The 46344-nt window shown below is 67.1% G+C and carries 43 protein-coding genes (1 of these 43 running past the window's edge); 29 read left to right on the top strand and 14 right to left on the bottom strand.

Features of this window, described 5'->3' with window-relative positions; all coding sequences use genetic code 11:
- Positions 1-268: 268 nt before the first annotated feature.
- Positions 269-445, bottom strand: a complete 177-nt coding sequence (locus ABDW31_RS11400) for a hypothetical protein (protein WP_343698810.1) — start codon at positions 443-445, stop codon at positions 269-271.
- A gap of 25 nt (positions 446-470) precedes the next feature.
- Between ABDW31_RS11400 and ABDW31_RS11395 the strand changes: the two genes are divergently transcribed.
- Positions 471-665: a hypothetical protein gene (locus ABDW31_RS11395; RefSeq protein ID WP_343698809.1), complete on the top strand. Its 195-nt coding sequence runs from the start codon at positions 471-473 to the stop codon at positions 663-665.
- 107 nt (positions 666-772) lie between these two features.
- On the opposite strand, the gene ABDW31_RS11390 is transcribed toward ABDW31_RS11395, so the two are convergent.
- Positions 773-1198 (bottom strand): DUF4880 domain-containing protein, encoded by a 426-nt coding sequence (locus ABDW31_RS11390; RefSeq protein WP_343698808.1) that lies wholly within the window; start codon positions 1196-1198, stop codon positions 773-775.
- A gap of 641 nt (positions 1199-1839) precedes the next feature.
- Between ABDW31_RS11390 and ABDW31_RS11385 the strand changes: the two genes are divergently transcribed.
- The 5 genes from ABDW31_RS11385 to ABDW31_RS11365 are packed head-to-tail and all read left to right on the top strand — an operon-like array spanning position 1840 to position 4124.
- Positions 1840-2244: a hypothetical protein gene (locus ABDW31_RS11385; protein WP_343698807.1), complete on the top strand. Its 405-nt coding sequence runs from the start codon at positions 1840-1842 to the stop codon at positions 2242-2244.
- A 12-nt stretch (positions 2245-2256) separates the two neighbouring features.
- On the top strand, positions 2257-2655 hold the full coding sequence (locus ABDW31_RS11380; RefSeq protein WP_343698806.1) for a hypothetical protein: 399 nt from the start codon (positions 2257-2259) through the stop codon (positions 2653-2655).
- Positions 2656-2677: 22 nt separating this feature from the next.
- Entirely contained in the window at positions 2678-3418 is a 741-nt protein-coding gene (locus ABDW31_RS11375) for an SOS response-associated peptidase family protein (RefSeq protein WP_343698805.1), read from the top strand.
- Between the two features lie 40 nt (positions 3419-3458).
- Positions 3459-3689 carry a hypothetical protein gene (locus tag ABDW31_RS11370; RefSeq protein WP_343698804.1) on the top strand — a complete coding sequence of 77 codons (231 nt, stop codon included), beginning with the start codon at positions 3459-3461 and terminating at the stop codon, positions 3687-3689.
- 15 nt (positions 3690-3704) lie between these two features.
- On the top strand, positions 3705-4124 hold the full coding sequence (locus ABDW31_RS11365) for a hypothetical protein (RefSeq protein WP_343698803.1): 420 nt from the start codon (positions 3705-3707) through the stop codon (positions 4122-4124).
- A gap of 60 nt (positions 4125-4184) precedes the next feature.
- On the opposite strand, the gene ABDW31_RS11360 is transcribed toward ABDW31_RS11365, so the two are convergent.
- Positions 4185-4499 carry a hypothetical protein gene (locus tag ABDW31_RS11360; protein ID WP_343698802.1) on the bottom strand — a complete coding sequence of 105 codons (315 nt, stop codon included), beginning with the start codon at positions 4497-4499 and terminating at the stop codon, positions 4185-4187.
- A 489-nt stretch (positions 4500-4988) separates the two neighbouring features.
- Positions 4989-5264: a hypothetical protein gene (locus tag ABDW31_RS11355; RefSeq protein ID WP_343698801.1), complete on the bottom strand. Its 276-nt coding sequence runs from the start codon at positions 5262-5264 to the stop codon at positions 4989-4991.
- A gap of 911 nt (positions 5265-6175) precedes the next feature.
- On the opposite strand from ABDW31_RS11355, the gene trbB reads away from it, so the two are divergent.
- The 11 genes from trbB to ABDW31_RS11300 all read left to right on the top strand — a co-directional run bounded on the left by trbB (position 6176) and on the right by ABDW31_RS11300 (position 15223).
- The gene (gene trbB / locus ABDW31_RS11350) at positions 6176-7126 is read left to right on the top strand and encodes a P-type conjugative transfer ATPase TrbB (protein WP_343698800.1); all 951 of its coding nucleotides are present in this window, start codon (positions 6176-6178) and stop codon (positions 7124-7126) included.
- A 144-nt stretch (positions 7127-7270) separates the two neighbouring features.
- Positions 7271-7534, top strand: a complete 264-nt coding sequence (locus ABDW31_RS11345; RefSeq protein ID WP_343698823.1) for a TrbC/VirB2 family protein — start codon at positions 7271-7273, stop codon at positions 7532-7534.
- Positions 7534-7800, top strand: a complete 267-nt coding sequence (locus tag ABDW31_RS11340; protein WP_184721636.1) for a VirB3 family type IV secretion system protein — start codon at positions 7534-7536, stop codon at positions 7798-7800. The genes ABDW31_RS11345 and ABDW31_RS11340 overlap by 1 nt, the downstream gene beginning before the upstream one ends.
- Before the next feature lie 2 nt (positions 7801-7802).
- Complete coding sequence (trbE, locus tag ABDW31_RS11335) at positions 7803-10235, top strand: conjugal transfer protein TrbE (protein ID WP_343698799.1); 2433 nt, start codon at positions 7803-7805, stop codon at positions 10233-10235.
- Positions 10236-10238: 3 nt separating this feature from the next.
- Positions 10239-10943 (top strand): P-type conjugative transfer protein TrbJ, encoded by a 705-nt coding sequence (gene trbJ, locus ABDW31_RS11330; RefSeq protein ID WP_343698798.1) that lies wholly within the window; start codon positions 10239-10241, stop codon positions 10941-10943.
- Positions 10940-11167, top strand: coding sequence for a putative entry exclusion protein TrbK-alt (gene trbK-alt, locus ABDW31_RS11325; RefSeq protein ID WP_343698797.1), 228 nt, complete (start codon positions 10940-10942; stop codon positions 11165-11167). The genes trbJ and trbK-alt overlap by 4 nt, the downstream gene beginning before the upstream one ends.
- Positions 11164-12405 (top strand): P-type conjugative transfer protein TrbL, encoded by a 1242-nt coding sequence (gene trbL, locus ABDW31_RS11320; RefSeq protein WP_343698796.1) that lies wholly within the window; start codon positions 11164-11166, stop codon positions 12403-12405. The genes trbK-alt and trbL overlap by 4 nt, the downstream gene beginning before the upstream one ends.
- Before the next feature lie 4 nt (positions 12406-12409).
- Positions 12410-13096: a conjugal transfer protein TrbF gene (gene trbF, locus ABDW31_RS11315; RefSeq protein WP_343698795.1), complete on the top strand. Its 687-nt coding sequence runs from the start codon at positions 12410-12412 to the stop codon at positions 13094-13096.
- On the top strand, positions 13093-13878 hold the full coding sequence (trbG, locus tag ABDW31_RS11310) for a P-type conjugative transfer protein TrbG (protein ID WP_343698794.1): 786 nt from the start codon (positions 13093-13095) through the stop codon (positions 13876-13878). Before trbF ends, trbG begins: the two co-directional genes overlap by 4 nt.
- Positions 13875-15008, top strand: coding sequence for a TrbI/VirB10 family protein (locus ABDW31_RS11305; RefSeq protein ID WP_343698793.1), 1134 nt, complete (start codon positions 13875-13877; stop codon positions 15006-15008). The genes trbG and ABDW31_RS11305 overlap by 4 nt, the downstream gene beginning before the upstream one ends.
- The gene (locus ABDW31_RS11300) at positions 15005-15223 is read left to right on the top strand and encodes a DUF2274 domain-containing protein (protein WP_343698792.1); all 219 of its coding nucleotides are present in this window, start codon (positions 15005-15007) and stop codon (positions 15221-15223) included. Before ABDW31_RS11305 ends, ABDW31_RS11300 begins: the two co-directional genes overlap by 4 nt.
- A 248-nt stretch (positions 15224-15471) precedes the next feature.
- Here ABDW31_RS11300 and ABDW31_RS11295 read toward each other — a convergent pair whose 3' ends face one another.
- The 4 genes from ABDW31_RS11295 to ABDW31_RS11280 all read right to left on the bottom strand — a co-directional run bounded on the left by ABDW31_RS11295 (position 15472) and on the right by ABDW31_RS11280 (position 21874).
- On the bottom strand, positions 15472-17796 hold the full coding sequence (locus tag ABDW31_RS11295; protein ID WP_343698791.1) for an enoyl-CoA hydratase-related protein: 2325 nt from the start codon (positions 17794-17796) through the stop codon (positions 15472-15474).
- Between the two features lie 87 nt (positions 17797-17883).
- Complete coding sequence (locus tag ABDW31_RS11290) at positions 17884-18336, bottom strand: MerR family transcriptional regulator (RefSeq protein WP_184721617.1); 453 nt, start codon at positions 18334-18336, stop codon at positions 17884-17886.
- Positions 18336-20333, bottom strand: coding sequence for an acetyl/propionyl/methylcrotonyl-CoA carboxylase subunit alpha (locus ABDW31_RS11285; RefSeq protein ID WP_343698790.1), 1998 nt, complete (start codon positions 20331-20333; stop codon positions 18336-18338). The genes ABDW31_RS11290 and ABDW31_RS11285 overlap by 1 nt, the downstream gene beginning before the upstream one ends.
- A gap of 8 nt (positions 20334-20341) precedes the next feature.
- On the bottom strand, positions 20342-21874 hold the full coding sequence (locus ABDW31_RS11280; RefSeq protein WP_343698789.1) for an acyl-CoA carboxylase subunit beta: 1533 nt from the start codon (positions 21872-21874) through the stop codon (positions 20342-20344).
- Between the two features lie 184 nt (positions 21875-22058).
- Here ABDW31_RS11280 and ABDW31_RS11275 point away from each other — a divergent pair, with 184 nt between their 5' ends.
- Positions 22059-23462 carry a short-chain fatty acyl-CoA regulator family protein gene (locus tag ABDW31_RS11275; RefSeq protein ID WP_343698788.1) on the top strand — a complete coding sequence of 468 codons (1404 nt, stop codon included), beginning with the start codon at positions 22059-22061 and terminating at the stop codon, positions 23460-23462.
- A 64-nt stretch (positions 23463-23526) separates the two neighbouring features.
- Here ABDW31_RS11275 and ABDW31_RS11270 read toward each other — a convergent pair whose 3' ends face one another.
- Positions 23527-24603, bottom strand: coding sequence for a hypothetical protein (locus tag ABDW31_RS11270; RefSeq protein WP_343698787.1), 1077 nt, complete (start codon positions 24601-24603; stop codon positions 23527-23529).
- Between the two features lie 220 nt (positions 24604-24823).
- Between ABDW31_RS11270 and ABDW31_RS11265 the strand changes: the two genes are divergently transcribed.
- Positions 24824-26605, top strand: coding sequence for a response regulator (locus tag ABDW31_RS11265; protein ID WP_343698786.1), 1782 nt, complete (start codon positions 24824-24826; stop codon positions 26603-26605).
- Here ABDW31_RS11265 and ABDW31_RS11260 read toward each other — a convergent pair.
- The 4 genes from ABDW31_RS11260 to ABDW31_RS11245 form a co-directional block, all read right to left on the bottom strand.
- Entirely contained in the window at positions 26602-27906 is a 1305-nt protein-coding gene (locus ABDW31_RS11260; protein WP_343698785.1) for a glycosyltransferase family 4 protein, read from the bottom strand. The genes ABDW31_RS11265 and ABDW31_RS11260 overlap by 4 nt on opposite strands.
- Positions 27907-27918: 12 nt before the next feature.
- Positions 27919-29160, bottom strand: a complete 1242-nt coding sequence (locus tag ABDW31_RS11255; RefSeq protein ID WP_343698784.1) for an FkbM family methyltransferase — start codon at positions 29158-29160, stop codon at positions 27919-27921.
- Positions 29161-29211: 51 nt separating this feature from the next.
- The gene (locus tag ABDW31_RS11250) at positions 29212-30720 is read right to left on the bottom strand and encodes a hypothetical protein (RefSeq protein ID WP_343698783.1); all 1509 of its coding nucleotides are present in this window, start codon (positions 30718-30720) and stop codon (positions 29212-29214) included.
- 75 nt (positions 30721-30795) lie between these two features.
- Positions 30796-31104, bottom strand: coding sequence for a helix-turn-helix transcriptional regulator (locus ABDW31_RS11245; protein ID WP_343698782.1), 309 nt, complete (start codon positions 31102-31104; stop codon positions 30796-30798).
- Between the two features lie 265 nt (positions 31105-31369).
- On the opposite strand from ABDW31_RS11245, the gene ABDW31_RS11240 reads away from it, so the two are divergent.
- The 9 genes from ABDW31_RS11240 to ABDW31_RS11200 all read left to right on the top strand — a co-directional run bounded on the left by ABDW31_RS11240 (position 31370) and on the right by ABDW31_RS11200 (position 44241).
- Positions 31370-34294, top strand: a complete 2925-nt coding sequence (locus ABDW31_RS11240) for a hypothetical protein (RefSeq protein WP_343698781.1) — start codon at positions 31370-31372, stop codon at positions 34292-34294.
- A 280-nt stretch (positions 34295-34574) separates the two neighbouring features.
- A complete protein-coding gene (locus ABDW31_RS11235; RefSeq protein ID WP_343698780.1) occupies positions 34575-36305 on the top strand; it encodes a type I secretion system permease/ATPase in 1731 nt (576 codons plus the stop codon).
- 69 nt (positions 36306-36374) lie between these two features.
- Complete coding sequence (locus tag ABDW31_RS11230; protein ID WP_343698779.1) at positions 36375-37685, top strand: HlyD family type I secretion periplasmic adaptor subunit; 1311 nt, start codon at positions 36375-36377, stop codon at positions 37683-37685.
- Between the two features lie 108 nt (positions 37686-37793).
- A complete protein-coding gene (gene gmd, locus ABDW31_RS11225; RefSeq protein ID WP_343698778.1) occupies positions 37794-38771 on the top strand; it encodes a GDP-mannose 4,6-dehydratase in 978 nt (325 codons plus the stop codon).
- Entirely contained in the window at positions 38771-39403 is a 633-nt protein-coding gene (locus tag ABDW31_RS11220; protein WP_343698777.1) for an acetyltransferase, read from the top strand. The genes gmd and ABDW31_RS11220 overlap by 1 nt, the downstream gene beginning before the upstream one ends.
- Complete coding sequence (locus ABDW31_RS11215) at positions 39400-40530, top strand: DegT/DnrJ/EryC1/StrS family aminotransferase (protein WP_343698776.1); 1131 nt, start codon at positions 39400-39402, stop codon at positions 40528-40530. Before ABDW31_RS11220 ends, ABDW31_RS11215 begins: the two co-directional genes overlap by 4 nt.
- 3 nt (positions 40531-40533) lie before the next feature.
- Entirely contained in the window at positions 40534-41571 is a 1038-nt protein-coding gene (locus tag ABDW31_RS11210) for a glycosyltransferase family 4 protein (RefSeq protein WP_343698775.1), read from the top strand.
- A complete protein-coding gene (locus ABDW31_RS11205) occupies positions 41568-42605 on the top strand; it encodes a glycosyltransferase family 4 protein (protein ID WP_343698774.1) in 1038 nt (345 codons plus the stop codon). The genes ABDW31_RS11210 and ABDW31_RS11205 overlap by 4 nt, the downstream gene beginning before the upstream one ends.
- A gap of 55 nt (positions 42606-42660) precedes the next feature.
- Complete coding sequence (locus ABDW31_RS11200) at positions 42661-44241, top strand: TolC family outer membrane protein (protein ID WP_343698773.1); 1581 nt, start codon at positions 42661-42663, stop codon at positions 44239-44241.
- On the opposite strand, the gene ABDW31_RS11195 is transcribed toward ABDW31_RS11200, so the two are convergent.
- Entirely contained in the window at positions 44231-45511 is a 1281-nt protein-coding gene (locus ABDW31_RS11195) for a glycosyltransferase (RefSeq protein ID WP_343698772.1), read from the bottom strand. The genes ABDW31_RS11200 and ABDW31_RS11195 overlap by 11 nt on opposite strands.
- A gap of 169 nt (positions 45512-45680) precedes the next feature.
- On the opposite strand from ABDW31_RS11195, the gene ABDW31_RS11190 reads away from it, so the two are divergent.
- A protein-coding gene (locus tag ABDW31_RS11190) for a class I SAM-dependent methyltransferase (RefSeq protein WP_343698771.1) crosses the window boundary here: on the top strand, positions 45681-46344 show its 5' end (the start). The gene runs 872 nt beyond the window's last position; only the first 664 of its 1536 coding nucleotides appear in the window; the start codon lies at positions 45681-45683; the stop codon falls past the right edge of the window.

Here is a 46344-nt window from a genome sequence, read left to right as displayed (position 1 = left end):
ACATCCCCGTCTCGATCCGCGGCTACACAAGCCGCCGATCTGGCCATCAAAGCCTCAAGGACAGGGGGTCATTTTTGGACGCCGATATCCCCGAGATGGGGGTCATTTTTGCAAGCCGAAACACACTCCCGTCCTCAGGAGAGCGCTATGAACGACCTGCTGGACGTCGCCCCGCCCTTGGCCCTGGCCGCGCCAACCGGCTACAGCACCTATGGCGACGCGCGAGAGCGCAGCTTCGAACTCAGCCTGACCCGGCGGTTCTGAGCGCTCACGACGCCGCGCGGATTTCCAGTGTGTCGCCGACACGGACCGCGCGCACGGGCAGCAGCATCGCCACGGTGCGAAGGAAGCGGTCCGGATCGCCCAGCTTGAAGCGGCCGCTGATCTTCAGGACCCCGACGCGCGGATCGGCGATGACCATCCGGCGACCGCGGTGGCGATTCATCTCCGCGACGGCCTCGGACTGCGGGGTGTCGGAGAACTCGACGAAGCCCTCGCGCCAGGCCCAGTGCGGTGGTCGGGTCGAAACGCTCGACGCGGACGGGCTGGCCCGCCTGCAGCACCAGGCGCTGGCCGGGCCGCAGGTCGTGCTCGGGTGCGGCGCCGTGCGCGCCGACGACGATCTCGCCCTCGACCAGCATCACCGAGACCTTGTCCGGTTCTAAGCGGAAGCCAAAAGACGTCCCGCGATCGACGATGGTCTGGTCGCCGGCGTCGACGCCGAACGGCCGGTTCTGATCGCGCCCGACCTGGATATAGGCCCAGCCCTTTATCAGGATCGGGCGGCGCGCCTTGCCGTCAAAGCCACATCGACGCGCGTGTCGCTGTCGAGGTCCAGGCGCGTGCCGTCCGGTAGCGTGACCGCCCGTCGCTCGCCGACGCGGGTGACGAACTGAGGCAGGGCCGCAACCTGCGTGGCCTGGGGCTGCTCGCGCCCGCTCCAGTGGCGCCAGCCGCCGGCCGCGCCCCGCAGGACGACGGCGGCGATCGAGGCGGCGGCCAGGACCTTGGGCCACACAGGCGAACGGGCGGCCAGGGCGCTGGCCCGCAGGGCCTCGGCCAAGGGATCGTCCTCCAGCTCCTGGGCGGCGCGACGCCAGACGGCTTGGGCGCGGGCCCAGGCGCGGTCGTGTTCTTCGGACGCGGCCAGCCAAGCCAGGAAAGCCGGATCGCCGGCGTTGCCGGATCGGCGTCGCACCGCGCCAGCCAGTAGGCGGCGGCCTCGTCCACGGGCTGTCCGGACGTCAGGCTAGAGGTCACGGCTTTCCTCTCCAAGCGAGAGAAGCTGCTTTGCGGCCCTCTGGATGTGCTCTTCGACCGTGCTCAGCGACAGTCCCAGGCGGCGGGCGATCTGAGGATGCGACAGGCCTCCCAGACGGCGCAGGACGAAGATCGTCCGCGTTCGATCGGGCAGGGCCCTGATCGCGCAGTCGTTGACCGCAGGGCTTCCCGCGCCGGCACCGTTCCTGCCCGGTAGACGCCTTGACTCCGCCGCCGGCTGAAAGGAGAACGTTTAAAGAACATCGGAGATCGCCATGCCGGCCCAACGCTCAAGCCCGAGAGCGCCAATCCGTGCGCCTAGAGCGCCTCGCGTCTGCTTTCGCCAAGTCGCGAAACTGACCCGCGTGCGGGCCATCCGTGCAGACCCAAGCTCGCGCACCCTCTATTTCACCATGCCCGGTGGCTCCAAGGGGCGACGGTCCGCCACAACTTTCGTCGACGTCGAGAACGTCCCCGAGTTTGAGGGCGACGAAGCCTGGTTCGAGATGGAGCGGGTCGAGCGCGGCAACGGGCACATGTGGGCTTGGTGGCGGGCAGTCCGCCAAGTCGAGGCGCCGAATGATCCGCAATGAAGATGCTCAGCGCCTCGGACGCGCGCCCGGGCGGCGTCACCAGTATCGCCTGGTCGAGGTGCTGGAGCACGGTTGGGATCTTGTAGTGAGCTGCTGGGCGTGCGGCTTAAGCGAGCGCCGGTCGATGGCTCATTTTCTGGGGCCCTGGCGGCAATTCCTGAACGCCAACGTTTCCGACATCGCGGCTCGCATTCGATGCCCTTGCGGCGCGCAGACGTGCTTTGCCTACGAGATTGCCGGGAACTACGCCTATGGCGGCGCGATTTCGGACGCTTTCGAGCGCCGGCGCGTTTTCATCCGCACTGCGTTGGAGGGAGCGGGCCTGGACCCGGCCGCCTACGGCTACCCGCCGTTGACCGGAAAGCCATCTGATCGCCAGATGCCTACATGACGGAGACCTGAGATGAACTCGACCGCAGAGCCGTTCACTTGGCAAATCGTTGACCCAGAGACGAGCGAAGCCCGGCGCTTCTACACTGACGGCGCGGCCCTGGTGGCCACCGGCACGCGAGCGCCACATGGGTTCTGGCAGAAGCACCCGCTGGTCGCGGAAGCCCATGAAACTGACGCCGTGAACGGCGGCGCCACGGTGCGGATTTTCCTGGCCAGCCTCGTCACCCCGGAAGCGCTCGAGACAGAGCGCCCAGACCGACACGCCGATATGGAGCTGGTCGGCGAGTGGAAGACCGATCACGATTTCTGGGCGGCGCATCCGGCCGTGGAGCACGTCGAGGTGCACCAGCTGGTCGGCGACGAGCCCGACGGCGACTGCTGGACGGCCGCCCTCTGGCTCAAGGGCTAGGCCAATTTGCAACCTCTACAGTATGCGGAGAGGCCAAGCCGAAGTTCTGGCCTTCATCGAGGCTATCGACGGCGTCGGCAACCTGCCGCCGCTGCCCGGGATCTTCCCGGACTACCCTGCGCCGATCGTCCGCCACATGGCCGGCGGCGGCAGCGAGCTCGTCATGGCTCGATGGGGTATGCCTTCCCCCTTTTTCGCTCGCCGCAAGGCCGCCGAGGATCGCGCGGAGAAGCTCAGGCTCAAGGGGCAGGTCATCGACGAAGCCGCGTTTGAGGAACTGCTGCGCAAAGAGCCCGACGCAGGGACCACCAACATCCGTCAGCCGAAATACTGGACGCAGTACCTGGGCCCGGAACACCGTTGCCTCGTCCCACTGACCTCGTTCGCCGAGCCAAACCAGGTCGGCGGCAAGGCGGGCGAGAACGTCTGGTTCGCTCTGGGCGAGGATCGGCCGCTGGCGTTCTTCGCCGGCATCGAGACGCGCAACCATACCTGCGTCCGCAAGATGAAGACCGGATTTGAGACCTGCGACGTCTACGCCTTCTTCACCACCGAGGCGAACGGCGTGGTCGGCCCCGTCCACTCTAAGGCCATGCCGGTCATTCTGACGACCGCCGAGGAGCTCGACGTCTGGATGCGGGCGCCGTGGGATGAGGCTAGGGCCCTCCAGCGCCCCCTGCCCGATGACCAGCTGATGATCGTCAGCCGGGGCATGGGGCAGAAGCAAGACCCGCCCAACGAGCCCGAGCCGACTCTGCTGTAGTGAGTCGGATCGCTCTCGCGCCGCACCCCGTTCCGCCGGCATGAACCAGATCATCGGCGGCGATCGAGAGTGGAGCGCCACCTACACCTTTGAGGAAGACAGCGTCTGCGTCTCCAGCGCCTACGGATCTGAGCGCGCGCCGGCCAAGGACGACTCCCAGGCCGAGACGGTAGCGCTGGGCGTGTTCGAACGCATCATCAAGCGGTCGTCGCCGGTCACGAAGCGGGCGACATTCAAATCAGGCCGCGCGTTCACACCACGCCGCGACTAGTGCTATGGTCGCATTATGAGCGACCTCAACCGCGCCATCACCATTGCCCTCGCCGCTCATGCTGGGCAGGTCGATAAGGGCGGCCAACCGTACATCATGCACCCGGTCAGGGTGATGCTCTCGCTGAAGAGCGAAGAGGCCCGCATCGTAGCCGTGCTGCACGATGTTCTGGAGGACTGTCCGGACTATGCCTGGATGGTCGAGCAAGCGGGCTTCAGCCAGTCCATCCTCGACGCTCTGGAGGCCCTGACCAAGCGGCATCTTGAACCCTACGGCGACTTCATTGCTCGCGTTGGCCTCAACCCGCTCGCCACCGAAGTGAAGATCGCCGACATGCGCGACAACATGGATCTGTCGCGGATCGCCTTTCCGACGCCCAAGGACTACGCGCGCGTCGAAAAGTACCGCGAACACATCGCGATCCTGATGGCTTGAACGCAAAAGGCCGCCGCTCCAATAGGGGCGACGGCACAGTTTGCGCTCGCGGTACTGTCGTCAGCGAACACCGTTCAAGACTGCGCCCGCGGCGATCGTCCCGACTAGAAGGCAGCTGAATCCCACGAACTTGAGTTCCAAATTCGAGAGCGCTTTGGCTCGCGTCAGAGCCGCTACCTCAAGTACGAGGCATAGGCTCATCAACGACACAGCAGCGGGCGCCTTCTCCTGCATAATCAGCTTGTAGATCAAGAACAACGCCACAGCCCAGCTAGCGATGGTCACGGGAACTGCAGCGTTATCCAGCAGTGAGCGCTTGGCCCCGGCGTAATGGCCGAGCACCAGCAATCGCCGCTGGCGATCGCGGACGTCCATGGTGATGTTCCTTGGCTGTTCCCCCTGATTCTTGGGGAGTTGATCGAGAGAGCTGGCCGGTCGATCCTGGCCGTGGTCAGTCGGCTTCGGGTGTCGTGAGAAGCGCTCGTCTCGGCGAGCCAGGCCGGCGGCTTCGGTCGCCGGCCACCCAGCCCGTCAGGCTTTGGCGGGGTCGTGCTTGGTGAAGTAGAACGACAGCACCATCAGCATAGCGTCATGACAGTTGATGTGGGTCATGAAGCACCCGGCGAGACGCCTACGGCTAGGATGGTCTGGGTCTTGGGAAGGTTCACCACCTTCGGCATGTTGATCATAGGGCCTCATCGGTGGCTGGCGTGACGGATGGCGGGTCGCCTTTGATTTCGAAATGCCCAAGGGTCAGGTCGGAGATCTTGTGGGCGGCGAGCACCCGTTTGTAGGTCTCGATCTAGGCCAGCAGCTGCCGCGTCTCGCCCTCCAGGGCGGTGATCTTGGCGTCCTTGTCGCTGATCATGCGGGTGTGCTCCCGTTGCAGATCTCGGAGCTCGGTCTCGACGCGGGCCAGCCGCTCCGAAGGCGGGCGAGTTCCTCGACCGACATCGTGACCATTTGGCGGGCGACCTCTTGCACCTTGAGCATGAGGCTGGCCTTCGCCTCTTCGGCGTCGAGCGCCGCCTTCCGCTTAGCCGCGTCCCGGCCGAGCAAGTCCTTGATGACGACGTAGGCCCCCGGCGCGCCAACGACGAGATAGGGCCACGACTTCTCGATCGCCGTGAACAGGTCCACTGCACGCTCCTACACTCCGGCCCTTAGGCCTGGTCGCTGTTGATGGTTTGTGGTCCGGAACCAATTTCCGAAAACGTTGGTTTTCCAGGCCTCCCCGAGTGGAGCGCCCTAGGCCTGCGACCTGTCGTGAGGACCATGCCTTGGCCGGCCGTCTGGTGGGGGAGGCGGCGGCCGGGTGCGCCCCGCCGATTGTTCGGTTCGAGTGAAGTGGCGCCCACCGCATGAAAGTCTGGATCGAGCGCCGCGCCCGGATAGGCGCTGACGGACACCCCGAGGACGTTTGGGACGTCGTTACCGCCGACGGGGAGAGCATTCTGCCTTCAGACGTCCGGCCAATGACACGCATCGAGGCCGTCAGGTGGGCATCTCGGAACCACGAAGTCAGCATCCGGCCGAGACCCGACCCAACCGCGTAGCCCTCGCCTCTCGGAACAGTCGCGCTTCGAGCCCGTTTGCTCCGCCGGTGACGCTTCTGCCGCTGCATGGGCGTCACCTGCCGGTCGTCTGCTGGGGAGCAGGCGGCCGGCTTCATCCACGAAGTTCTTCAGTGTCCAACCCTAGGTCAGTTGCGATGCGGACAAGGAAGCTGCTCTTCGCACCTCCGGGCCTTTCGCCCACGAAGGCTAGAGTTTGCTTCCCGCTATCGAACTACACGCGGCGCTAGATATCGAAGCCGCCGAATTGGATCTCAGGGCATCTCCAGACAGCGCACCGCACCGGCGCGCGGCCAGATTGTCGCGGACGACACCTTGACCACCATCCCTCCGATACGAAAGCGCTTGGATCTGGTGCCCAACAGGATGTTGCCCGTCGTTCTCTCCGGCGCCGGCGTATTCTATTCTATGACCTGCTGTTGAAAACGCACCGAACACAGTCCTCTTAGTTGTTCCCGTAGCCCAACGGGGATCGACATGGACCGGCCTGAAACAGCTGAGAAATTGCGGACCGAGCGCATGCTTCGCTCAGCCTTGGGACCGTTGCTCCTGGCCGGCCTGGACGATCCGGGGGTGGGCGAGCTGATGGTCAATCCTGACGGCCGTGTGTGGATCGATCGGTTCGACGCTGGCCTCATGGACGCCGAATTGACCATTTCGGCTGCAGACGCCGAGCGGGTCATGCGCCTGGTGGCCCACTACGTCGGAGCCGAAGTCCACGCTGGTCGTCCTCAGCTTTCGGCTGAATTTCCTGGAACGGGTGAGCGGTTCGAGGGGCAGATGCCGCCCGTCGTGGCGGCCCCGACATTCGCGATCCGAAAGCCCGCCAAGGCGCTCTTCACCCTCGACGACTATGTGCGCACCGGCGTGATGAGCGCCGAGCAAGCCTTAGTGCTTAGCGAAGCGGTGCGAGAGCGGCGCAATATTCTCGTGGTGGGGCAAACCTCCAGCGGCAAGACGACCCTGGTCAACGCCTTGCTTGAGAAGGTCGCTGAGATCAGTGACCGGGTTATCCTCTGCGAAGATCGACGCGAGCTTCGATGCGCCGCGCCGAATTTCGTGTCGATGCTCACCATCGAAGGCGTCGTCAGTTTGACCGACCTCGTTCGCTCCACGCTGCGGCTGCGCCCCGACCGCATCATCATCGGCGAAGTGAGAGGCCCCGAGGCGCTAGACCTGGTGAAGGCCTGGGGAACGGGCCATCCAGGCGGGATCAGCACCCTTCACGCGGGATCCGCCTTGGGCGCGCTTCTGCGTCTGGAGCAGCTGATCCAGGAAGCGGTGATCACCGTGCCGCGCGCTCTGATTGCCGAGACAATTGACCTGATTGCCGTGCTCGCCGGCCGGGGCCGACAGCGACGTCTCATTGAACTTTCACGCCTGCAGGGCTTGGCGCCCGACGGCGCCTACCAGCTCAGCACCGCCTGAGAACTCACCCCCTAAGCCCCTGAAAATCTAAAGGAGATTGGTCTCGTGTCCACGAGCCTTGCCCTGCCGCGCGCCGATGGCGCCTGGCATACGCCGCCGCGCGTCCGCCGCTGGCTTCTCGCTGGCCCTCCCGCCGCCTTCGCCCTGCTGTCGGCAAAGGCCTACGCGGCCGGCTCTTCCATGCCCTGGGAAGAGCCGCTTCAGCAGATCCTGGAGTCGATCGAAGGCCCCGTCGCCAAGATCATTGCCGTCATCGTCATTATCATGACGGGTCTGGCGCTGGCCTTTGGCGACAGCACCGGCGGCACCCGCCGGTTGATCCAGATCGTGTTCGGTCTTTCGATCGCGTTCGCCGCGTCGAGTTTCTTCCTGTCGTTCTTCTCGTTCGGCGGCGGGGCCGTCGTCTGATGGCCGGCGATCGCGCGATGAGCTTCGCTGCTCCCGTCCACAGGGCCCTTACCGAGCCGGTGCTGTTGGCCGGCGCGCCTCGCGCGATCGCCCTGGTCAACGGCACCATCGCCGCAAGCCTAGGCGTTGGCCTGCGCCTCTGGCTGATCGGGCTGGTAGCCTGGATCGTCGGCCACGGCCTGGCGGTCTGGGCCGCGCGGCATGATCCCCTGATCGCCGAGGTTGGTCGCCGGCACGTGCGCATCCCAGCGCACTTGGAGGTCTGAGCATGCTCGACCTTCGCGAATTTTCCCGCCGTGCCTCCAGCCTCTGCGACTATCTCCCATGGGCGGCGTTGGTCGCCCCCGGCGTGGTCCTCAACAAGGACGGCGCCTTCCAACGCACCGCCGCCTTCCGTGGTCCCGACCTCGATTCCGTCGGCGATGCTGAAGTCGCCGCCGTGGCGTCGCGGCTCAACAATGCCATGCGACGCTTCGGTTCGGGATGGTCGGTAGCGGTCGAGGCCCGGCGCGATCCGGCGCAAGCCTACCCCGACAGCGACTTTCCAGACCCCGTGTCAGCGCTGGTCGACGAGGAACGCCGCGCGGCCTTCTTGGAAGAGGGCGCGCATTTCGAGAGCCGTTACTACCTCACCATGGTCTATCTGCCGGCCACCGGGCGCACCAAAAGCTTGGCGCGTCTGTTCATCGAAGGCCAAGAGGGCGAGGGACCCGACTGGCGCGCCGAACTCACCGGGTTCATCGATCGCGCCAACCGCCTGCTGGCGCTGATTGAAGGCCTAACGCCATACGCCGCCTGGCTGGATGACGCCCAGACGCTGGCCTTCCTGCACGGCGCGGTCACCGCGAGCCGGCAGGGCGTGGCAGTTCCGCAAACACCGCAGCAGCTGGACGTCCTGTTGGCGACCCAGCCGCTCGACGGGGGGCTTAAGCCGCGTCTGGGTACAGCGCACCTGCGCGTCCTGACGCTGACCGGGTTTCCAACGTCCACGACGCCGGGTCTGCTCGACGATCTCAACCGGCTGTCGTTCGCCTACCGCTGGACGACGCGCGCGATCTTCCTCGACAAGGTCGAAGCCCAGGGCCTGCTGGCCAAGATCCGGCGCCAGTGGTTCGCCAAGCGAAAGTCGGTGATGACGCTGCTGCAGGAGGCGCTCACCCAGCAACCTTCGGCCTTGGTCGACAACGATGCGGCCAACAAGGCCGGCGACGCCGATCTGGCGCTCCAAGATCTTGGGGCCGACACCGTCGCCTATGCCTATGTCACTACTAGCTTGGTCGTGTGGGACGAGGATCCGGCACGCGCGGACGCCAAATTGGCCATGGCCGAAAAGGTCATCACGGGCCGGGATTTCACGGTCATCCGCGAGCGCGTCGGCGCTGTGGAGGCCTGGCTCGGGACGCTGCCGGGGCAGGTCTACGCCAACGTTCGACAGCCGCCGCTCTCGACGCTCAACCTCGCTCATATGGCGCCGTTGTCGGCGGTTTGGGCCGGGCCTGAGCGCAACGCGCACCTGAGCGGCCCGCCGCTGCTGATGGCCCGTACGGAGGGCTCAACGCCTTTTCGCCTATCGTTGCACGTCGGCGATGTCGGCCACACGCTGGTCGTGGGGCCCACCGGCGCGGGCAAGAGCACGCTGTTGGCGCTGATGGCGCTGCAGTTCCGGCGCTACGCGGGCGCTCAGGTCTTCGCCTTCGATTTCGGCGCCTCAATCCGTGCGGCAGCGATTGGCATGGGCGGGAGCTTCCATGATCTGGGCGGCGTCTTGCGCGAAGCCGATCGCGCGGCCGTCGACTTGCAACCGCTGGCGGCTATCGACGACGAGAGCGAGCGAATCTGGGCCGCCGGTTGGCTAGCGGCCATCCTCGCTCGTGAGGGCGTGGCGATTACACCATCGGTGCGCGAACACCTTTGGTCGGCCCTGGCGAGCCTTGCGACCGCCCCCACCCAAGAGCGCACCCTTACTGGCCTTGCCGCTCTTCTGACCAGTCGCGAACTCAAGCAGGCCCTGGCTCCGTACTGCCTGGGCGGTGCGTGGGGGCGGCTCCTCGATGCTGATCACGAAACGCTCGCGGATGGGACGATCGAGGCCTTCGAGACCGAAGGGCTTCTAGGAACGGCGGCGGCGCCTGCGGTGCTGGCCTACCTCTTCCATCGAATCGAGCGACGGCTCACCGGCGCGCCGACCCTCATCCTGGTCGATGAAGCGTGGCTGGCGCTCGCCGACGAGGCCTTCGGGCCGCAGCTTCAGACGTGGCTCGGGACGGTGCGTAAGAAGAACGGCTCGGTCGTGATGACCACGCTGTCTCTCGTGCAGATCGAGCAGAGCCCAATCGCCTACGCGATTATCGAGCTTTGCCTGACCCGGATATTCCTTCCCAACGCTTGGGCGCTCGACCCACTCGGTTCGGCCGCCTACCGACGCTTTGGTCTCAATGACCGTCAGATCGAGCTAATCGCCCGGGCGACGCCCAAGCGCGACTATTACCTGCAATCGCCCGTCGGCGAGCGGCTCTTCGAGCTCGGCCTAGGTCCTATCGGTCTGGCCTTCAGCGCTGTGTCTTCAAAGGCCGACCAAGCGCTGATCGCCTCGATCCTCGCACGCAGCCCGCCGGTCGATTTCGGCGCCGCTTGGCTTCGCGCCCGCGGCCTGACCTGGGCCGCCGACCTCCTTCCAATCCCAACATCCATGGAGAGCTGAGTCATGCGCGCTTTTCGCCGCCGCATCCTGCTGGCCGTCGTTCTAGGCCTTGCTGTCCCCACCGGGCCGGCACTGGCCCAGTTCACGGTTTTCGACCCTACCAACTACGCCTCCAACGTCCTGCAGGCCGCCAGGGCGCTAGAGCAGATCAACAACCAGATAAACGCGCTGCAGAACCAGGCGCAGATGCTGATCGGTCAGGCCAAGAACCTGGCCAGTCTGCCGTACTCATCGCTTTCGGTCCTGCGAGCCCAGATTGACCGCACGCGCGCGCTCCTCGCTGAGGCCCAGCATCTGGCCTACGACGTCGCTTCGATCCAGCAGGCTTTCACCAGCAACTATGGCGCCGCGCCCTTGAGCGCGACCAACGCTGATCTGGTCGCGCGCGCGGATGGGCGATGGATCATCTCAGTCGCCGGCTTCCAGGACGCTTTGAAGTTGCAGGCCGGCGTCGTCGGCGGGCTCGACGCCAACGCTGACCAATTGTCTGCGCTGGTCTCGGCGAGCCAAGGCTCCAGCGGCGCCCTGCAAGCCGCGCAGGCCGGCAACCAGCTTCTGGCGCTGCAAGCTCAGCAGCTGGCGCAGGTCACCGCCCTCCTGGCCGCTCAGGGGCGGGCGGACGCGCTGGAAGCGGCCGATCGCGCCGCAGCGCGGGCCGACGCCAAGGCCCGTTTCTGGCGCTTCATGGGAGGCTCGACGATCCCATGACCCGACCCCTACTTTGGGAAGGCGCAATCATCATTATGCTCGGGACCGCTGTCGTGGCGGGTGGACGGTCTCCGGCGCCGGCGGCGGCAAGCCCTAAGCGCATCGAGCGCCAGGATGATCTTGCGCGCTGTCAGACGCTCGGCGAGGCTGCCGCTCGCGACGAGACATGTCGAAGGGCCTGGATCGCGGCGCGCGAACACTTTTTCGGGCGGGCCGCGTCATGAACGACGTCGGCGTCATCGACACCTTCTTCGCGACGTTCAATCGCTACATCGACAGCGGCTTTGGCCTGCTCGGCGGTGAAGTTGCGGCGATGGCCAATATTCTCGTGGCCATCGACATGACCCTCGCGGCCCTGATGTGGAGCATGGCCGCTGGCGAGGACGTTCTGGCGCGGCTGATCCGCAAGGTTCTCTACGTCGGCTTCTTCGCCTTCCTGATCGGCAACTTCCACAGCCTGTCGACCATCGTCCTCGAGAGTTTCTCGGGCCTTGGCCTCAAGGCGTCGGGCGCGGGTATATCGGCCGAGGATCTCCTGCGGCCGGGAAAGCTGGCTGCCCTTGGCATCACAGCGGCAAAGCCGCTGCTCGAAGCGGCGTCCCAGCTTTCCGGCTTTCCGGGCGTCTTCGAGAACCTCGTCCAAATTCTGGTCCTCCTCGTCGCCTTCCTCCTTGTGATCGTCGCCTTCTTCGTAATGGCGGTGCAGGTCTTCGTCGTCCTGATCGAGTTCAAGCTGACGACGCTGGCCGGTTTTGTCCTGGCGCCTTTCGGGCTTTTCGGGCGAACCGCGTTCCTGGCCGAGAAGGTGCTCGGCGCGATCATCGCCACAGGGGTGAAGGTCCTGGTCCTGGCGGTCGTGGTCGGGATCGGCTCGACGCTCTTCGACCAGTTCGTTGCGACCTGGGGGAGCGATCAGCCGACCCTCGAACAGGTCCTGGCTCTGGTCCTAGCGGCCATAACGCTTTTGGGCCTTTCGATCTTCTGCCCGGGCATCGCGTCAGGCCTGGTCAGTGGCGCGCCGCAGCTTGGCGCCGGCGCGGCGGTCGGGACGGGCCTGGCGGTCGGCGGCATGGCTGTCGCCGGCGCGGCCGTGGCCCAGATGGCCGTTGGCGGCGGCGCCAGCCTTGCCGGCTCCGCCGCCGCGGGCGGACGCATGGGCGGGCCCGCGGCGGGCGGCGGTCCAGGTCCCGACGGCGCGCCAGGAGGTGGCGGACCTGGACCTACGCCCGCTGGCGGTCCGCAGGGCGCCGCTGCTCCTCGCACCCCGCAAGCGACCAGCGGTTCTTCGGAGACGGGAGGAGGCGGCGGCCAGGGCGGGGAGGGCGGCAGCGCGCCTCCGGCTTGGGCTCGCGATCTGAAGACGCGGCAGGAACTGGCCCACGGCGCGGGCATGGACGCGCACGCCCTGGCCAGCGGCGACGACCACAGCGCGGGCGCTTCCCCATCCCTCTCGGAGACATGAAACGATGAACCCGTTCAAGGGCTCGCCGAGGCTTGGCCTCACGCCCGCACCAGAAACGCCCTACCAGAAATACGGACAAGCCTTCGATCTTGGCATCGGCGCGGCGCGCGCCCAGGCCGCCAATTGGCGACGCATGGCGCTGGGACTTCTTGGGCTCTCCGGCGGCCTCGCCGGCGCGCTGGCCTGGCTCTCGGTTCAGGGGAGCGTCACGCCCTGGGTCGTTCAAGTGGATCGTCTAGGGCAGGTCCAAGCGGTCGGCCCCGCCGAACGCGGCTACGCGCCGACCGACGAGCAAGTGCGATCGGGCTTGGCGGGTCTGATCCGAGACGTCCGGTCGATCTCCACGGACGGGGTCCTGGTCGGCCAAGCCTGGGACCAAGCCTACGCCATGGTCGACGGGAACGCCGCCCGCTTTATCACCGACTATGCCAACGCCATCGATCTGAAGAACCAGGTTGGCAGGACGCAGGTCGCCGTCGAGGTCACCAGCGTCCTTCGCGCCTCGCCCAAGAGCTTTCGCGCCGCCTGGATCGAGCGCCGCTACCTCAATGGCCAGCTGGCGGGGACCGAGCATTGGTCGGCAATCCTGACCGTCGAGCTGCGCCGGCCGCGCTCCGATAAGGAGATCCTGGCCAATGGCCTGGGCATTCGCGTCACCGCCATCACCTGGGCTCGGGAGTTTTCCGCATGAGCAAGCGCCTCCTCTTCACGGGAGCGCTCTGCGCTCTGAGCGCTCAGGCCAACGTCAGTGACGCTATGGCGGCTCGTGCGAAGGTGACCCAAGCGCCCCAGGCGGCCGCGCCTATCGAATTTCTATTCGAGCCACGCGGCGTCTACGCGCTGCTGACGTCTCCTGGGCGGATCACAGACATTGCGTTGGAGCCTGGCGAACGCTTGGTGGACACCAACCCGATCGCCGCGGGGGACACCGCGCGCTGGATCATCGGTGACACCAGCAGCGGGAAGGGCGAAACCCGGCGCGTCCATGTCCTCGTCAAACCGACTGCGGTGAGCCTTAGGACGAATCTCGTCATCAATACCGATCGGCGTACCTACTTCCTGGATCTACGCGGCTCCGGCAGCGCCTTCGTTACGCAGGTCTCATGGAGATACCCTGCGCCGGTGAAGCCGGCCCCCGTCGTCATCGCGCCCGCGGCGCCTGCTCAGCCGCCCAAGCTCAACTTCAACTACGCGCTGAGCGGCTCGCGCGCGTTGCGACCCCTTCAGGTCTACGACGACGGCGCGCGTGTCTGGATCGTCTTCGGTGATCGTCTGCGCCTGGAGGACCTGCCGCCACTCTATCGCGTCGGGCCGGACGGCAAGACCACAGAGTTGATCAACTATCACGTGGAGGGTCGCGCGCTGCTGACCGATCGGCTTTTCGATCAGGTGGAACTGCATTTCGGCGCCAAGCGCTGGTCGTCCCGCGTTCGCATCACCCGCACCAATGCTGCGTCAGAGTCTGGCCGATGAGCAGCGCGATCGAGAACGAGCAAAAAGAGATCGCCGAGTCGCTTCGCGTTCGCGGCCCTGCGGCCCCCGTTTCGCGCGTCTCGCGCAAGGCGCTCCTAATCGTGGGCGGCGTGCTGCTCGCGGGTCTCGGCGGCGCTGTGGGCTGGTCGACTGTGGACCGCCCGGCGCGACGGCCTCCTGAGCCGCCGACAGGAGCAAGCGCTGGTCCGCCCGAGGCTGTATCCGGCCTGCCGAAAGACTACCTGCATCGCGGCAACCCGCCGATCCTCGGACCGCCGTTGCCGGGCGACCTTGGTCGTCCAATTCTGAAAGCGGCAAAGGAGAGTGAGGGGGAGGAGGCGGTGACGGTCCCGCTCAAGCACCCCGCGGAGGCGATGCCTGCCGTCCCCGCCGCGCCCCGGCCCGGAAGGGCTTTGTCCGGCGAGCAGGCCGAGCCGCTTCTCAGCACGATCTTTCCTGCCAGCACCGCCCGTGCGGAGCGTAACAACGAGCCCAAGCCCGTCGCCGCCGTGGAGGACTCTCGCCTGACCAGCCCTGAAAGGCTGCAGACGCCGGCTTCGCAACATATTCTCCAGGCTGGGACAATCGTGTCCGCCGCGCTGATCACGGGTCTGCGCTCTGACGCTCAGGGCGTGGCGTTGGCCCAGGTCACGCAGGATGTCCATGACAGTTTAGGCGGCGGCAATTTGCTCATCCCCGCAGGCGCGCGCCTGATCGGCGAGTACGCGCCGGTGACCGGAGCAGGCGCGCAGAGACTGTCGGTGGTCTGGACGAGGCTTATCCTACCGTCCGGCAAGTCGATCGTCCTGGACAAGCTGCCCGCCGCCGACCCTCAAGGGATGGCCGGGCTTCAAGATGGCGTTGACCGGCACTGGCGGGGCCTTTGGGGCGCAGCCGCGCTGAGTACCATTATGTCGGTCGGGGCCGAAGCCGGGTCGGCGGACGATAGCGATCTCGCACGCGCCCTGCGTCGCGGAACGAGCCAAGCGACAGGTGATGTTGGCCAGCAGTTCGTCGGTAGGAGCCTTGATCGGGCTCCCACCCTGACCATTCGACCTGGCGCGCCGCTGCGCGTCATCCTGGCCCGCGACCTTGTGCTCGAGCCCTATCGCCAGGAGGTCGCGCGATGAGCCGGCTGAAAATCGCCGCGATCGAGGACGACACACCGGTGAAAGTGACCTCCGATGTGCCGGCGGCCGTTCATCGGGACCTGATCGAGTATGGTAAGGCCATGGCGGAGGGAGGGGGTAAGGCGACCGATCCCGCCAAACTCCTGCCTGAAATGGCCAGGCGATTCATGGCGTCCGACCGCGGCTTCGTTCGAGGTCGCAAGCGGAGCGGCTAGATCGACCAACAGTCTGGCCAGCAAAGCCGTCGGGTCCTATTGGACCCGACGGCTCTTCATATCTCGCCCAATGCGATCTCAAGGCCGCGCGTTCTTGGAAGACGAAGACACCTGCCGACTCGCTTGAGGTCGCGCCCTGGCTAGCGCGCTTTTTGCTGGCGCGCCTACGCTGAAGCGGGCTGGAAGCCGCGCGGGACGAGGGCGAGAGCCGGCGGATGGAACCCCATCGGCTTTCGCACCCTGAAGGCTCAGCGCCCCGTCCATTTTGGTGGCCGCTTCTGGGCAAACGCCAAAGGACCTTCCCGGGCATCGGCCGAGCGGAACAGGGTCTTGACCGCCGGATAGGCCGACTGGCCCCGGTAGGCGTCGGCCAGGGTCGGCTCGTCCAGGCCCTTCTGGATCGTCTGTTTCGAGGCGCGGATCGACATCGGGCTGTTGGCCAGGATTTCGTCGGCCCAGCGGCGGGCGACGGCCATGACCTCGCTGGCCGGGGCGACCTCGTTGATGAAGCCCAGCTCGGCGCCTTCGCGGGCGGTGACGCGGCGGCCGGTCAGGATCATGCCCATGGCCCGCTTGAGACCGATCAGGCGCGGCAGGCGGTGCAGTCCGCCAGCCAGGGCGGCCAGGCCCACCTTGGGCTCGGGCAGGGCGAAGACGGCGTCTTCCGAGGCCACGATCAGGTCGCAGGCCAGGGCGATCTCGAAGCCGCCGCCCATGGCCAGGCCGTTGACGGCGGCGATGACGGGCTTGTCGAGGTCGAACCGGGCCGTGAGGCCGGCGAAGCCTGTCACCGGCGGATCGATCGGCTGGCCCTTGGCCATGGCCTGGGCGGTGAACTTCAGGTCGTTTCCGGCCGAGAAGGCCTTGTCGCCGGCCCCGGTGATGATCGCCACCCACTGGTCGGGATCGGCGGCGAAGTCGTCGAAGATCTCGGCCAGTTCGGCATTGGCGGCCGGATGCAGCGAGTTCATCACGTCGGGCCGGTCGATGGTGACGATGGTCAGCGGACCCTCGCGCTCGACCTTGCTGAAGCGGCGCGGACGGTCGGCCAGGCTACGCGCCGCGCCGGCCTCCCAGGTCAGCTTGCCGAACGGATCGACGCGGGTGTGGCCCTCAGACCCGATCGCCGAGTGCTCGGTCGACAGCAGCAGAGCCATGGACGTCTCGTCGTCCGGCGCGACGCGGGCCATCAGGCGCTCGCCGGCCGGGGTGCGGCCGATGACGATCCCGTCCAGCGGCACGCCGTCGCGGCCGAAGCGGACGGTGTAGGTCTCGATGGTCGCCGGACCGGCGTGGCGTTCGATTAGCGACGGGACCGGACCGCGCAGAGCGTCAGCCTTGTCCTGCACCGAATAGTCCTGGGCCAGGTCGTGCTCTGGCGCTTCCGTGCTGACCAGCAGGGCGTGGTGCTTGTTGACGTAGCCGCCCTGGCCGTAGAGCAGGCCCAGGTCGCCGGGATGCTCGCGCAGGCGCTTCACCATCGCGACGGCGGCGTGGCCCATATAGTTGTTCAGCGGCGCGCCGAAGAAGGTCAGGCCGCCAGTCACGGTCGGCGCGACGTCGCTGTCTTCGAGGCCCAGAGTCCGCAGGGCCATCTTGGGCACCACGGGGAAGCAGCTGTAGAGCTCCAGGTGCTTGAAGCGCTCGGCCCCGCCGGCTTGGGCGGCGGCGTCCTCCAGCACCACCTGCTGGGCGGTGGAGTGGGTGTAGGTGTCGCGCAGCAGATAGTCCTCGGGCTCGCGCGCGGCGGCCCCGCCCCAGACATGGACGATCCGGTCCTCGGGCACGCCCAGCTCGCGGGCCAGGGCCAGGCTGGTGACCAGCACGGCGGCGGCCTGGTTCACCTGCGGATTGGCCACCATCAGCTTCGGATAGGGCCAGTTGATCATCCGGTTGTCGGCGCTGACCGTGCCGATGGCCGCCGCGTCCGGCGCGGTCTTGATCCAGGCGTTGGGATTGCCGGCCGCCACCTGGGCGTATCGGGCCCACAGCGCGGCGGACTCGGCCTGAGCCTCTTCCGGCGTCTGGCCCCAGGCGTGCTGAGCGGCCATTTCGTAGAACGGATAGACCTGGGCGGGGTCGTGCATCCCAAGGTCCGTCGCCGGCGGGCTCATGGCGAAGCGGCTGGAGGGGAAGCGCACGGCGTCTTCCTTCGAGGCCATCGGCGTCCACGGCGGCATGACCTTGTCGCGCTGAGCCCGCGTGGCGCTGTGGGTGGCCTCGCCGCCGACGATGGCGGCGACCTTCTGCTCGCCGCGGGCGATGCGGACGGCGGCGTCGTGGATCAGGCGGATCGGCGTCTCGCCGCCCATGCTGGCGTTGGTCTTGCGGGCCGGATCGACATTCAGCTGCGTGGCCAGCAGGCCGACCGGATCGGCGTAGCGCCAGGAGACCAGGCCGACGAGATCCAGGGTGTCGACCTGGGCCAGCAGGGCGGCGCCGGCGTCGGCTTCGGCGTCGCGCAGGGCGGCGGCCATCAGGGCGACGGGCTCCAGGCTTTCGGCGGGGCTGGCGGGGCGGTCGATCGCTTCGCCGACGCCGACGATCACGGGGATCCGATGGGGATCACGCATGGGGTCTCTCCCTTTGTCCCACGCCTCTCCGGGCGCTGGTCCAGTGTCTTAAGCGGCGGCCGGGTCGGCGCCGAGATTGCCGCGTCGTCAGGCCGCGCCGCCGGCCAGCAGGCGGCCGACCGGGTCTTCGCGGCGCGGGCTGGGACGCGCAGCGGCGGCGCGCGGTTCGTCAGCCATCTGCTCCAGCATTTCCTGCAGGCGCGTGACCTGGTCGCGCTGGGCTTCCAGAGCCGAGGACAGGGCGTCGCGCAGGGCGCTGGCCTGGGCCTGGGGCTCCTCGCGCAGGTCCAGCACGGTGCGGATGGCGGCGATCGGCAGGCCGACCGCGCGCAGGGCGATCACCGTCTCCAGGCGTTCGACGGCCTCGGCGTCATAGCCGCGGACATTGCCCGACAGGCGGTGCGAACGCACCAGGTCCTGGTCCTGATAGTGGCGCAGGGCGCGGGTGGTGACGCCCAGGCGTCGGGCCAGATCGCCGATCGACACCAGGCGCATGGGCGCGCGGGCGGGCGTGCGGAGCGGGAAGGACATGTGGTTCATCAGGCGAACTCCACCAGGATCTCGTCGGCGGCGACAGGATCGCCGGACTTGGCGTTGACGACTTTGACGGTTCCGTCGCGCTCGGCGCGGATGATGTTCTGCATCTTCATGGCCTCGAGGACGCAGACGACCTCGCCCTCGCGGACCAGCTGGCCGGCGGCGACATCCATCGACACGACCAGGCCCGGCATGGGCGACAGGACGAGCTTGGAGGTGTCGGCGGCCTGCTTCTCGGGCAGCTTGTCGTGCAGCTCGGCGCTGCGCGGGGTCAGCACCAGCACCCGGGCCTTGGCGGCGCGATGGCGGATGGTGAAGCCCTCGGCGGCGGGCGTGGCCTGGACGGTGAAGGGGCGGCCGGTCAGCGTGGCCTTGAACACCGGCTTGCCGGGCCGCCAGTCGATATCAGCCAGCGACAGGGTGCGGCCCTCGCCTGTGAGGTCGATGGTGACGCCGGCCTCGTCGCCCGTGACCCGCACGGGGCGCTTGGCGTGGCCGACGGCGACGACCCAGTCCTCGCGCGCCGCGCCGATCAGCCCCGAGGCGTCGTTGCGGGCGCGGGCGGCATAGACCCGCTGCATGGCCGCGCCGACGGCGGTCAGGATGTCCAGCTGGTCGGCGGTGGGCTCCGTCCCGCCGAAGCCGTCGGGGAACTGATCCTTGATGTAGCTGGTGGCCAACTGGCCCGAGCGGAAGCGGTCCTCGTCCATCACCGCGGCCAGGAACGGGATGTTCTGGCCCAGGCCCTCGATGTGGAAGTCCTCCAGCGCCCGGCCCATGCCGTCGATCGCCGCCAGACGTGTCGGGGCCCAGCTGCACAGCTTGGAGATCATCGGGTCGTAGTACATCGAGATCTCGTCGCCCTCGCGGACGCCGGCGTCGTTGCGGATCGTGTAGCCTTGCCGCTGCCCCTCCGCCGGCGGGTCGTAACGGACGAGACGGCCGATCGACGGCAGGAACTTGCGGTAGGGGTCCTCGGCGTAGATCCGGCTCTCGATGGCCCAGCCGTTGATCTTCAGGTCGTCCTGGCCGAACGCCATCTTCTCCCCGTAGGCCGAGCGGATCATCTGCTCGACCAAGTCGAGGCCCGTGATCAGCTCTGTGACTGGGTGCTCGACCTGCAGGCGGGTGTTCATCTCCAGGAAGAAGAAGCTCTTGTCCTGGCCGGCGACGAACTCGACTGTGCCGGCTGAGTCATAGTTCACGGCCTTGGCCAGGGCGACGGCCTGGGCGCCCATGGCGGCGCGGGTGGCCTCGTCCAGCAGCGGGGAGGGGGCCTCCTCGATGACCTTCTGATTGCGGCGCTGGATCGAGCATTCGCGCTCGAACAGGTGGACCACGTTGCCGTGCTTGTCGCCCAGCACCTGGATCTCGATGTGGCGCGGGCTCTCGATGAACTTCTCGATGAAGATCCGGTCGTCGCCGAAACTGGCCTTGGCCTCGGCGCGCACGGCGGGGAACCCTTCCTCGACGTCCTGGCGGTTCCAGGCCACGCGGATGCCCTTGCCGCCGCCGCCGGCCGACGCCTTGATCATCACCGGATAGCCGATCTGCTCGGCGATGGTGACGGCCTCGGCGGTGTCGGCGATCTCGCCGATGTGGCCGGGCACGCAAGAGACGCCGGCGGCCTGGGCGAACTTCTTGCTCTCGATCTTGTCGCCCATGGCCTTGATGGCGTCAGGGTTGGGACCGATGAAGACGATGCCCTCGTCGGCGCAGCGCTGAGCGAAGCTCGCGTTCTCCGACAGGAAGCCGAAGCCGGGGTGGATGGCCTGGGCGCCGGTCTCTTTGCACGCGGCGATGATCTTGTCGGCCACCAGATAGCTCTGGGCGGCCGGCGAGGCGCCGATGTGCACGGTCTCGTCGGCCATTTCGACCGCGAGCGAGCCGGCGTCGGCGTCCGAGTACACGACGACGGTCGCGATCCCCAGGCGGCGGCAGGTCTTGATCACGCGGACTGCGATTTCGCCTCGGTTGGCGATCAGGATCTTGGAGAACATGGTCGGACCTACAGCGGAATGTTGTCGTGCTTTTTCCAGGGGTTGGAGAGTTCCTTCCCCTTCAGGCTCTTCAGGCCGCGCACGATGCGGCGACGCGTGCCGTGCGGCATGATCACGTCGTCGATGTAGCCGCGCTGGGCGGCGACGAACGGGTTGGCGAAGCGGTCCTTGTACTCGGCCTCGCGGGCGGCCAGGGCCTCGGGGTCCTTGGCCTCCTGGCGGAAGATGATCTCCACCGCCCCCTTGGCGCCCATCACCGCGATCTCGGCGGTCGGCCAGGCGTAGTTGAGGTCGCCGCGCAGGTGCTTGGAGCTCATCACGTCATAGGCGCCGCCATAGGCCTTGCGGGTGATGACGGTGATCTTGGGCACGGTGGCCTCGGCATAGGCGAAGAGCAGCTTGGCGCCGTGCTTGATCAGGCCGCCGTACTCCTGCTTGGTCCCCGGCATGAAGCCCGGCACGTCCACGAAGGTCAGGATCGGGATGTTGAAGGCGTCGCAGAACCGCACGAAGCGGGCGGCCTTGCGGCTTGAGTCGATGTCCAGCACCCCGGCCAGCACCTGGGGCTGGTTGGCGACGATGCCGACGGTCTCGCCGTCCATGCGGGCGAAGCCGCAGATGATGTTCTTGGCCCACTCGCTGCTGATCTCGAAGAAGTCGGCCTCGTCGACCACCTTCAGGATCAGCTCCTTCATGTCGTAGGGCTTGGTCGGGTCGACCGGGATCAGGGTGTCGAGGCTGGCTTCCTCGCGATAGGTCTCGTCGAAGCTCTCGCGCTCTGGCGCCGGTTCGCGGTTGGACGAGGGCAGGAAGTCGACCAGCCGGCGCACCTGGGTCAGGGCTTCCAGGTCGTTCTCGAACGCGCCTTCGGCCACGCCCGACTTGGCGGCGTGGATCCGGGCCCCGCCCAGCTCCTCGGCCGTGACCACCTCGTTGGTCACCGTCTTCACCACGTCCGGGCCGGTGACGAACATGTAGCTGGTGTCCTTCACCATGAAGATGAAGTCGGTCATGGCCGGGCTGTAGACGTCGCCGCCGGCGCAGGGGCCCATGATCACGCTGATCTGCGGGATGACGCCCGAGGCCATGACGTTTTCCAAGAAGATGTCGGCATAACCCGCCAGGCTGTCCACGCCCTCCTGGATGCGCGCGCCACCGGCGTCAAACAGGCCGATGATCGGCGCGCCGACCTTCATGGCCTGGCGCTGGACCTTGAGGATCTTCTGGGCGTGGGTGTTCGACAGGCTGCCGCCGAACACCGTGAAGTCCTTGGAGAAGACGTAGACGATCTTGCCGTTGATCGTGCCCCAGCCGGTGACGACGCCGTCGCCGGGGATCTTCTGGGCTTCCATGCCGAAGTCGGCGCAGCGGTGCTCGACGAACATGTCGAATTCCTCGAACGAGCCTTCGTCCAGCAGGAGGTCGATCCGCTCACGCGCGGTCAGCTTGCCCTTGGCGTGCTGGGCCGCGACGCGTTTCTCGCCGCCGCCGGCCTTGGCCTGCTCACGACGACGGTCGAGTTCTTCGAGAATGCGCTGCACCGGATACGATCTCGCAATGGGACGACAGGGTTCTTCGAGAATGCGGCCTGTGAAGGCGTCCGCAAATTGAAAATTGGCGAAGTTGGAAAACTCGTCCAGACTGAGACCCCGAAATACGCCGTAAATCGGGCGTTCGCAGCGAGGTTTGCGAGGCCTGGATCTGCAAATTTGCCAAGTTGTGAAGATGCGCGAGAAGCTCTTTATCGGTCCGCGATTGCGGCTGTTGCGCCAGGCGCGCAGCTGGACGCTGGAGGTCTGCGCCGCGCGTCTGGGGCTGTCGCCCAGCTATCTGTCGCAACTGGAGGCCAATCAGCGGCCGGTCACGGCGCGGGTGCTGATCGACGCCATGCGGGTGTTCGAGGTCGACGCCGCCGCCCTGGACGCCGCCGACGACCAGCGCCTGATCGCGGATCTGCGCGAGGCCGCCGCCGATCCGGTCAGCGGCGAGGACGCGCCGGGCCTGGGCGAGATCAAGCAGGTGGTGACCAACGCTCCGCAGTTCGCCCGCGCCTATCTGGCCCTGCACCGCGCCTACCGCCAGCTGGACGAGCGGCTGAAACAGACGGAAGAGGCCGTGTCGCTGGACGAGCGCGGAGCGGCCAGCGCGCTGCTGCCCTATGAGGAGGTGCGCGACTTCTTCCACTACAAGGACAACTACATCCACGCCCTGGACCTGGCGGCCGAGGCCCTGGCCGGCGAACTGGGGCTGGAAGAGGGCGCCGGCGTCGAGGCGGCGCTGGAGCGGCGGCTGGAAAGCCTGGGCGTGCGGATCGAGCGCTCGCGCGAATTCGATCTGCTGCGCCGCTACGATCCGGAGACTCGCACCTTGCTGCTGGGCGCGGCCCAGCCGGCGGCGACCCGGGCGTTCCAGATGGCCTACCAGATCGCCGCCATGACCTTGTCCGACGTGGTCGAGGCCGAGTTGACCGCCGCCTCGTTCCGCAGCCAGAGCGCCGCCCAGGTCTGCCGCACGGGCCTGCTGAACTACGCCGCCGGAGCCCTGTTGCTGCCCTATGAGCGCTTCCGCGAGACGGCTCGGCGGGTGCGCCACGATGTCGAACAGCTGAGCCTGATCTTCCAGACCAGCCTGGAGCAGGTGTTCCACCGCCTCAGCACCCTGCAGCGGTCGGGGGCGCGAGGCGTGCCGTTCTACTTCGTACGGCTGGACCGGGCGGGCAACATCACCAAGCGCCACAGCGCTACCCGCTTCCACTTCGCCCGCTTCGGCGGCGCGTGTCCGATGTGGAACGTCCACGACGCCTTCAGCCGGCCCGACGCCTGGCTGGTGCAGCTGGCGCAGATGCCCGACGGCGTGCGCTACGTCTGCATCGCCAAGGGGGTGGTGAAGCCGTCCGGCGCCTATCTGCAGGCTGATCGCCGCTACGCCTTGGGGCTCGGCTGCGAAGCGCAGTATGCTGACCAGCTGGTCTATGCTGATGGACTGGATTTGGCCGGCCCTTCCGCGCCGATCGGCGTCAGTTGCCGGATCTGCGAACGGGTCGACTGCACCCAGCGCGCCTTCCCGCCGGTGGATCGCAAGTTCGAGGTGCTGGAGAACGACCGCCGCTGGGTGCCCTACAGCCTCTAGAAGAAGAGGCCCGGAAGCGGATGCTTCCAGGCCTCGAGGGGCTCTACCGCTGCTCCGGTAGAGCTTAGGCGGCGACCGCGCCGTCGTCGTAGGCGGCCGGCTGGCCGACCAGGGCGACAGCCTTGGCCGACGTCAGCTCGGCGCCGTAGGTCGCCGCGCCGTCATAGGCCTTGGTCAGGAAGGCGCGGGTCGCCTCGTTGTAGCTGCCGACATTGGCTTCCATGCCAGCGTACATCAGGAAGCCGGCCATCGCGGCCTTTGCCCCCAGAGCGTCGTGGCCGGCGGTGGTGAAGTAGGTCTGCTGTGAAACGATGTAGTCCACCGCCGCGCTGACGTTGATCCCGGCCGCCGCGGCCTTGGTGTTGCCGATAATGGCGTCATAGGCCTTCGTGACGGCCTCGCGGAAGGAAAGGGTGTCGTAGGCGGTCTTGAAGCTGGCGGCGCCCGTGCCGCTCATGGCCTGGTTGACGGCGAAGGCGATGTACTTGTTGCCGGTGTTGTAGATCGCATAGGCGTAATCGGTCAGGTCGGCGGGGTTGGTCGAGCTGTCGATCAGCTCGTTCAGCGCCGCCTGGGTCGGGGTCTTGCCGGTGAAGAAGTTCATCGCCTGCAGCGCCAGGGCCGAGGTGTCGATCGAGTAGCCGATCATCTTGTCGATGAAGACGGTCTTGGTGATCTTGTTGGCGGCGACGTCGGCCTGCAGCGACGCCAGGGCCTTCATCTCCTCGTAGAAGGCGTTGACCACCTTCTCGCCGTTCGGACCGGTCAGGTATTCCGACAGCGCCTTGGACGAGGTCGCGGCGATGCCGGCGATGGCCTTGTAGGCGTCCTGGATTTGGGCCGGGGTCAGGGTGATCGGGTTAGCGACCGCGCCGCCCCCGCCGGTCCCCGTGCCGAAGGCGACGCTGACCGGCGTGTCCAGCGGCCACTTGGTCAGGGCGTCCTTGAGGGTCTGGACACCGATGTTGAGCAGGGCCGGATTGGCTTCGACCTGGGCCAGGGCGGCGTCGACGTCGGGCGTTAGGGCGCCAAAGCTCTTCAGCAGCGCCCGCAGATCGACGAACTTGAAGGAGGCCTGGATCAGGCCGCTGTCGACCAGCTGGATCAAGAATTGGAAATCGCGAAGCGTCGGCTCGGCCATGATGGTTCCCTCCGGGCCATCTCTCCGCACCACGCGTCACCCTCGGCCCCTTGTCGGTTCTACAATCGGAGGTTCGGCGCTCGACATCCCCTGAACTGGGGGTTTGCAAACCCGGAAGGGGCGTCGCTCCACAGGCATTTCCCGTTTCAGGCGATCCCAAAGGCGCGAATCACGGCCGTATGACAGCAGCGCTGACGCAAGGTGAGGGCGTGGCGATTACATGCTTAAACGGCTGACGGACGTCACACAGCTGGAAGGCTTGGTGCGCTATTCGCGCGGTGTCGCCCTGTCGCGTCTGGCCCTGGCCGCGGGCTTCGTCCTGTTGCTGGTGATGTTCACGCCCTGGCGCATCGCGGCCTTGGGCGTGATGGAGTTCGGCCTCTATTTCGCGCTGTTCCTGGCCACAGAGCTGGCCATTCGGGATCCGGATCCGGTGCGCGGCCACCGGAGGCTGGCTCTGCGGTCCGACGTCCTGATGTTCCTGCTGGTGGCTAACGCCTGCTGGATCGCCGTGCAGATCAGGCTCTACGATCGGCCCGAGACCTTGGTGGAGTCGGCCCTGCTGGCGATCTGCGTGCTGCTGTTCGCGGCCCTGCGCGTGCACCTGACTCGCGTCAGCTACGTCCTCGGCGTCGTGCCGCCGGCCTTGACCCTGATCTGGATCGCCATCGACTGGAGCGCGCCGCTGCGACCGGGGCCCTACGCCCTGTCGATGACGCTGTTCGTGGGCGCCGTGCTGCTGGTGACCGCGCGTCAGCAGGTCACTGACCGGGCTCTGACCCGGGCGATGCAGGAGTTGACGCGCAAGAACGTCGCCCTGACCCAGGCGGTCAACGAGACCCGCGCGGCCAACCGCGCCAAGGACGAGCTGCTGGCGGTGGCCAGCCACGAGATCCGCACCCCGTTGAACGCCATCATCGGTTTTGGCCGGGCGCTGCGCAGCGAGCCCATGTCGCCGCGCCAGGCCGAGCTGGCCGAGGGCGTTCTGGACGGCGGGCAGCATCTGAACCGGCTGCTGGGCGGCATCCTGGACCTGGCCCGAGGCGATCGCCTGCGCGCCCAGCTGGACCCGACGTCGGTGGACCTGCGCCGGATCGTGCGTGGTGTGGTGCGGGTCTGGAGCGGCCACGCCCGGGCGATCGGCGTGACCCTGAGCGTCGACGACGCCGATCCGACGCTGTCGTTCCACGTGATGGCCGACCTCGTCAGGTTCGAGCAGACCCTGGTCAATCTGGTCTCCCACGCCCTGGCGGTGGTCTCGCCCGGCGGGGCGGTGACCGTGCGGCTGGCCGGCGTGGCGCAGGGCCAGACGCTTCGAGTGCTGGTCGACGTGATCGACACCGGCCCGCCGATCCATCCGGACGAGCGGGCGATGATGTTCGAGGCCTATGAGCGGACCCGCCGCGGCCGCGTCGAGGGCGGCACGGGCCTGGGCTTGAGGATCTGCGCCCAGAACGTGGCCCTGATGGGCGGCGAGATCGGCGTCGATCCGCCTGAGCGCGCGCCGCAGGGGCCCATGGGGGCGGTGCTCTGGTTCGCCTTCGATGCGCCGCTGGCGTTTGCCGGGACCCGCGCTGAGCGCCGGCCGGGCCTGGACGCCGCCGACGAGATCCGGGTGCTGGCGGCCGAGGACAACGCCGCCAACCGCCGGGTCCTGGCCCTGGCCCTGGAAAGCGCGCCTGTCGCCCTGATCTTCGCCGAGGACGGCGCCCAGGCGCTGGACCTGTGGCGGACCGGCGGCTTCGACCTGGTGCTGATGGACGTCAACATGCCGGTGCTGGGCGGCCGCGAGGCGGTGCGCGAGATCCGCAAGGCCGAGGGCGCCAGGGCCGGTCAGGGCCGGCGCACGCCGATCTGGATGCTGACCGCTAACGTCTTCCCGGAAGACATCGAGCGCTATCGCGGCGACGGGGCCGACGGCGCCCTGCGCAAGCCTTTGGACGTCGCCGCGCTGTACGCTCTGCTGGCCGAGGTGGCGCAGGCGCGGCTGGTCGAGACCTAGGCGTCCAGCCGCGCGAACAGCCGCTGCAGAGTCGCGCCGATGCGGGCCGCGGCCGGATCGCCGTCGGCCAGGCCCATGTCCCGCAGCTCGCCACCCACACGGCGGCCGACGGCCAGCAGCGGACGGCTGGTGACCTGAGCGAGGGCTAGCGCCTCGACCGCCTCGGCGTAGCGGGCGGCGTTCAGGTTTTCCAGCGCCCAGGCGCGGGCGGCCTTGCCGGTCTCGCGGCGCAGGGCCTCGTCGGCGACCAGGCGCTCCAGGACCTCGCGCAGTTCCTCGACGACGATCTCGCCATCGATCTTGACCACCAGGTCGTCGGGCAGCTCGCCATAGAAGCCGGCGCGGGCCACCACAGTCGGACGGCCGCTCAGCATGCCCTCGCAGGCCGAGCCCGAGGCGCCTTCCAGCACCGGCTTGCGCAGGGCCACCATCACGTCGGCCTCGTCCAGCCGCTGGTCCAGGGTCTCGTCGTCGACGGCGCCGTCGATCACCAGGTGCTCGAAGCCGACCTCGGCGGCGACACTCTCCAGCTTGGCGCGCTCCTCGTCCGAGATCGGACCGACCAGGCGGTAGACACACGCCTTGAGGGCGTCCGAGCCGCCGATGGCGCGGATCACGTCGGCGACGCGCTTGTTGGGGTTCATGACCCCGACGGTCGTCAGGGTCAGCTGGCGTTTGGCCTTCGGCGGACCGGGGGGCGTGGCGCGATCGGGGCAGCACAGCGGGGTGACGGCCACCGGACCGACGCAGGCGGCTTCCAGGCGCGGGGCGTAGAAGCGGGCGTGGGCGAGGGCGGCCTCGCAGCGGATGGCCAGCCACTCGGTCATCGGCAGGCGCCGGGCGATTTCGCCCATGTCCAGCATCTGGCCCGAGCGGACCGCGACCGCGTGCGGCTCGGCTTGCAGGCCATAGGTCGCGACGATCTCGCCGTCATGCTGGCGGTAGTCCAGGCCGTTGTAGTGCAGCCAACCCGAGAACAGGTTGTAGATATAGAAGTCGTGGAAGATCCCCAGGCACGGCGCGGCGTCCAGGATCGAGAACACGCCGGCATGGAAGGGATAGTTGTCGCCGATATTGACGACGACCACGTCGAACTGGGTGCGCAGGCGCGCCAGATCGTAGGAGCGCCAGTGATGCACCGGCAGGTGCGTCGGATGCAGCGGCTCGCTCGGATCGTCCTTGTCCTCGCAGCGCAGAATCTGGACCTCGTGGCCGCGCGCGGCCAGCTGCTTGGCGACCTCGGCGCTGACCCGGCCGATCGACGAGCGCAGGACGAAGGGCGTCACCCAGCAGATCTTCATGAGGGCAGGGTCCTAGCGCTGCAGCAGGCGCTTCTCGGCGTCGCCGCCGGCGCGCACGAAGGCGATGTTGGCCGAGACCACCTTGGCGGCCGCCTTGGCGTTGGTCGGCTCGGCCGCGCTGGTGGCTTCGTCGATGATGTAGGCCTTGAAGCCGTGGTCGGTGAACGCCTTGAACCACTGGGCGGGGGTCTGGCCCACGCGCTTCAGATGCTCGGGCCCGAACTCGGCGACGATGGCCAGGTCGGGGTTCTTGGCGATCACGCCGCCCATGCCGGCCAGCACGTCCAGTTCGGCGCCCTCGACGTCGATCTTCACCACGTCCATGCGCTTGGCCGGGGCGACGTCGTCCAGGCGCACGACCTCGACCTGGATCTCGCGCGAGCCTTCGGTTTCCGGCAGGGCGTACAGCGAGCTGTGGCCGATGATGTCGCTGACGTGGAAGGTCAGCTGGCCGGGCTTCTCGCCCACGGCCTGGTCGCGCACCTCGACCCACGACAGGCCGTTGAGGTGCTTCATCTTCTCGAGGTTCGAGCGCGGCACGGCCTCGGGCTCGAAGGCGATGACCTGGCCGCCTGGGCCAGCGGCCCACGCCATCACTAAGGTGAGCAGGCCGATATTGGCGCCGACATCGGCCACGATCATGCCGGGCTGCACCAGCCGACGCAGCACGTCAGTGGTGCCGGGCTCCAGGCCCTTGCTGGTCGCATTGGCCAGCATGGTCACGAAGGTGGGCAGGGCGCGCGGGGCCATGATGTAGCCGTCGCGCATCCGGATCGCCATAGACTCCTCGTCATAGGCGATCAGCGGACGGGCCTTGATCTCCAGCTCGTCGAAGCGCGGGCCGAACATGCTGGCCAGCTCGCCGAAGCCTTGCGTGTTGCGCAGCTCGATCCGGCCCAGCTGAGCCGACATCGCCTGGATAATCGCCGTCGAGGCCTGCTGTTGCTGGACCACCATCTGCAGCAGGGCCTGAGACTGATCCAGTCGGACCTGGGTGGCGTAAAGCTCGGTCGACAGCGCGCCCAGATGCGCGCGGGTCTCGCCCAGCTGGTGCTCGACGCTGGCTTGCAGATAGCGGCGTGCGTAGTTGGCTACAGGTCCCACCACCGGACCGATCAGGCGACGGACGAAGCCGAAGCGGCGGCGCGGCGCCGGACCGCCTTCCGGCAGCGGCGCGCCCGGGATCTCCGCGGTGACGGCGGCGTCGGAACGCATGGCGGAGCTGATCGCCAGGTCCAGTCGTGCAGGCCTCAAGACTGTTCTTCCCGAAACGTGGCGGAGCAAGCGCTCCGAGGAGCGTCCCGTCTAGACCAGATTCCCGTCGTGCAGGAAGGACGAATACGTTCCGATCAAGCTGATTGAGCTGCCATCGGTGAAGTCGAACGTAACCGTGTGCAGCTCTTGCGAGAAACCGGAATCGTGCAAAACACGCGCATCGAACATGACAACTTCCGAACCCGTCACCATCACCTCGACATTGTCGGTGTGGCTGATGAAGTAGTCGATGAACAGCTTCACCAGCGCCGAAGGCGCGTAGTTTGGGCCCGCCGGAGGCTTGGTCGGCTCCGGCGTCGGCGTGGTGGGCTCGGTCGGGAAGGTCGGCGTCGTGACGCCGCCGGTCGGCGGGAGGTCGGGATCAAGCGTCTGAGGCGGCGGACCTTCCGGCATCGGGCCGACATGGTCGGGCGCCACCACCTTGACCTGTTCGCCCTTGGCGATCAGTTCCGCCAGCACGTTCGGCAGCTTGGCCACCTCGATGACCGAGATCTTCTGGCCGCCTGGTTCGCCGATGACGCCACGCACCAGCTGCACAGCCTGCACCGACGGCGCGCCGTTCAGGCCCAGGCCCAGCCGGACATCGATGGTCCATCCGTCGCTGTCCGCTGAGGGCGCAGGCATGATGGCGAAGTCGTGGCCACCCGAAGCGCCGCTGAGCAGCGCGGTCTCGGCCACGCTGGTGCTTTCAGCCGAATGCGGCAAGGTCATCAGCAGGCTGACCAGCGCCAGCACCGACGATACCAAGGCGGCAGGGCTATTGTCGGCGACAACCGCATGGGCGCCGGACACATGCAGCGGCGCGACGTCGCTGGCCGTCACCCCCGCGGGATTGGCGTCACCGAAGTCCAGAGCGGCGGCCGCGGCCGCCATTGCCGCGCGGGCGGCGGGGTCTACGGTCACGGTCGGCGCGCCGCCGTCCGACGCCAGCAGGGCGGCGGCCAGGATCAGGACCGCCTGGTTGGCGGGCAGCTGCACGGTGTCGTAGCCGCTCTGCGGCAGGGTCACATGCGCCGCGCCCGCGGTCAGGCCAGCGTTCGAGCTGGACGACAGCAGCACGGGGCGGCTGTGCTGTTGCGTGTGATGCGACGCGGCCTTGGAGTCGGTCTCGCCAGCCTTGGCCTCGCCCGTCTTGAAGAAGGCGGTGCCGACCACGGCTACCAGCAGGGCGGCGGGGTGGATCGACAGGTTGCTGCCGCTCTCGGTGCGACGGATCAGCGGATGGCGCGCCACCATGTTGCGCACCAGGGCCGTGAAGTCGAAGCCGCGGGCGATCTCTTCATAGGCGGCGCCGGCGATGATGTACTCGCCGTCGATGCGCGCGAAGTGGATGACCACCTCGCCGTCATCCTGGCGATAGAAGCAGAACCACGGCTCGTTCTCGTCGCTCATGCCCCGGTCGGTGCCGACGCTGATGCCGGCGCGGATCAGCGCACCCTCGACCCGGTAGAACTCGGCCAGCTCCTGCTGGCTCCAGTCGGCGGGGCGCGGCGCCAGGCGCGGCGAGCGTTGAAAGAACGAGAGGACCTGAGCGGCCATGCGGCGGAAGCTTCTCCCAAGCCTTTTGCAAGGAGCCTATTATAAGGACACCGGCCCCCCGGCCGGTAGGTCAACCTAACCGATCTGTTCTTCGCTGAACAGGATCTCGTAGGTGATCGGATCATAGAAGCGCATCAGCTCGCGCACGAAAGTCTTCTCGGAGACCTCCAGCGCCCGCGCCCAGTCGCGATAGCGGTCGGGCGGGATGCGGCCGCGGCCGGTCTCCAGCTGCGAGATGAAGGTGTAGTAGTCGGCGCCGACCTTGGCCGCCAGCTGGCGCTGGGATAGGCCGGTGGCCTCGCGCTGTTCCTTCAGCCATCGGCCGCCTTCGCGGCGGAGGTCTTGAACCTCCGAGGCGCTGCGGCGTTGTGGATTGCCGTACATAATCAATGCCCTCGCACTCGTCAGGAGCGGGGAGCGCGACCGCGCGCTCGCCTGATCCGACGCATGAATACATAATATACATACACTGTGGCGGGAGGGGGTACAAGGATCGCGACATAGGAATTTGCTGTACAGGTATGAAAAATGCTGTACGGCTCAATTTCGGCTATTGTCGACGTATGACGTTTGCTCTATAGCCGTCGCTGCTCCCATGCGCGCCGTTCGGTCGCAGGGGGTGTGGGATTATTTTGGGAGACAGAGCCAGATGGCTTATACCACTCAACAGCTGGTGGACATTTACACCAACGCTAACCTGGGCAAGACCCCGGACCTGGCGACGGCCGCTCTGATCGAGGGCTATGCTGCCGGCACGACCAACGCCAACTACACCGACCCGCAAGCTCTGGCTTTGACGCTGAACCTGCTGGACAAGACGACGGCCGTGGCCGTCGCGACCCGCCAGTTCTTCGTCGGCGCTGCGCCGTCGGCCGCTGGTCTGGCCTACATCGTCAACTCGACGGCCAACGCCAACGACCTGAACGACGCCACCGGCGCTCTGGCCAAGTTCTCGCAAGAGAACCGCTTCATCAACCTGTCGGTCAGCCTGGCCACCGGTTCGGGTGAAGGCGCTGCCTCGTTCGCCGCCAAGTACGGCCCGGGCATCAGCTACCAGCAGACCGTCGCCGCCGCCTATGACATCATCATTGGCAACAACGTCGCCGCCGCTGCTGGCGTGAACGTTGCGGACGCCGTGGCCTATCTGAGCCGCGCCGACAACATCACGTTCCTGACCAACTACGTCCGCGGCACCGGCATCTCGACCGCCGCTGAAATCGAACTGGCCGTCAAGGCGGCCCTGATCGGTCAGATCCTGAACGTCGGCGTCACCTACAACCTCGGCGCCTACGCCAACGCGACGACCGCTCTGCTGACCGACCTGTCGGACGGCACGCTGTCGACCGACACCGCCGCTGGCGTGAACATCCTGACGGCCTATCCGGCCGCCGGCGCCACGGGCACCACCTACACCCTGATCCCGGGCGCTGACACCATCGTCGGCACCGGCGCGAACGACACGTTCAACGCTCTGACGGTCAAGGCCGACGGCGCTGTGTCGAACACCTTCACGTCGTTCGACTCGATCGATGGCGGCGCTGGCGTCGACACCCTGAACATCTACACGGACGGCGCCACCAACGGCACGTTCCCGGCCTCGGCCACCGTGAAGAACGTCGAAATCGTCAACATCCTGAACGCCGGCGCTGCCGCCGCTCTGGCCGACGCTTCGAAGTACCAAGGCGTCCAGCAGCTGTGGCAAGTGAACGCCGCCGCGGCTGTGACGAACCTGGCCACCGGCGTGACCGCTGGCTTCCGCAATGTCGTTCAAGACGTTTCGGTCACCACGACCGCGACGGCTGTGTCCGCTTCGATCGCTCTGGATAACTTCGCTGACAGCGTCGCCGGTCCGGCTGCTGCCAAGATTACCGTCGATGGCAACGACAACTCGGCTCTGAACACGGTTACCGTGTCGGGCACCGTCATCGACGGCGCTGCTGATGCGAACACCTCGGTCACCGCGATCGCGCTGGACGTCCAGATCGGCAAGAACCAAGCCACCGCCACCGTCAATACCTCGGTTGCCACCGTTCTGACGATCGACGACACGGCGAGCGCGACCACCAAGGTCAACACTGTGAACCTGGCTGGCAGCACCGGCGCTGTGACTTTCGTCGGCGATGCTGACGTGAAGTCCATCACGGGCGGCACCGGCAAGGACACCCTGACCCTCGCGACCACGACGGCTGTCGATGACGCGGCTACCGCTGGCGTCAACGAAACCGTTTCGGCTGTCCTGGACTCGGGCGCTGGTGACGACACGATCACCATCACCACTACCGGCACCGGCATCACCACCGTCAACACCGGCGCTGGTAACGACACCGTCACCCACACCACGTCGGGTTCGGGCGTGCTGACCGTGAACCTCGGCGAAGGCAACGACTCGTTCAAGGGCGCTGGCGTCATCACCGCCAACGACGTCATCGACGGTGGCGCTGGCACCGACACCCTGCTGCTGAACATCGTTGGTTCGGCCAACATTGGTGCGTTCTCGAACTTCGAAGTCTTCGACGCCGCTGGTCTGGCCAAGACCCTGGACGTCGAAATCCTGGCGACGAAGAACACCGTCACCGAGTTCGTGACCACGGGCGACGTCGGCGCTGGCGCTTCGCTGATCAACCTGGGCACCGGTGTGGGCTACCGCATCATCGGCGACACCGCGATCGCCAATGGTCTGTCGCTGACCCAGAAGACCGCCGGCGCGCTGACGGTTACGCTGGACATCGACGAAAGCGGTTCGACCGCGGTCACCACGGCTGCGACCGCCCGTGACGCTCTGGTCACCGCGACCAACGCCACGTCGATCAACGCCGTGTTCGACTCGGCCTTCGTGGGCGCCGCCACCGGCGCTGGCGACAACGCCACGAACCTGCAGATCGTCGGCGAAGCCGCGACCAGCCTGACCGTTGTTTCGGGTGGCACCAACGCGATCAACGACCTGGACTTCACGGGTGCGTCGAACGGCGCTGGCACTGCTGCTCTGCTGACCTCGGTTACGGTCTCTGGTTCGAGCGCTCTGAACCTCGACCTCGCCATCTCTGGCGGTGGCGCGGCTCAAGTTTCGGTCAACGCTTCGGCTCTGACCGGCGCGCTGACCTTCAACACCGCTGACCTGAAGGCCGAAAGTGGCGCCAACACCTTCGACGGTGGCGTGCTGACGCTGGGTTCGGGCGCCGACGTGATCACGATCACGACGGGTTCGTCGATCGCCGGCATCCAGAAGGGCACGGGTGAAGACGCCGCCACGCAAGGCGCCTTCGACGTTCTGGGCCTGGCCGGTGCGGTCCAAGCCGGTGACGTTGCCGCCACGGCCACGATCACCGTGAAGGACGGCCTGCTGACCTTCAACGGCGCTGGTCCGGCTACCCTGGCCGACGCCATCACGCTGGCCGCCACGGCCGCCGACGGTGTGAACGAAGCTGTCGTGTTCCAGTACCTGGGCAACAGCTACGTCTTCGCTCAAGGCGCTCTGGCGACCACTGCCGATGACGTCGTCGTCAAGCTGGTCGGCACGACCGGTCTGACGGGCCTCGACAATGTCGGCGCCGGCGGCCAACTGTACGTGTTCTAAGCATCCTGAAAAACCGCCCGGTTCGCCGGGCGGTCCCAAGGTGACCGACTAAAGAGCCGCCTCGGAGGTTTCCTCCGGGGCGGTTTTCTTTTGTGCGCCAGGTGCAACGCGCCCTACGCGCAATCTCCACGAAAGGGGCGGGCTCTTGCGCCCTGGTCCCCACTGTGGTCTAGCCCCCGTCTGGGGCGCTCATTTCGGCCATATTTTCATGGTCGAGACGCCACCTCAGTTGTTACTGTACTCGACCCGTCCGATCGCGCGGGTGTCCTGAAGGCTAGACATGTTCTTCAACCGCTCCGGCGCCAAGCCGACTGTTCTCGACCGCGCCGCCGAGGTCATGAAGCCGGCGGTGATCACCGCCATGGTCTTCAGTTTCTTCATCAACATCCTGGCCTTGGTCAGTCCGCTGTACATGCTGCAGGTCTATGACCGTGTGCTGTCCAGCCGCAACGTCGCGACCCTGGTGGCGCTGACGGCGATCTGCATCTTCCTGTTCCTGGTCTATGGTGCGCTCGAGGCTCTGCGCACCCGGGTGCTGGTGCGCGGCGGCCTGAAGTTCGACAACGCGGCCCGCGATCCGATCTTCAAGTCGGTGCTGGAATCGACCCTGACCCGGAAGGGGGGCGGTAGCCAGGCGTTCCGCGACATGGATGCGGTGCGCGAGTTCATGGCCGGCGGCCTGATCGCCTTCTGCGACGCGCCATGGACGCCGGTGTTCGTCATCGTCTCGTGGATGCTGCACCCGTTCTTCGGCATCCTGGCGATCATCAGCTGCTTCATCATCTTCGGCCTGGCGGTGATGAACGACCGCGCCACCAAGAAGCCGATCATGATGGCCACCGTGGCCTCGATCGCCGCCCAGAACGACGCCGGCGCGACCCTGCGCAACGCCGAGGTCATGAAGGCCATGGGCATGTGGGGCGGGCTGCAGGCTCGCTGGCGCGTGCGCCGCGACGAGCAGGTGGCATGGCAGGCCGGCGCCAGCGACGCCGGCGGCAATGTGATGTCGGGCATCAAGGTGTTCCGCCAGGTGGTTCAGACCCTGATCCTGGGCGGCGGCGCCTATCTGGCCATTCAGGGCGACATCTCGGCCGGCTCGATGATCGCCGGCTCGATCCTGGTGGGCCGCGCCCTGGCGCCGATCGAAGGCGCCGTGGGCCAGTGGAAGGGCTTCATCGGCGCCCGCGGTTCGTGGGACCGCCTGCAGGAAATGCTGCGGGCCGAGAAGGACACCGAAGACCACATGGAGCTGCCAGAGCCCAAGGGCGTGCTGTCGGCCGAGGCCGCCTCGATCCTGCCCCCCGGCGCGCAACAGCCGACCATGCGTCAGGCCAGCTTCCGCATCGAGGCCGGCACGGCCGTTGCCCTGGTCGGTCCCAGCGCCGCGGGCAAGAGCTCGCTGCTGCGCGGCATCGTCGGCGTCTGGCCGTGCGCGGCCGGCGTGATCCGCCTGGACGGTTACGATATCAAGCAGTGGGATCCGGAAAAGCTGGGCCGCCACATCGGCTACCTGCCGCAGGACATCGAGCTGTTCCAGGGCACCGTGGCCCAGAACATCGCCCGCTTCACAGAGTTCGAGGCCCAGGAGGTCATCGACGCGGCGACCCTGGCCGGCGTCCACGAGATGATCCAGGGCCTGCCCGAGGGTTACGACACGGTGATCGGCGAGGGCGGGGCTTCGCTGTCCGGCGGCCAGCGCCAGCGTCTGGCCCTGGCCCGCTCGGTGTTCCGCATGCCGGCGCTGCTGGTGCTGGACGAGCCGAACGCCAGCCTGGACCAGGTGGGCGAGGTGGCCCTGATGCAGGCCATGAACCAGCTGAAGGCGGCCAAGCGCACGGTGATCTTCGCCACCCACAAGGTCAATCTGCTGGGCCAGGCCGACTACATCATGGTCATCAACCAGGGTGTGATCGCCGACTTTGGCGAGCGCGACGCCATGCTGGCCAAGCTGACCGGCGCGCCGCAGAGCCCGCCGCCGGCTGCGCCTACGCCGATCCAGAGCGCGCACTGACGCCGCGCGTCCGTTCGCCATTCCCGTTCTCTGGCCGCCTCCGGGCGCGCCTCTCAGGCTGAAGACATCATGAAGCCCCCGAAGATCCAACGTCCGACGGACAACTACAAAGGCGTGGCCAAGATCGGCTACGGCATCATCGCCTTCACCTTCGTGGGCCTGCTGGGCTGGGCGGCGTTCGCGCCGCTGGACAGCGCGGTGATCGCCAACGGCGTCGTCTCGGCCGAGGGCAACCGTAAGACCGTCCAGCATCTGGAAGGCGGCCTGCTGCGCCGGATCCTGGTCCGCGAGGGCCAGAAGGTGCAGGCCGGCCAAGTGCTGTTCGAACTGGACCCGACCCAGGCCGACGCCGCGGCGGGCATCACCCGCACGCAGTATGTGGCCTTGAAGGCCATGGAGGCCCGCCTTGTGGCCGAGCGCGACCAGCGCCCCACCATCAGCTTCCCCGCCGACCTGGCCGGTCAGCGCTCCGACCCGGCGGTCGCTCGGGCCATCGCCGACGAAGAGGCGCAGTTCATCGAGCGCCGCCAGACCATCCAGGGCCAGACCGATCTGATGAACGCTCAGCGCGAGCAGTTCAAGAGCGAGATCGAAGGCATCGATCGTCAGACCCAGGGCCTGAAGGATCAGCTGGGCTTCATCCAGGACGAGCTGACCGACCTACGCAAGATCTATGAGAAGGGCTTGGTGCCGCGACCGCGCCTGCTGGCGCTGGAGCGTGAGCAGGCCTCGCTGTCGGGCTCGATCGGCCGCCTGACCGCCGACCGCGCCAAGGCCGTGCAGGGCATGGCCGAGACCCAGCTGAAGATCCGCCAGATCAAGCAGCAGTTCTTCGAGGAAGTCAGCCAGAGCATCACCGAGACCCGCGTGCGCCTGGCCGAGGTCACCGAGAAGGAGATCGTCGCCTCGGACGCCCAGCGTCGCGTGAAGGTGGTTTCGCCGGTCAGCGGCACCGCCCAGAACCTGCGCTTCTTCACCGAGGGCGCCGTGGTGCGCGCGGCCGAACCGCTGGTCGACATCGCCCCGGACGACGAGGCCTTCGTCATCCAGGCCCACTTTGCGCCGACCGACGTCGATAACGTCCACCCGGGCCTGATCACCGAGGTTCGCCTGCCGGCCTTCCACTCGCGGAAGATCCCGATCCTGAACGGCAAGATCGAGTCGCTGTCGCGCGACCGCATCCCCGATCCAGAGAACAAAACAGCCTACTTCCTGGGGATCGTCCGTGTCGATCCCAAGCAACTGCCGCCCGAGGTTCGCGCCAAGGTCAGCGCCGGCATGCCGGCCCAGGTCATCGTGCCGACCGGCGAGCGCACCGTGCTGCAGTATCTGTTCTCGCCGCTGCGCGACACGCTGCGCACGACCATGCGCGAGGAATAGGAAGGATCTGATTCCGCTAGGCTTTTCGGGAGGCGGCGGATGCCGCTTCCCTATCGCCCGCAATAGTGTAGTCAGGACCCTTCTTTTTTACTGGAGTCGATAGGGCGTATGGCGAAGACGGCGCTGATTACCGGCATCACCGGACAGGACGGGGCGTATCTCGCCAAGCTTCTGCTGGAGAAGGGCTACACCGTTCACGGCATGCTGCGCCGCTCGGCCTCGGCCGACGTGATCGGCGACCGGCTGCGCTGGATCGGCGTCTATGACGACATTCAGTTCGAGTTGGGCGACCTGTTAGATCAAGGCGGCCTGTCGCGCCTGATACGTCGCTTGCAACCGGATGAGGTCTACAACCTCGCCGCCCAGAGCTTCGTCGGCGCGTCGTGGGACCAGCCGCACCTGACCGGATCGGTCACCGGTCTGGGCGCGACCAACATGCTTGAAGCGGTGCGCGAAGAGTGTCCGCAGGCCCGCTTCTACCAGGCCTCGTCGTCAGAGATGTACGGTCTGGTGCAGCATCCGATCCAATCGGAAACCACGCCGTTCTATCCGCGCTCGCCATACGCCGTGGCCAAGATGTACGCGCACTGGATGACGGTGAACTATCGCGAAAGCTTCGGCCTGCACGCCTCGGCTGGGATCCTGTTCAACCACGAGAGCCCGCTCCGCGGCATCGAGTTCGTGACCCGCAAGGTCACCGACGCCGTGGCCGCCATCAAGCTGGGCCAGCAGAAGACCGTCGATCTGGGCAACCTCGACGCCAAGCGCGACTGGGGCCACGCCAAGGACTATGTCGAGGCGATGTGGCTTATGCTGCAGCAGGAGACTGCGGACGACTATGTGGTCGCGACCGGCAAGACCTGGACCGTGCGCGAGATGTGCGAGACCGCCTTCGCCACCGTCGGTCTGAACTATCAGGACCACGTCACGATCAATCCGAAGTTCCTGCGTCCGGCGGAAGTCGATCTGCTGTTGGGTGATCCGAGCAAGGCCAAGGCCAAGCTGGGCTGGGAACCCAAGATCACCATGCAAGAGATGATCGCCGAGATGGTCGAGGCCGACATCGCCCGGCGGTCCAAGAACTGATGAGCGAAGGCGTCGTCATCATCGGCGGCGGCGGCCACGCGAAGGTGGTCATCGAGAGCCTGCGGGCGATGGGGGAGGCGATCGCGGCTATCGTTGACGCCGATCCCACCCCGCGCACCGTTCTGGGTGTGCCGGTGGTGGGTGACGACCTGGCCCTGGCCGGGCTGAAAGAGCAGGGGCTCTCGAAGCTGTTCGTGGCGATCGGCGACAACCGACTGCGCGAGAAACTGGGACGCAAGGCGCGCGAGCAGGGCTTTTCCCTGGTCAACGCGATCCATCCTTCGGCTGTGGTGTCGCCCAGCGCGATCCTGGGCGAGGGCGTGGCGGTGATGGCCGGCGCGGCGATCAACGCCGACAGCCGCATCGGCGATCTGGCTATCGTCAACACCGGCGCGATCGTGGACCATGACTGCGTTCTGGGGGCGTCTTGCCATATCGGTCCCGCCACCGCTCTGGCCGGCGGCGTCAACCTGGGCGAGCGTGCCTTCCTCGGCGTCGGTGCGCGGGCCATTCCGGGCGTGACCATTGGCGCCGATACGATCGTCGGCGCCGGCGGCGTCGTCGTGCGAGACCTTCCGGACGCGGTCCTCGCGGTCGGCGTTCCGGCCAAAATCAAAGGAGACCGGCCATGACCAGCCCGGCGAACACCACTTTGCCCAGGATTTCCGTCGCCGCCCCGCGCCTGGACGGCAAGGAGCGCGAGTACGTCCTGGAGTGCATGGACACGACCTGGATCTCGTCGGTCGGCCGCTTCATCTCCGAATTCGAGAAGGCTTTCGCCGCGTACTGCGGCGTGCGCAACGCCATCGCCTGCAACAATGGCACGACGGCCCTGCACCTGGCTCTGGTGGCGCTGGACATCGGTCCGGGCGACGAGGTCATCGTCCCCAGCCTGACCTACATCGCCTCGGCCAATGCGGTGACCTATTGCGGCGCGACGCCGGTGCTGATCGACAACGACCCGCGCACCTTCAATCTGGATCCCGCCAAGCTGGAGGCGCTGATCACGCCGCGCACCAAGGCGATCATGCCGGTGCACCTGTACGGCCAGATCTGCGATATGGACCCGATCATCGTGGTTGCCCAGAAGCACGGCCTGAAGATCGTCGAGGACGCGGCCGAGGCCGTGGGCGCGACCTACAAGGGCAAGAAGTCTGGTTCGCTGGGCACGTGCGCGACCTTCAGTTTCTTCGGCAACAAGATCATCACCACCGGCGAAGGCGGGATGATCACCACCGACGACGACGAACTGGCGGCCAAGATGCGCCTACTGCGTGGGCAGGGCATGGACCCCAATCGCCGCTACTGGTTCCCAATCGTGGGCTACAACTACCGCATGACCAACATCCAGGCAGCGATCGGCCTGGCGCAGCTGGAACGGGTTGAGGAACACCTCGCCTCCCGCCAGCAGGTCGTCACTTGGTACGACGAGAAGCTGTCTCGCCTGGGCAACCGGGTGGTCAAGCCGCACGTCGAGGACACCGGCCGTCACGTGTTCTGGATGTACACCGTGCGTTTGGGCGAGGGCCTGGCCACCAGCCGCGACCAGGTGATCAAGGACCTGGACGCTTTGGGTATCGAGAGCCGCCCGGTGTTCCACCCGATGCACATCATGCCGCCCTACGTCCATCTGGCGACGGACGACCTGAAGCAGGCCGAGGCTTGCGGCGCCGACGGTCTGAACCTGCCGACCCATGCCGGTCTGTCGGAAGCCGACATCGACCGTGTCGTGGCCGCCCTCGACCAGGTGCTGGCCTAGGCCATGCGGATCGTCCTGCTTTCCTCGATCGTGCCGTTCATCAACGGCGGCGCGCGCTTCATCGTCGAGTGGCTCGAGGAGAAGCTGATCGAGGCCGGCCACGAGGTCGAGCGGTTCTACCTGCCGTTCACTGACGATCCGAACGAGATCCTGCACCAGATCGCCGCCTGGCGGCTGATCGACCTGACCCAGTGGTGCGACCGGGTGATCTGCTTCCGGCCGCCGGCCTATGTGGTGGATCACCCGCACAAGGTGCTGTGGTTCATCCACCACATCCGCACCTTCTACGACCTGTGGAACACGCCGTACCGGGGGATGCCGGACGACGCCAACACTCGGGCCATCCGCGACAACCTGCGAACCCTGGACACCCGTGCGATCGCCGAAAGCCGCGCGGTGTTCACCAACTCGCAGGTCGTGGCTGATCGCCTGAAGGCCTTCAACGGCCTGGACGCCACGCCGCTTTATCCGCCGATCTACCAGCCCGAACGCTTCACCCACACCGGCTATGGCGACGAGATCGTCGCCATCTCGCGCCTCGAGCCGCACAAGCGCCAGGCCCTGATGATCGAGGCCATGCAGCACGTGAAGACCGGCGTGAAACTGCGCCTGGCCGGCACCGCCTCCAGCCCGGAATACGGGCGCCAGCTGGTGCAGATGACCAAGGACCTGGGCGTGCAGGATCGCGTCATTCTCGAGGATCGATGGATCAGCGAGGACGAGAAGGCGCAGATGCTGAAGGAAGCACTGGCCATCGCCTACCTGCCTAAGGACGAGGACAGCTACGGCTATCCGTCGTTGGAGGGCGCGCACGCCCGCAAGCCGATCATCACCACCACCGACAGCGGCGGGGTTCTGGAGCTGGTCGAGCATGGTCGCAACGGCCTGATCAGCGAGCCGGACGCCAAGACCCTGGCTGAGCAGTTCGATCGTCTGCACGCCGACAAGCAGGCCGTCGCCACGATGGGGACCGCCTCGCTGAACCGCTTGGCCGAGATGAAGATCGACTGGAGCACCGTCGTGGATCGGCTCACCGCATGAAGGTCCTGGTCGTCAACAACGCCGCCCCGTTCCAGCGCGGCGGGGCCGAGGAACTGGCCGATCACCTGGTGCGTCGCCTGAACGCCACCAAGGGCGTGCAGTCCGAGCTGGTGCGCATCCCGTTCACCTGGGAGCCTGCCGAGCGCCTGATCGAGGAGATGCTGATCTCCAAGGGCATGCGGCTGTACAATGTTGACCGGGTGATCGGCCTGAAGTTCCCGGCCTATCTGGTCCCGCACCACGAGAAGGTGCTGTGGCTGCTGCACCAGTTCCGCCAGGCCTATGACCTGTCGGAAGCCGGCCAGAGCCACCTGGACTTCGACGAGACCGGCCGAACGGTGAAGGCCGCGATCAAGGCGGCCGACAACGACTGCTTCGCCCAGTGCCGCAAGATCTTCTGCAACTCGCCGGTGACCCAGAACCGCCTGGCGCGGTTCAACGGCGTGCCCAGCGAGGTGCTGTATCCGCCGCTGAACGACGAGGAACTGTTCGTCGGTGGCGACTATGGCGACTACGTCTTCGCCGGCGGCCGGGTGGCGGCGGGCAAGCGCCAGCACCTGCTGATCGAAGCCCTGGCCCTGCTGCCGGGCAACCTGCGCCTGGTCATCGCAGGTCCCCCGGAAAACCTGGCCTATGCCGATCGCCTGACCAAGCTGGTCGAGGACCTGGACCTGAAGGACCGGGTCGACTTGCGCTTCGGCTTCCATCCACGCGCCGACATCGCCCGCTGGGCCAACGACGCCCTGGTCTGCGCCTACCTGCCCTTCGATGAGGACAGCGTCGGCTATGTGACGATGGAGGCCTTCGCGTCCGGCAAGGCGGTGCTCACCGTCACCGACAGCGGCGGCCTGCTGGAGATCGTCAGCCAGGATACCGGCGCCGTCGCCGAACCGACCCCACAGGCCCTGGCCGACGCGCTGGACCGTTTGACCTCGGACAAGGGGCGAGCGATATCGCTGGGCGGGGCGGCGCGTAAACTCTGGCGCGACAAGAATGTCACGTGGGAGCAGACGGTTCGCCGTCTTCTTGATTAAGCCATAAATATTGCGTTGAACGCCGGCTGAAAGCTGGTTTGACCAGGTCTAGGAAATGCGAGTGCTGTCGAAGTCCCTGTCCGTCCGGACGTCCGTGATCGCCGTGGCCGTGGCCATGGCGGTGTCCGGTCACGCCGGCCTCGCGCACGCCGAGACCCTGGCCGAGGCGATCGCCACGGCCTACCAGAGCAATCCGAACATCCAGGCCCAGCGCGCGGCCATGCGGGCGTTGGACGAGAACTACACCCAGGCAAGGGCGGCCTATGGCCTGCAGGCCAGCGCCTCGGTGTCGGAAAACTATGGCTGGCGGAAGCTGAACGGCGCCCAATCCGGTCAGGACGGAACGCAGCAGGCCAGCCAGCTGTCGGTGAGCCAGGCGCTCTACACGAACGGTCGCTACGCCGCCCGACTGCAGGGCGTCGAGGCCCAGATCAAGGCCGCGCGCGAGAACCTGCGCCGGATCGAGATGGACCTGCTGGTCCGCGTGACCAATGGCTACATCTCCGTGCGCCGCGACCGTGAAGTCCTGCGGATCTCCCAGGGGGGCGAGGCCTGGCTGCGCAAGCAGCTTCAGGACACCGAGGACAAGTACAGTGTCCGTCAGGTGACCTTGACCGATGTGCAGCAGGCCAAGGCGCGTCTGGCCTCGGCCAGCACCCAGGTCGCCAACGCCCAGGCCCAGCTGAACGTCAGCATCGCCTTCTATGGCTCGATCATCGGCCGGTTGCCCGAGACGCTGGAGCCCGAGCCCGACATCGACGGCCTGCCCACCAGCCTGGACGAAGCTTTCAACCAGGCGGAACAGGCCAACCCCTCGCTGCTGGCCGCCGGCTATACCGAGAAGGCCTCGCGCGAAGGCGTGGTCGAAGCGCGGGCTCAGCGCCTGTTTACGGTCAGCGCCCGAGCCGACTATCGCAACGGGACGTCGAACCCGTACAGCGGCGGCACGGCTTGGCGCGAAGATACGGTCAACGCCGGCATCACTCTGAGCCAGCCGCTGTTCACCAGCGGTCAGCTGAATTCGTCGGTTCGCCAGTCGATCGAGGAAAACAACCGCGACAAGCTGCTGATCGAGGACGCGCGCCGCAACATGGTGCTGAGCGTCTCGCAGTACTGGGACCAGTTGGTCGCGGCGCGCCGCTCCCTCGTGACCATCGAGGACGAGATGAAGGCCAGCACCATCGCCTTCTACGGTGTTCGCGAGGAAGAGCGCTTCGCCCTGCGCAGCACCATCGAGGTGCTGAACGCCCAGGCCGAACTGCAGAACGCACAGATCAGCTTCGTGCGGGCCCGCGCCAACGAATATGTCGGCCGCCTGCAACTGCTGGCCCAGGTCGGTACGCTGGAAGTCGGCAACCTGGCCCCGGGCGTGGCGTCTTATGATCCCGAGCGGCACTTCAAGAAGGTCCGCTACAAGGGCGTGCTGCCGACGGACCTGATCGTCCAGACCCTGGACAAGATCGCCCTGCCTATGGAGCCCAAGAAGCCCGAGCCGGGCGACACCTCGCCGATCCGTCCGCCGTCCAGCGAACTGCCGGCCAAGCCGATCTCGGCCGACAAGGTCGAGCCGCCGAAGTCGATCAACGACCTGCCGGCCCTGGACGACTCTCCGGTCCGGACCGCGCCTAGGGGGTAATCGGCAGCAGCCGGCGCATCAGCGCCAGCCAGGCCTCCCGATCGAACGACACATGGCCGTTGCGCGCTGTCGCGGCGGCCAGTTCTGCGCGCCAGGCGTCGTCCGACAGCATGCGAGCCAGCTTGGCCGCGGCGTCGTCGACGTCGGCGTCGGCCCAGCGGCCTTCGCGATAGATCGCGCCATCGCCCTCGACCGGGATCAGCGTGTAGTCCACCAGCTGGCTGGACGCCGGATCCATGAACTCGACGGTCGACGACCAGCCGGTGGCCAGGGTGGGTTTGCCCAACCAGATCGCCTCGGCCAGCAGCAGGCCGTAGCCCTCCGAACGGTGTAGCGACAGCACGATGTCGACGCTGGCGGTCAGCAGCGCCATGTCCTCGGCCGACAGGTTGTCGGTCATCAGGCGGATGGTGGGATCGCCGGTGACGCTGGCGGCGAGCTCGGCCAGGGTGTCGGGATAGAGGTCGGCGCCGACGATCTTGCAGACCAGCAGGGCGCGCGCGCCGCTGATCGTCACCGCCCGCTGGAAGGCGCGCAGGGCGGCGCGAGGGTTCTTGCGCTGGGCGGTCGAGCGCAGGTCGAAGGCCATCAGCACCACGACGCCGTCTTCGGGAAGGCCAAAGCGCGCGCGATCGGGCTCCGGACGCGGGTTCAGGTAAAGCGGGTAGGGGGCCGGGGAAACCTTCACCCGGGCCGGGGCCAGCTTGCGGATGGCGTCGGCGGCGAAGGCCGAAGGGGTCCAGACCTCGTCAACCAGGTCGAAGGCCTCCGCCCACGCCGGCGGCGCGTCTTCCAGCTCCCAGGCCCAGTAGCCGATGTGCCGACGCCCCTCCAACGGACGGCCCTCGGTGTCGCGCGCCCAGCGCAGCAGTTCAGGCGGATTGATGTGCGAGATCACCACCCCGCGCTCACCACGGGCCGGCGGCGCGAAGGCGGCGGGCAGATCGACCGGAAAGCCGACCTCGCTCGACAGATCGATGGCGCGCACAGGTTGGCCGGCGTCGGCAAAGCCCCGCGCCAGCATCCGCGCGCCTTCGCCCAGGCCATGCACGGCGCCGTGGAAGCCGACGATGGTCACTGGCAGTGTCGCCGGCAGGTCCTGTCGGCGCCCGCGCTTGAACGCCCGCGCCAGGCCCACCCGCTCGGCGCGTGCGCGCCGAGCGTCGTTCGCCGCCTGCCGCACGGCCCCGACCAGGGCGCCGGGTGATCCGACCACTTGGTGGGCAGTTCTGCGCACCGGAACGGGCAGGGCGCGCCAGAATGACAGCAATGCGGGCTTCAGGGCGGACAGACCCAGCTTGGGGAGGGGCAGGCGGAACCTCCGGTCGTTTCAGGCGTAGGTGGTCGATGGGGAAAGGTGTGCCGGCCTCCGGGCCGACGCGTCGAATGCAGGCGTCTAATTCGTCATCTAGTCCTTAGCAACAATCGTAGGGGGACGCGTGTCCACTGCCTGGAACGCCGGCTACGTCACGGACGTGAACTACACCTTTGGCTATTACGGGGAGCTCAACCCCCTGCGCAGCCGCCTGCCCATCCTGTTGTCGGGGCGTCACGCCCCCAAGATCGAGAACGCCTGCGAGCTGGGCTTCGGTCAGGGCCTGTCTGTCGCCATCCACGCCGCGGCCCAGCCGTCGGTCAATTGGTACGGCACCGACTTCAATCCTTCCCAGGCGGCCTTCGCCTCGGAAATGACCCGCCTGGCCGGGGCGGACGCCAAGCTGTTCGACGAGGCCTTCTCGGAGTTCTGCGCCCGCAAGGACCTGCCGGACTTCGACTTCATCGGCCTGCACGGCATCTGGACCTGGATCTCCGACGAGAACCGCCAGATCTTGGTCGACTTCATCCGCCGCAAGCTGCGTCCGGGCGGGGTGCTGTACATCTCGTACAACACGCTGCCGGGCTGGTCGTCTTCGGCGCCGATCCGGCATCTGATGAAGCGCCACGCCGATGTGATGGGCGCGCCCGGCATGGGCCCCATCGGCCAGACCGACGCCTCGCTGGCCTTCATCGAACAGTTCCTGGCTCAGGAGCCGCTGTACGCCAAGGCCAACCCCGCCGCGGTCGAGCGCTTCAAGGCGATCAAGGGGCAGGACCGCCAGTACC

Source organism: Caulobacter sp. (assembly GCF_039596335.1).
In the GTDB taxonomy this organism is placed as follows: Bacteria; Pseudomonadota; Alphaproteobacteria; order Caulobacterales; family Caulobacteraceae; genus Caulobacter.
Note: the sequence above shows the minus strand (reverse complement) of the source record. Positions and strands in the feature narration are given on the sequence as shown.

Coding starts and splice junctions, on each gene's coding strand:
- ABDW31_RS11400 (WP_343698810.1), bottom strand. CDS start 445: ATGAATCGCCACCGCGGTCGCCGGATGGTCATCGCCGATCCGCGCGTC.
- ABDW31_RS11385 (WP_343698807.1), top strand. CDS start 1,840: ATGATCCGCAATGAAGATGCTCAGCGCCTCGGACGCGCGCCCGGGCGG.
- ABDW31_RS11380 (WP_343698806.1), top strand. CDS start 2,257: ATGAACTCGACCGCAGAGCCGTTCACTTGGCAAATCGTTGACCCAGAG.
- ABDW31_RS11375 (WP_343698805.1), top strand. CDS start 2,678: ATGCGGAGAGGCCAAGCCGAAGTTCTGGCCTTCATCGAGGCTATCGAC.
- ABDW31_RS11370 (WP_343698804.1), top strand. CDS start 3,459: ATGAACCAGATCATCGGCGGCGATCGAGAGTGGAGCGCCACCTACACC.
- ABDW31_RS11365 (WP_343698803.1), top strand. CDS start 3,705: ATGAGCGACCTCAACCGCGCCATCACCATTGCCCTCGCCGCTCATGCT.
- ABDW31_RS11360 (WP_343698802.1), bottom strand. CDS start 4,499: ATGGACGTCCGCGATCGCCAGCGGCGATTGCTGGTGCTCGGCCATTAC.
- trbB (WP_343698800.1), top strand. CDS start 6,176: ATGGACCGGCCTGAAACAGCTGAGAAATTGCGGACCGAGCGCATGCTT.
- ABDW31_RS11340 (WP_184721636.1), top strand. CDS start 7,534: ATGGCCGGCGATCGCGCGATGAGCTTCGCTGCTCCCGTCCACAGGGCC.
- trbE (WP_343698799.1), top strand. CDS start 7,803: ATGCTCGACCTTCGCGAATTTTCCCGCCGTGCCTCCAGCCTCTGCGAC.
- trbJ (WP_343698798.1), top strand. CDS start 10,239: ATGCGCGCTTTTCGCCGCCGCATCCTGCTGGCCGTCGTTCTAGGCCTT.
- trbK-alt (WP_343698797.1), top strand. CDS start 10,940: ATGACCCGACCCCTACTTTGGGAAGGCGCAATCATCATTATGCTCGGG.
- trbL (WP_343698796.1), top strand. CDS start 11,164: ATGAACGACGTCGGCGTCATCGACACCTTCTTCGCGACGTTCAATCGC.
- trbF (WP_343698795.1), top strand. CDS start 12,410: ATGAACCCGTTCAAGGGCTCGCCGAGGCTTGGCCTCACGCCCGCACCA.
- trbG (WP_343698794.1), top strand. CDS start 13,093: ATGAGCAAGCGCCTCCTCTTCACGGGAGCGCTCTGCGCTCTGAGCGCT.
- ABDW31_RS11305 (WP_343698793.1), top strand. CDS start 13,875: ATGAGCAGCGCGATCGAGAACGAGCAAAAAGAGATCGCCGAGTCGCTT.
- ABDW31_RS11300 (WP_343698792.1), top strand. CDS start 15,005: ATGAGCCGGCTGAAAATCGCCGCGATCGAGGACGACACACCGGTGAAA.
- ABDW31_RS11295 (WP_343698791.1), bottom strand. CDS start 17,796: ATGCGTGATCCCCATCGGATCCCCGTGATCGTCGGCGTCGGCGAAGCG.
- ABDW31_RS11290 (WP_184721617.1), bottom strand. CDS start 18,336: ATGAACCACATGTCCTTCCCGCTCCGCACGCCCGCCCGCGCGCCCATG.
- ABDW31_RS11285 (WP_343698790.1), bottom strand. CDS start 20,333: ATGTTCTCCAAGATCCTGATCGCCAACCGAGGCGAAATCGCAGTCCGC.
- ABDW31_RS11275 (WP_343698788.1), top strand. CDS start 22,059: ATGCGCGAGAAGCTCTTTATCGGTCCGCGATTGCGGCTGTTGCGCCAG.
- ABDW31_RS11270 (WP_343698787.1), bottom strand. CDS start 24,603: ATGGCCGAGCCGACGCTTCGCGATTTCCAATTCTTGATCCAGCTGGTC.
- ABDW31_RS11265 (WP_343698786.1), top strand. CDS start 24,824: ATGCTTAAACGGCTGACGGACGTCACACAGCTGGAAGGCTTGGTGCGC.
- ABDW31_RS11260 (WP_343698785.1), bottom strand. CDS start 27,906: ATGAAGATCTGCTGGGTGACGCCCTTCGTCCTGCGCTCGTCGATCGGC.
- ABDW31_RS11250 (WP_343698783.1), bottom strand. CDS start 30,720: ATGGCCGCTCAGGTCCTCTCGTTCTTTCAACGCTCGCCGCGCCTGGCG.
- ABDW31_RS11245 (WP_343698782.1), bottom strand. CDS start 31,104: ATGTACGGCAATCCACAACGCCGCAGCGCCTCGGAGGTTCAAGACCTC.
- ABDW31_RS11240 (WP_343698781.1), top strand. CDS start 31,370: ATGGCTTATACCACTCAACAGCTGGTGGACATTTACACCAACGCTAAC.
- ABDW31_RS11235 (WP_343698780.1), top strand. CDS start 34,575: ATGTTCTTCAACCGCTCCGGCGCCAAGCCGACTGTTCTCGACCGCGCC.
- ABDW31_RS11230 (WP_343698779.1), top strand. CDS start 36,375: ATGAAGCCCCCGAAGATCCAACGTCCGACGGACAACTACAAAGGCGTG.
- gmd (WP_343698778.1), top strand. CDS start 37,794: ATGGCGAAGACGGCGCTGATTACCGGCATCACCGGACAGGACGGGGCG.
- ABDW31_RS11220 (WP_343698777.1), top strand. CDS start 38,771: ATGAGCGAAGGCGTCGTCATCATCGGCGGCGGCGGCCACGCGAAGGTG.
- ABDW31_RS11215 (WP_343698776.1), top strand. CDS start 39,400: ATGACCAGCCCGGCGAACACCACTTTGCCCAGGATTTCCGTCGCCGCC.
- ABDW31_RS11210 (WP_343698775.1), top strand. CDS start 40,534: ATGCGGATCGTCCTGCTTTCCTCGATCGTGCCGTTCATCAACGGCGGC.
- ABDW31_RS11205 (WP_343698774.1), top strand. CDS start 41,568: ATGAAGGTCCTGGTCGTCAACAACGCCGCCCCGTTCCAGCGCGGCGGG.
- ABDW31_RS11200 (WP_343698773.1), top strand. CDS start 42,661: ATGCGAGTGCTGTCGAAGTCCCTGTCCGTCCGGACGTCCGTGATCGCC.